Below are 42,167 nucleotides of genomic sequence, written 5' to 3' on the forward strand. Positions count from 1 at the left end.
CGCGGGCTTCGGCGGCGCTGCGGAACTGCTCGACCGCTTCCGCGATCTCGCCGATCTCGTCACCGCGCTCGCGGAACGGAACCTCGACCTTGCCGCCTTCGGCCAGTGTGGTGGTGACTTGCGTGATCCGGCCCATCGGCGCCGCCACGGTGCGGTTCAACACCCGCCAGATGATCACGATGCCCACGATTCCAAGTGCGGCAAGTCCACCGGAAAGCCAGATCGCGAAGTTGGCGGTTTCGGCGCCATCGGCTGCCTTTTGCCTGGAGCGCTCCCGCGATTCATCGAGCAGCTTTTCGGTCTGGTCGATGATGTCGTGGGAAGCGGTGCGAGCCTCGCCCTTCAGCACGGCCATGGCGCCTGGCAGATCGCCGGCAGTGCGCGCCGCGAACATGTGGTCGTTGGCCTGGTTGAGCGCATCGACCTTGGCCGCCAGCGCCGTGCCCTCCGCCGCGAAGCTCTCGTCCGCGACTTGTCGGTATTCCTCGACTGCTGCCGCCAGCGAGGCCTTGGTCTTCTCCAACCGCTGCCGCACGTCCGCCTCTTCCGCCGGCGTGTTCACCGCGGCGTAGTAGGTATAGACGATGATCCGCATCTCCTTGACGCTGCCGATCACGTCCGCCAGCGCGGACATGCTGGCGATGCCATGTTCCACATGGTTCTGGGCGATCGCATCCAGCTTGCGGCTCGAAATCAGGCCGTTGAGGCCCACGATCGCGAACAACATCGAAAGAATGCCGAAGGCGGCGAGGAGCTTCCGGGGAAGCTTCCAGTCGTTGAGAAATTCCAGCATGCAAAAATCCATATCAAGGCGGGTGGGCCACTTCAGCGCGAGCAGGGGGGGATGGGGCTCGCCTCTGTATCTTTATAGACCGATGGCGCCCAAGACGGTCCCGTGACGATTGCCCCTTCCCACCAGCCATACGAACGCCTAGAGGCCGCTGATCCCCGGGGGGCCGCTCATGCGCGGCTGAGAGGTGGTCAGCAGACCACGACCCGCTGAACCTGATCCGGTTGACACCGGCGTAGGGAGGGCTGGCGGCAGATCCGTTGTCCCTCCGAGTGGAGTGGACGCGTGACTGTGACTATCGATTTCCGTTATTCCTGCGGCGCCGTGCTGGCGATTCCGGCCCTGTTCTTCGCGCCGCTCGCCATGGCCGCCACCGAGGAGGAAGCCGCACCCGACAGCATCGAGGTGATCGGCCATCCCGATCCCGAGGGTCTGCTGCCGGACCAGACGGCGCCCAAAGCGATAAGCGCGATCTCCGCCGATTTCATCGTCAAGCAGGCGCCGACCCTCAACGCCTTCCAGCTGGTCAACCTTCTGCCGGGCGCGAACGTCTCGACGAGCGATCCCTTCGGTCTTTCCACCAGTTCCAGCCTGACCTTGCGGGGGCTGGGGCAGGACCAGATCGGGGTGGTCATGGAAGGCGCGCCGCAGAACGACATCGGCTACTTCGTCGCCTATCCCTCGCAGTTCGCCGATGCCGAGAACGTGCGCCAGATCGCCCTGGCGCAAGGCTCGGCCAGTATCGATGCGCCGGTCGTGGCGGCGGCGGGGGGGCTGCTCTCGCTCACGCTGGACGACCCGAAGAGCGACATGGGCGGGCTGGTCAACCTTTCGGTCGGCTCCTTCGACGAACGCCGTGCCTTCCTGCGCTTCGACACCGGAACCATCGGCGCGAGCGGGCTCAAGGCTTTCGTGTCCTATTCGAACAACCGGGCGGACAACTGGCGCGGTCCAGGATTCGACAAGCGCCAGCACGTGGACGCCAAGATCCTGCGCGAATGGGGAGACGGCAATCGCGCCAGCATCGCCTTCTCCTACAACGATGCCAATACATCGAGCTATCCCAGCCCCACTCTGGCCGACTGGAAGGCACTGGGGCGCGGCTTCAACCGCGACAGCCGCTACACTGCGGGCAATACGAACTACTGGCGGCTCTACCGCGGCCCGTTCCGCAACTTCTACGTGGCCGCGCCTATCCATTTGAAGCTGAACGACCGGCTGACCTTCGACAGCTCTGCCTATCTCCAGCTCGGCCACGGCAACGCGCCTTACGGCACGCAGCTAAGCGAAACCGGCAACTATCTGGGCACCGAGGAACTGGCCGAGCCGATCGCGCTGCCCGGCGCGGTGGACGGCGTGGCGACCGTCATGGGCAACTGGACCGGCAAGCAGTTCCGCATCGGCGATGTCAGCAAGCTCACGTTTGAGGCCGGTGCGCACACGATCACGGCCGGGCTCTGGTTCGATTACGGCACCGATCGCGTCACCCAATCCTACACCTCGATCGATGACCAGGGGCGGCCGTTCGACCAGTGGGGCTACCAGGACAAGGCCATCCGCACGGCAGACGGCCGGCTGCTCGCCTATGAGAACGCGCGCACCGAGACGGTGACCAAGGGCTTCTTCCTGGCCGACAGCATAGCGGTGACCCCGCGCCTGACTCTCGACGTCGGCTTCAAGGGGGTGAACGTGCTGCGCAACGGCCGCGACTATCTGCCCGGCCCGCCGTCGGACCTCAGGTCCAGCAGCTTCGCCGCCTTGCCCCGCGCGGCGGTGCACTACAAGCTCGACGATCGCCAGCAGCTCTTCGCCAATGTGACCACCAACTTCCGCACGCCGAACGAGTTCGCGCTCTACAACCGCTACTACGGCGGGCAGATCATCACTGCCGGCAGCGCCGATCTCAAGAACGAATATTCGGTCTCCGAGGAACTGGGTTACCGCTACATAGGCCCCAGCCTCTCGTTCTCGCTGACCGCGTTCCATTACCATTTCCGCAACCGGCAAGTGGCGACGGTGGTGAACAGCGGCGGTGCGCTGGTCAACTCGACGATCAATGGCGGCAGCCAGACCTCGTACGGGTTGGACGGCGAGATCGACTATCGCCCGGCCAAGGGCATGAGCGTCTATCTTTCCGGCGAATACCTGCATACCCGGCTGGACGACGACCTGCCGGTAGGCGGCGATTTCCTGCCCACGAAAGGCAAGCGCGCGGTATCCAGCCCCCGCTTCCAGTTCGCCATGGGCACGACTTACGATGACGGTCGCCTGTTCGGCAGCACCGCGCTGAAATACGTGGGCCGCCAGTATGCAACTTTCATGAACGATGAAAGCATCAAGGGCTATGCCACGCTGGACCTGTCGGTGGGCGTGCATCTTGCCGGGCTGATCGATGCCCAGCGCATGGATTTGCGGCTCAACGCCATCAACGTGACCAATCCGCATGTGCTGTCGGGCGTCTATTCCATCAGCAGCAATGCGCAGGACACGCTCGGACGAAACGGCAGGTTGATCGCCGGTTCGGCGCCAAGCTACTACGTGGGCAGCGGTCGCGCCTTCGTGGTGACATTGAGCCGCGCCTTCTGATCGTGAGCGGCCGGAGCGGAACAGCGGGGGCATCCCACCCAGTGCACGACCATCTGGTGCATGGCATGGGCACCGAGCTGGAAGCGCCCGCCTGGCCGGCGATCACTCTCGCGGAAGCGGAAGCGATCCTTGCCCGCTTTCCGCAGGCCGGGCAGGCGCTCGACCTGCAATGGCATTCGCCGCGGCCGTTTTCGGCGGCGGCGCTGCTTCGCACGGAGCACGGCACGTTCTTTCTCAAGCGGCACCACCGCTCGCTCCGAAGCCCCGCCGCGCTGGCGGAAGAGCATCGCTTCATGGCGCATTTGCGCGCGAAAGGCCTGTCGGTTCCCGAGGTTCTGGCCACGGACGGCAGGGGAGCGGTGGCGCAGGGGCAATGGACCTACGAACTTCTGCGCAAGGCGCCGGGGCGTGATCTCTATCGGGACCGTCAATCCTGGACCCCTTTCATCGAGCAGGGCCATGCCTTCGCGGCGGGAGCGGCGCTGGCGCGCCTGCATCAGGCCGCCCGCGATTTTGCGGAAGGGCCGCGCGCGAACCATCCGCTGGTCGCCAGCTTCACCATCCTGCCAGCGCGCGATCCGCTGGCAGCCGCCGAGGGCTATATCGCGGCACGCCCCGCCCTTGCAGGCTATCTGGCGGACCAGCCGTGGCGGCAGCAATTGGACCGGCTCCTGACGGCGCTGGGTGGAGCGGACCTCTCGGCAGCACTGGCAGGCCAACCGGGCATGTGGACCCACAACGACTGGCATCCTTCCAACCTGCTCTGGTCCGATGACGGCACGGTCGACAGCGTGATCGACTTTGGGCTGGCGACCAGAACCTGTGCGCTTCACGATCTGGCTACGGCGATCGAGCGCAGCGCCATCCCGTGGCTGGATGTGCTGGACCGGACCGGAGACGCCGATGCCGCCTGCGCCATCCTTGCGGGCTACCGATCGGTCTTGCCGATTTCCGCGGCCGAGGTGGAAACGGTCCTCGCGCTCCTGCCGCTGGTGCATATTGAATTTGCGCTGTCCGAAGTCGATTATTTCGTCGGCGTTCTGGACGATCGCGACCAGGCGAAGCTTGCCTGGCAGGACTATCTCATCGACCATGCAGACTGGTTTCTTTCCCGCCCCGGACGAGATTTCCTCGGCGCCCTGAAATCGGGAGCGCGTGGGGCGCGGGCGGACCATGGTAGAGCCGACGATGCCGGAGTCTCGGCCTGATGTCCTTGCTGGAAATCGTCGCCGTGGCTGTCAGTTTTCTCGGTATCTGGCTGACCGCAGGGCGTCGCCTGCTGTGCTGGCCGGTCAACCTCCTGGCGTGCGGGCTCTACTTCAAGCTGTTCCTGGAAGTCCGGCTCTACTCCGACATGGTCTTGCAGGCGCTGTTCGGGCTGGCGATCCTTTATGGCTGGATATCGTGGATCAGGGGAAGGGAAGAGGCGGGAGATGTCATCGTCAGCCCGCTGCCCGCGAAACGGGCGGTTGTGGGCCTGACGATCGGCGCCATGGGCGGGCTTGCGATCGGCTGGATCACCAGCCGCTATACGGACGCGGCACTGCCGTGGATGGATGCGGGGTTGAGCAGCTTCAGCCTCGTCGCCCAATACTGGACGGCGCGGCGCCATGCGGCAAGCTGGCTGCTGTGGATCGTGGTGGACGTGATCTACGTCGGCATGTTCGTGTTCAAGGAACTCTGGCTCACGGCAGGCCTCTATGCCGCGATGATCGGGCTGGCCGTGCTCGGCTATCGGCGCTGGCGGCAAGCGCGCGATAGGCGCTGATGGCGGGCGACGGCCTAGGGGGTGGTGCAGCGCATGCGACGGGCCACGAACCACGCCATCGACGTTTGAGGCAAAATGGCTCAGCGCGGTTCTGACCGCGGCGCTGGGCTGCTTGGAGGCCGCTTGAAAGCTTGCCGGCCCACATCTGAGATGCGCTTGCGGGTATTTTTCAAGTGGGCTCTCAGGCCAAGCGCAGTTTAAATGAGCGACGCCGCATATCCTCCATCTCGCAGCAAATTGCCTGGTTACGCAACCGGCGGCCCAGACGGTGACTAGGCTTAAGTTGTTCGCCATTCAGGCGCCTGGATGGCGCGGTTTGAGCTTCCCCGCTGAACGCTATGCCAGTGTACCTTTGCGCTGCCATGATCCGACAAGCGTTAATCCCGCTCTCTTGGCACCCCGGCTGATTGGCGATGACCCATGGCCGGGAACGTAGACGAAACCGGATCGGCATCCCTCCGATCGCCGGAAGAACCCAGGACTTCCCGATAATGCTCGATGATCCGGGTGATCCAATCCTCCGGCGTGTTGCAGAGTTCCAGATAATGGCCGTGCCCCGCATGGGACATTGCGGATACATGCTCGTCGTCGGCATGAATGTTTCGCAGCGCGCGCGCGAACTCGTCTAAGTTTCCGGTGTCGAGAGAAAGGCCGATCCCGCGGCTGTGCACTTCGTTTGCGATAAGGGCGCGATGGTTGATGATGGCGGGCACGCCGGAGCCGATGGCTTCCAGCGCGACCAGGCCGAACGGTTCCGACCAGCGACTTGGCATGACCGCCACCCGTGCCTTCGATATCGCCTGTGCCATGCCCTGACGGTCCTGCCGACCCAGCAGAACGGCCGCGGGGTTGATCTGGCGGACCACATCCATCTCGCTCCCATCCCCTACGAAGGTGATCGGAACCTGGGCTTTAGCTGCCGCCGCTGCCGCCAGATCCGCTCCCTTCTCCCGCGATATCCTGCCGATAAAGATGACGCCGCGATGAGCTTCGGCAGGAACCCGTTCTCGGGTCAGTGGCGTCACGGGATTGCGAACCGCTGCAAGTTTGTGCCCGGGCCAGCCCGCGAGCAGGAATTGCTGCGTCTGGCCGGGGTGGATCAGCAGCATGCGGTTGACGTTCGTGCCGCCGGACAGGGCACCACGTCGCGCAATTTCGCGGCTTGTCCGCCACAGCTTCTGCGCGCGTGACGCCTTGTCGCATTGGCGCTGAAGGCAGGCGCGCGAAAGCGGTTGCAAAGTGCAATCTTCTCCACGCGCATAATCGAAAAAGGCACCGTTGGGGCAACCGTTGAAGTAATCGTGCCCATGCAGGATCACGCGATGCGCTACCTTGCGAAGCGCGCCGAATATGGCCGGTGTCAGAATCTTTGACCAGCCATGGAGATGATAGACCGTGCCGGGCGTGTCATGCCGCTGAATCCATGCATTCAACCGCAAGAGCGCTGCCGGGTTGAAAAAACCTGTCGTGAAGGCGCCAATTCGTGACCGTTCCAGAAGCGGCTTGCCGCACAAAGCAACAAGATCGACGTCATCACGGCGGAAGTTCCGGCCCGCATCCCCGGTCAGGAACGTGACGGGAATGTCGCGTTCGCGAAGACCGTTCAGCAGAACCTGAACAAGGTGAGATGCACCGCCCAACGGCTCGCTGAAGTCATGCAGCAGCACGACGCGATCTATGCCGTTTGCCATGATGCGCGGTGGCTCCATCAAAAGAAACGCGGCCCGATGCGCACGGTGTCGCCCGGCTGAATGGCCGCGCCGCTGGTCAGCCGATAGGCACGTTCTGCGGCCTCGTTGGCATGACGGACATGGGCGACGTTCTGGTTGGCCCGGTATGTGAAGCCACCGGCCTTGGCGACGAGAGCATGGACGGACATTCCCTCTGAAAAGGTATATTCGCCCGGTTTCTGTACTTCACCCAGAATATAGATGGGCCGGAAACCGACCACGTCCAGCGTTATCCTTGCGTCGCGCACGTAGCCTTCGCGCAGGAGGTCGGTAAGTTCCCTTCGCAAGTCCGGAAGCGTCTTGCCGGCCGCCTTTACCGTGCCGACAAGTGGAAGGCCAAGGTTGCCCTCGTCATTGATGACATATTCGCCTGACATATCCTTTTCGCGAAAGACGTCCAGCTTAAGCCTGTCACCGGGCGCCAGCGTTTGCTGGACGAGATCGATGCGCGGCAGTTCCCCGGTTGGTGACGCGGCGCAGCCAGCCATGAACAAGCTCAAGAAGAGCACAAGGAAAGGCTTCACCATCAAGACTCCTGAAGAAGGGTCGGCGCAATTCTGGCGCCATGAGCGAGCGAGGGACGCAGTGCTTCGAGCGCAGCGAGAATGCCGCGATCGAACACTTCGGGGGCGAACCGGCGAGCATTTTCCATCGCGACCTGCGGTTTGAAGGATGGAAGCCAGGCTTCGAGCCTGAGGATGGCGTCACACAGTGAATCGACGGTCTGTTCGCGAAAGAACAGGCCGGTCTCACCATCGACGATTGAATCGGTGACGCCGCCGCGCCCGAATGCGATGACGGGGCGGCCGGATGCATTGGCTTCCACGGGAACGATCCCGAAGTCTTCTTCGGGCGTGAATACCAGCGCCTTGGCTGTGGCATAGGCCCGCTTCAGTTCTTCGAATGAGAGGTGCTTGCGGACCTCCACGTTAGGGCCGGCGCGCGCAGCGATGGTCTTGAACATTTCGCCGTCGCCAACCATCAGCGCCGGCACGCCCAACCGGTTGAATGCCTCAAGGGCGATATCGGCCCGCTTGTAGGGGGTCATCTGGCTGATCCAGAGATAACGATCGGTGACGTCCGATGCCTGTTGGAAAGCGTCTATCGCGACGGGCGGATGCACCACCGTAGCTGTCCGGCCCCAGGCCTTGCGAATACGGCGGGCTACGAAGGAACTGTTCGCCACGATGCCGTCCACGCGATTGGCGGAACTTACGTCCCACTGGCGAAGCCGGTGGAAGGCGGAAGGCATTATCGCTCTGTTCAGGATATTGGCGGAAGATTTGTAGTCGTGGTAGTGATCCCACAAGTACCGCATCGGAGAATGGCAGTAACACAAGTGCAGGGCATCGGGGCTGGTGATGACGCCCTTTGCAGGCCCTGACTCGCTGCTGATAACGAGATCGTATCCACGAAGATCCAGTTCTTCCAGTGCCATGGGCATGAACGGAAGGTATTTCTGATAGTGCCGGCGTGCACCGGGAAGCGCACCAATGAAAGTCTGGCGCACGTTCGCGGCTCGGATCTTCTGTGAGACACGATCTGGTGCATAGACGTGCGTGAAAATGTCGGCATGCGGGAAAAGATCGAGCAGCCGCTCCAGAACACGCTCTCCGCCCCGCATAGATACGAGCCAATAGTGGATCAGCGCAACGCGACCGAAGCTTCCAAAGACGTGGCTCATGAATAATACCCACGATAGCTTTTGTAGAAGCTGGAGATATCGCTGCCTCCGAAGCGAGCCTGCTTTTCCATGTCCACTTTGTTCAAGACCACACCCAGCCCCTTCAGGGCGCGAGCGGGTAATTGGCGGATGGCGGCCTTGACCACTTTGTCCATCGTTTTCCGCCAATGCACCACAAGAACGACGCTATCGGTGCGGGACACGATCTCGCGCGATTCCGCGATGGGCAGGATGGGCGGGCAATCCAGAACAACCACGTCGAACTCTTCACGCAACCGGGCGATCACGCGATGAAGGCGCCCCTGTTCGGTCAGGCGTTCTCCCTTTGGGAACGGGCGGGTGATCGGAATGATGCGCAAGGGTGAGTCAGGATCGGGGTAATGGGCGATGTCCCTGCTTTCGGAATGCAGCGCCTCATAAAGCCCCGGCTCCCCCTGCACGAGGTCGAACTGTTTGCTCAGGTGCGCGCGTACGACATCGCAATCCACGACGACGACCCGCTCGTTCGCCATGGCCAGCGAACGGGCCATGCAGGCCGCGATCGTTGACTTCCCTTCTCCAGGAAGCGCCGAGGTGATCGCGATGACCTTGCCCGATCGAGGACTGGACTGACGCACCGAGACGATGACGTTGCGAAACGCTTCGGCAAATGCGCCATTCGGATGGTCCCTCATGGAATCGAGCGGCGTGTTCACGTGCGGTTCCACGGAGCGCTGCAACGGTATGAAGCCCAGCGCATGAAATCCCAGACGATTCTCGATATCGTCAAGCGTCGTGAAGCCGCGGTAGGACAGTTCCGAAAGGACCGCCAGCATGGCCCCCAGAAGCACGCCGACGACCAGCCCAAGCGCCAGGTTGATGGGGAGATTGGGCGAAATCGGCAAGAGAGGTTTGTTCGCCTCGGAAATCAAACGCGCCGTTGGCTGCTCCGATCCCGCTCCCGCTACAACGGCGTTGTAGCGTTCGAGGTAGGATTGATACAGCGCCTGGGTGGCCTCCGCCCGCTTTTCGAGATCGGCAAGCGAAACCAGTGCGGTATTGTCCGTGCTGAGTTGCGATCGTGTGCCGCTTCGGCTCGCAAGGAGTGAGGAGAGACGCTGCGTGGAAGTATCGGCCGTGCTTTCCAACGCCTTGATCGAGCGCGTTACTTCCGCGGCAATCTGTCGGTCAATGTCGACAATCTGCTGCCGCACGGTGACAAGATCAGGGTTGTTGTCGAAATAGCGTTGCGAAAGATCTCTCTCCTTGATGACCAGCAGCGCGCGCTCGCTGCGCAGCGATGTCACGACGGAAGAGTTTACGCCTTGGCCGACGCCATTTGCCCCGCCGGCGTGCAACTGTCGCCGGGCGCTGGACAGGGCGGCGGAGTCTCGTGCAGCTTCGGCGCGTGCTTGCGCGATCTGCTGATTGTAAGTCGAGATTTCCTGTTCTGTCAGGCTGGTAGCAGCGGAACTGAGCAGGCCGGTGCTGATGCGATAGCTTTGCACCGCTGCAAAAGCACTGTTGGCTGCCTTGCGAAGCTCATCGACCCGGCCCTTGAGGACTTGCGCGGCAGTGGCATTGGTGCGCGCAAGTTCGCGAGCGTCGTCAGTCGTATAGAGGCGCGCAAAAGCGTTTGCTACAGTTGCGGTGCGCTGCGCGTCTGAATCTGTAAAGGAGATGCGCAAGTTGAAGGAGTCGCCGATGCGTGCGACGCTGAGCCTCTTGAGCAAGTATGTGATCGATTTTTCCCGCAAGGCAGCAGCGCCGATCTTTGGGCCTCCGGTGGCCGGGGCGGGATCGATACCCATCGATGCAAGAAGGTTGCCGATCGACGAGCGCGGCGTCGCAACGTCCGAAACGAATTGGGGATCTTCGGTCAAACCCGTGGCGTCGAGCGCCTGAGCGGCCATCTGTCGCGAGGCGATCAACTGAATCTGCGTCTCGACATCTTCGGACCGTATCGGGATCGGAGCGCCGCCGTCCTGCTCTTGCGGCACGACCTGGGTGGGCGTCGTGATCATCACCACGTCCGCCGTAGACGAATAAATGCGTGGCAGTGCCGTGGTCCATAGAAGGGCAACCAGCACGCATATGGCAACGGTGAGGAAGAATGCTTCCCGTCGGCGTCGCATCATGGCGAAGAGATAACGCACGGTTATCTGATCTTCGGAATAACGCACGGAACCGGCATTCTCTGCCAGAACCTGCGGAACCGTGCCTGACGGCTCATAAATCGCGGGAAGGTTCAAGAGCTTGGCTCCTTATTGCAAAGATCGGTCATGGCGTAATGGAAATGCCGAGGCCGCCAGAGGCGGAGGTGAAAGCACCGGCGAGCGGTGTTCCCTGGACATTCTGATCGACGATGGAGACGTATCCGCCGATGGAAAGAAGCGGGCTCAATCGATACTCAGCGTTGAGGCGAATCGATTGCCGGCTGGTCCTTGTGTCCACTTCGCGATAGCGCCCTCTTTCATAGCTTACGGAAAGGCTTACGCGCAGATTGCGAAGTGGATCATAGTAGCTGGTGAGAGCGATGGTATCGGTCAGAATGCCGGCGACTTCGCGGTAGCCGCTGTTTTGAAACGCGCGGCCGGCCCGGAGGTGCAGCGTCGCCAAAGGCGTTACATACCACTGCAAGTCAGCTGCGAAAGTTACGCCGGAGAAATCGCGATAGATCGGAAGTTCATATTCTCGTGATTGGTAGCCCAGGCTTACTTCGCCAGAAAGCAGGGGCGTGAGTTCGCCTTTCATACCGATCGCGGCGGTAATGCTCCGAGCATCCCGCCGAATATCCCGAGCTGCCGAGGTGGATCGAATGTCCGAAAGCGAGCCCGACGCGAAACCGGAGATCATTCCTGAAAAGTCGTAGCTTATCCGGAGGTCTCCGCGGATCGTTTGTGTGTCACGGAAGGATACATCGATGTTCTGGCCGTTCTCCAAAGAGAGGCGATTGTAATCCAGCTGCTGGTAACTCATCGACGGGGCCAGACGGAAACTGCCCAATTCCAGGTCGAGGCCGAGATTGCCTCCCCACTGTTGGTAACTGATCGGCTCGGCTGCTTCGAGCACGGTGCCGAAGCTGCTGCGGGCTTCGATGAGATGCGCAAAGTCTGCGGATGCAGTCAATTGCCCATTGTTCGACAACTTCATGATGCCATTTCCGATAATATCGAATTCTTCGCTGTTCTCGGAAGTGAACTTCCCAAAACGGCGGATCGTGCCTCTGGCACCCAGATCCAACCGATGGGGCGCAAGGTCGGTGCTCACACGAAAAGCGGGCATGAGATGGAGCATGGCGTCGGATCGACTGTCAGGACGATTGAACACGTTGCTTGTGTATCCGCTGACAACGGACATTGCAGGTTGGATGCCGAGCGGACCGATAGGAAGCGGCGTCGAATGGAACTCCGGTTCGATACGCGACCCTGCGACGTCGATCCGGTCGAGCTGCGGCGAGATGATTATCGAGGTGCCCGACCCGACCGCCTGGCCCATAGCGATGCCCGGCCCCACCGCTAAGCTGCATGTCACCAAGCCTCCGATCATATAGCGCATCAAAGGGGTCTCGTTTTCGGGCAGCCGCGTCCAGGCGAGAACAGTCTCTCGCTCTGGAGGTATTGCGTTGCAGTGGTTGTGTTTGGTTGTGATTGCGCAAGGGGTCTACGAAGAGACTATCCGCAACTCGCAATCGACCTTTTCAGAAATTCGCGTTTTGAAATTTGTCCTAGGGAACCTGTCTAAGACCTATTACCCAATTATTCACGAAGAGCGCGCTTCAATTGATCCGAAAGGGGGCGGATTATGTATTGAAGGATGGTGCCTTGTTCCGTTTGAATGAAGGTTTCTACAGGCATGCCAACGGAAATTCGAGCTTTGTCCAGCTTCAGGAGTTCTTCATCCGAAATGGCGATAGTCACCGGATAGAACGCGTTGTTCGTTACCGTATCGACAGTGCGATCGGCTGCGACCTGAACAACGGTCCCTTCCAGCTCCGGCGTTGTACGGGCGTTAAGCGCCGTAAACCGAAGCCTTGCCGATTGCCCTTGGGAAACCTTGTCGATGTCGGTCAATTTCACATGGGCACGCACTACCAGTCGATCGCGTAACGGTACGATCTCCATCAGTGTCTCGCCTGCGCGAACCACGCTGCCAAGAGTTCGGGTTTGAAGCTTGTCGACGATCCCTTCCTGCGGCGCGCGGATCACCGTTCGGTCGTTTTGATCGACGGCTGCCACGCTTTCCTTGCGCAATTCCGAAATGGTCGCCTGGACCTGTGCGAGTTCGAGAGCGGCAGCACTTCTGGCACTGCTTTCCACTGAGACGATCTGCGATCTCAATTCGGCGATTCTGGCCCATGCTTCGGCTACTCCCGAACGGGCGGTGAAGCGCTGCGCCTCCATGCCGACGGCAGAACGTTCCAGAGCGTTAAGCCGGTCCAGTGTGGTCAGCCTGCTCTCGTAGAGCTGGCGCGTCTGTTGGAGTTCCTGTCGGACCAGGCCCGACTGCCGTCGATAGGCGTCGGCCTGACTGTTGAAGGACGCGATCTCTGCTTCGGCCTGGCCGATGCGGGCGTGTAACTGGCGAACCTGATCCACTCGGGCATCGTTAGCCAATCTAAAGCTGCGGCGTTCGTCCTCCAGAGCCGTCCGCACGTCCGGATCGTTCAGGCTGGCGTTTTCGAGCTCTTTCGGAAAATCGACCCGCGTGGCGCCAGCCTGGACCGCCCGTAGGCGTGCAGCTTTTGCGAGAAGTTGGTTAAGGCTTAGCCCGGTATACTGGGCGACTGCACCGGAGACCTGGCTATCGAGGCGGATCAGCGGCTGTCCCTTGCGCACCCGGTCGCCATCGCTGACCAGAATTTCAGCAGCGACGCCGCCGAAGGGATGCGATATTTCCTTCACATGGGTTTCAACCGTTACTTCGCCAGGCGAAATCACGGCGCCGGCCATGGGCAGGATGCCGATCAGGGCGCCGGCCCCTAGAACGAGGACGGCCACGGAGATTAAGCCGAACCTGACAAGTCTGGACAAACCGACGTCGCGATCGTCTCGCGCGGTAATTGCCGGCGCGGGCGGTCTTTCCGCCGGTATTGGAACAGGTATCGCCTGCATCATCCCTTGGCCTCCAGTGCAGGCTCGATGTCTTGTGTTTTTGCGTCGCTTCGGTCGGACATGCCTTGTGATGGGCGAACGCGTCTCTCGAACTCGGCGCGCGTTTCCAGCCGTTCGACCCGTCCTCCGTTCATCACCATGATATGGCTGACGTTGGCGACGATGCCGGGCCGATGTGCGACGACGACCACGATCCCGCCTCGCTCGCGAACACCTGTTATCGCCACTGCCAGCGCGGCTTCGCCTTCGTAGTCGAGATTGCTGTTCGGTTCGTCGAGAACGACAAGGAACGGCTGGCCGTAGAGCGCCCTCGCCAAAGCAATGCGTTGCTGCTGCCCTGCCGATAAGCCACTGCCTTGGGGGCCGATCAGGTAGTCGTAACCCTCCTCGAGCCTTACGATCAGATCGTGGCAATCGGCGGCCTGGGCGGCCTGGATAATGGCATCACGGTCCGGGGAATCGCGAAATCGCGAGATGTTCTGCGCGATGGTGCCTTCGAAAAGTTCGATGGTCTGCGGCACATATCCGACGATATCGGCGATCTGATCTGAGGGCCATTGATCAAGCGTGGCTCCATCCAGGCGCACCGATCCGCGCAGGCTGGGCCAAACGCCGCAGAGTACGCGCGCAAGCGAAGTTTTCCCCGAACCGCTGCGACCCACCACCGCGAGGGCATCCCCTGCCGAGAGCTTGAAAGTCACATCCGCGATAGTGATCTTCTGCCGGCCGGGAGGAGCGGCCGTAATGCCCCGGACCTCAAGATCGCGATGGGGCTGCTCCAGCCCCATCGGGTCTATCCGGTTGGGAACAGCTTCCAACAGCTCTCGCATCCGAGCGATAGCGAGGCGGGCCGCGACCATGCCTTTCCAGTTGGAGATAACTTGCTCCACCGGCGCCAGGGCCCGCGCGGAGAGGATCGATCCGGCAATGATGACGCCGCCCGAGGCGCTTCCCTCGATCACCAGGAAGGCGCCTAGCGCGAGGGTGGCGGATTGCAGAAACATCCGGAACGATTTCGTGACGCCGCTGAGAGTACTGGAGATGTAGGAGAAGCGGTCGTTGGCCTGGAGATACTCCGCATCGAGCGCTGCCCATTGGCGCCTGCGCGCATTCGCCATTCCCAAGGCTTTCAGCGTTTCCGCGTTACGACGCGTTGTTTCGGCCAGGGCAAATCGGCTGGCGGAAGTGCGCATGGTGGCTTGTGCGAGCGGCGCGGTGATGCGGTTGTTGACGAGCATCAGCACCACCAGAACGGCCACGCCGACCAGCGAGAGAAGGCCTATGCTCCAGTGAAATACGCTGAGGACCAGAAGATAGACCAGAATCCACGGCAGATCGAGGATTGCCAGCGGCCCCGGGCCGGACAGATAGGCACGCACCGTTTCGGCATCGCGCACGATCTGGGTGCCTTGGGGCATTTGTCCACGCGAGAGTTCGTAGCGAGAAATCACGTCGAGCACGCGCCCGCTGATCGATCTCATGAAAAAAGATCCAAGATGGACCATGATGCGACCCCGCGTCACGTCAAGGAGGGCCTGGAAACCATAAGCGACAATCACGAGCATGAGCAGGCTGACAAGCGAAGGCACGCTTCGGCTGGGCAGCACGTCGTCATAGACCAACAGCATGAAGAATGAGCCGGACAGCAGCAGCACGTTGTAGATACTGCTGATGATCAGGACGGGCACCAGAGCCCGCTTTAACGGCGAAATCGCGGTCTTCAGTTCGGCGGTAAGGCGTATGGCGAACATGGTCATGGCTTCCGGACAGCGCCGCGGGAACGTTGTGTTTTCAGATCAACATGCATCTGCGGCCCTGACCTTCCATTTCGTTAGGGTCTTGCCCAGTTGCGCGGCAATTGCGTCCTGTCTGGAACAATCTCTCGCTGCATTAAAACAGGAGAGGCGATAGACCTCTAGCGGGAATTGATCAGTTTCGGCGCGTTCGATCGTCGAAAGAGCGGGGCTTAACGTCGGTTCTAGGGGGTAATACTTGGTAGGATGGCGAAGTTGCTGGGTAGCGCCGTTTGTCTGTCTCGTTGTGATCCCGGCTGGACGTGCCGAGACGCTCGCGGACGCGATCGGGAATGCCTATCGGAATAACCCTGCCTTGGCCGGTGCACGAGAGATAAGCCGTGCCGCGGATGAAGGGGTAGTGCAGGCTCAAGGCGCCTATGGGCCTAGCCTTACGCTTTCGGCTCAGCATGAATACAGGGATGCGCGCATAAGAGGAGGGATTCTGCCTGCGCGCGACGATGGCTTTGGCACGACGGCTGAACTGACTCTTTCGCAGCCGCTGTTCACCTCCGGAAGACTTTCCTCCGGTGTCGATGCGGCAAGAGCCAACGCGCTGGCCGTGCAGGCGCGACTGGAGGAAAGCAGTCAACTGACCATTTCCGATGTCGTGACCGCCTATGTATTCCTGAAGCGCGATATCGAGATATACGGCGTCGCCATCGAGATTTACGATCTTTTGCTCAAGCAGCGGGATCAAACCATCTCGCGCTATAGATTGCAGGACTCGACGGCTCCCGACGTGGACCAGACCCTAAACCGCCTGGAACTCGCGGCGGGGCGTGTCATTTCGTCCCGCGCCAATGTGGAAACGAGTGCCGCGCGTTATCGCAATCTTGTCGGGCATTATCCTGCTGAACTCGCTCCTCTACCCATCTTGCCCGATCTGCCGGCGTTGGAAGTGCTCTATCAGCAGGCCGAGACCCGCAACCCCTCCTTGGCGGCTTTCAGGTTTGCAGAGGCAGGATCTCGTGCCGCGGTTGCGTCGGCCCGGGCGGAGATGATGCCGCAGATCGGCGCCTATGCATCCGCGCTGCGCACGCCGGTTACGCCCTACCAGAACAGCTATCGGCAGGAATCTGTGACGGCCGGTGTGAGAATGACGATGCCGCTTTATTCGGGCGGGCAAATGTCCGCGAACCTCCGCGCTGCGAAGAATCGCAATCTCGCCGATCAGCAGTTCGTCGAGCAGGCCAGGCGAGATATGCGGGAGCGGTTGGCTTCGGATTGGTCGCAGTTGGATGCGGCTCAAGCTTCGTTGCCTCGTTTCACGGCCGCGGTGGAAGCCGCCGAGCGAGCGGTAGACGGCGTCAAGCGCCAGGAAACGGCGGGGATACGCACCTTGCGCGATGTTCTGGATGTGACGAACGATCTGCTTTCCGCGCGGACGGCGGCGGTTCAGGCGCGTGCGGACGCATATGTTCTTCACGTCAACGTCCTGCGAGACGCGGGCATCTTGCGGGTCGAGATGTTCTCACGTGACTCCGCTACCTTTGCGAATAGCCCTACGCATCCGCTTGGCGAATTGGCGGGCATGCCTTTGAGGCCATTGCTGGACGCGCTGGATCGCGCAGCGAAAAACGATACCGTGTCGAGGGCTCAGGTTCAACTGGAATACTCTTTCAATTTCGACGCGATGAAGCAGGATACGTCGCCCCTCCAGCCGGTATCCCAACCAGTGCAATAATTGGTTTGAAGCAAAATGGCTCGGCCCAAGTCTTTGAGCCGTTTTGGATTGGTCCTTTGGCAGACGATACGGTTTCGGATCGAAACGAGTCTTGCCGTTACAGGGCGCGAAGGACAGGCTTTCCCAGCCGCAAGGTTGGACAAGGGCGATTTGCAGGAGTGCACTGGATGTTGAGAGAGGCGCTTTTCCTGTGGCTCGCAAACCATTTGCCGAAAGGCCGGATCGGTACGCGAGCTCGTCACGAGGCGCTGCGCTGTGCAGGCCTCAAGCTGTCGTCCAAAGTGATCGTCATGGGGCCGGTCACGATCACGCCGCCCGGCACCGGAGGAAGGATCACTATCGGTTCGCGCTCTTTTCTCAATTCGAACATCCGCTTCGGAGGAAAAGGCGGCATCACGATCGGGCGCTTTGCGCAGATTGCGCCAAACGTCTCTTTCGAGACGAGCTCGCACGAACTGGCCTTCGAGGAAGGCCGCAGCCGGGGCCCGATCACGGCCCCCGTGGTGGTGCATGATCACGTCTGGATCGGCACCGGCGCGATCATCCTGCCCGGCGTGACGATCGGGAGAGGAGCCGTGGTGGCAGCGGGTGCCGTAGTCACACGAAACGTCCCGCCGAAGACGCTGGTGGGCGGCGTCCCGGCACGGGTGCTACGCGAAGTTCACGAGCTGCCATTATGAAACATGCGAGATCTGGCAACGACGAAGCGGGCGCGGGGCCGGATGCCGGCACATGCAGGAGCCACTTGGCCAGGATGCCGGGAGGGTGCGGATATGGTCACCGTCCGTACCCGGCAAGTGGCGGAAGTTCGATCTCTGCAAACTGCCCCTCAGCGGCCGTTCTTTCGATTTCGGGGATAGGTTTATGAGTGCGGACGGCTATGGAACGCATCTCAGCATTGCCGTTGTGGTGGCCACTCTTGGCAGGCCGCAACTGGTCGAACAGATGCATCGACTTATGTCGGAGCAAACATGTCCGCCTGATCTGCTGGTATTTTCAGTCGTCAGCGACGCCGATTTGCCGTCCGGTTATGCAGACCGGTCGGATGTGCGGGTTCTTCGCGGGACGAAGGGCCTGTGTGCCCAGCGTAACCGTGCCCTGGACTCGGTTGGCGGTGCTTATGACCTTGTCGTATTCTACGATGACGATTTCGTTCCTTCACCCGACAGCATAGTTCGCATCAAAGAATTTTTCGGCTCTCATCCGGACGTGGTGGGGGCTACCGGGAATGTCATTCGGGACGGCATCAACGGTCCGGGGCTGTCGTTCGACCAGGCCAAGGATCTGATCGCGGGGCACGAACTCAGGAGGTTCAGTCCGAACTGCATCGTTACCAGTCTTCAGGGGCTCTACGGCTGCAACATGGTCTATCGGGCTTCCGCTATCGGTATGTCGCGGTTTGACGAGCGCCTTCGACTTTACGGATGGCAGGAAGACGTGGATTTTGCGTCGTCGCTCTCTTCGCGGGGACGCATCGTGAAGACCTTCGCTTTTTCCGGAGTCCATCAGGGCGTAAAGTATGGACGTACCTCCGGAGTAAGACTGGGCTATTCGCAGGTGATCAACCCGATCTACCTCGTGCGTAAGGGCACGATGTCTTTCGGATTTGCAGCGCGGCTGATCGTCCGTAATGTTGTTGCCAATCATGTGCGGACCCTCAAGCCTGAACCGTGGATCGATCGGGCCGGGCGATTAAGAGGAAATTGGTTGGCCGCCCGCGATCTCCTGCTTGGGCGGCTTGCACCCGAGAGGATTGAAACGCTCTAGGGGCGCGTAACTATCTGTGATTCATGCCACTTTCGTCTCGGCGAGAATCAACGCCTGCGGAATGTGGATCGTAAAGCAGGCGCCGCGGGGTTCTTCGTTGGTGGCGGCTTGCACGGAAAGGCCCATGGCCTGCGCGAAGCCCTTGACGATCGCGAGGCCCAATCCGGTACCGTGGCGAACGCGATCCGAGCCTTCGAGGCGCGTGAAGGTTTCGAAGATGCGATCTTCCTGTCCGGCCGGAATGCCTGGGCCGTGATCCATCACCGACAATGCCAGGGATTGCGCCTCGCGCTGGCAGCGGATCACGATGGGCGAACCGGGATCCGCATAGCGGCCGGCATTTTCGAGCAGGTTGATCAGGCAATGGTGGAGCAGGACCGGGTCCACCCGCACCAGTGGAACGTCAGCCGGGATGTCGAGCTGGACTTCGTGGCCGTGGAGCGCGGTGCGGGTATCGTGTGCGGCGCCCGCAACGGCATCGAACAGGTCTGTGGGCTCCACCTTCATCGGCAGAGCGCCGGCTTCCACGCGCGCCATGTCGAGGAGGTTGGCGACGAACCGGTTGAGGCGCTGCGCCTCGGCCTCCACCGTCTCGGCCAGCTCCGGTGCGATGGTGGCGGAAGGATCGTTCCGCAACTGTTGTGCGGCCGAGATGATGGTGGTGAGCGGCGTTCGCAGGTCGTGGCTGACCGAGGAAAGCAGCGCCGCGCGCAGGCGATCGCGTTCGGCTATCTGGCGGGAGGCGATGTTTTCCTCTTCCAGCGCCATGCGGTCGAAGGCGATCGAGGCCTGATCCAGCAGGCTCATCAGCAACGGCGTCTGGTCCGATCGCAGCGGATCTCGGGCGTCCATGCGCGCGAGGCCGAGTACGCCGAGCACGCCGCGCGTGGTGCGCAGCGGGTGGAACAGCCAGTCCGATGCGGTCAGCGTTGTCGATCCCCGCCCGGCCGGCTGGGCATTCTCCATGGCCCACTGCGCGGCGGCGCGCTCGATCTGCTCCAGCCGGTCCTCGGGCGGCACCGCGGCGGCCAGCGTCGGACCGTCGGTCGAGGGCAGGAGAAGCACCGTCCTGACATCGAGCAGGCGGCCGATTTCCGCACAGATCGCGGGCATCAGCTCTTCGCGCGTGGCGGCAAGCGTCAACTGTCGGGAAAAGCCGGCGAGGGCGGCATTCTGGCGCGCGCTGGAGGATGCGATGTCGGCCTGGGCCCGCACTCGGGCGGCGAATTGACTGGTGACCACCGCCACGCCGAGCAGCACGAGGATGCTGACTACGTTCTCCGGATTGCTCACGGTCAGACTGCCGGTGGGTGGCAGAAATACGTAGTTGTAGGCCAGACTGGCGGATATACCGGCGAAGAGCCCGGCGCGCAGGCTGAAGGTGGCGGCGGCGAACATTACCGGCACCAGGAAGAGCAGGGCAATGTTGCCGAGATCGATCGCCTCCAGCAGCAGGCGGCCGATCGCCGTCATGGCCAGTACTGCACCGAGCGACCAGAGATAGTCGGAAAGCTTCCCCCATCGGCTGGGGCCCGCCGCGAGCTGGGCGGATGGCCTCGCTTGATCGGCGTGCTTCGATCCGGTGTCGTTTGTGCGCGCGTCGCCGGGCAGCACATGAACCGCCACATCGCCGATCGTGCGGACCAGACGATCGACTACCGATCCGTGACGCATCTCGAACCACCAGGAACGGGTCGACTTGCCGATCACGATCTGGGTCGCGCGCGCTTCCAGCGCAAAATCGCTGAGGCCTTCTACCACGCCGGCGGCGGGGATACTCGCGGTCGATGCGCCAAGGCGGGAAGCGAGCGCCAGGGTGTCTGCGAGGCGCTGCCGCTCGGTGTCGGAAAATGCCGCATCGCGTCGGGTTTCGACGTGGACGGCGGTCCATGGTGCTTTCAAGGCATCCGCAAGTCGCTTGCCCGCACGCACCAGCCCCGCGGCGTGAGGCAGTTCGTTGACGGCGACGACGATGCGTTCCCCTACCGCGAAGTTGCCTGCCAGGGCCTGGGCGCCGAGGTGTTCCAGCATCTGCGCATCGACGGCCTGGGCAGCGCGGCGCAGCGCCAGTTCGCGCAGGGCGGTGAGGTTGGATTTCGAGAAGAAATGGGCGAGGGCGCGCGTCGCCTCGTGCGGGATGTAGACCTTGCCGTCCCTGAGGCGCTCGATCAGTTCGTCGGGTGGGATGTCCACCACTTCGATCTCGGCCTGTTCGAGGATGCTGTCGGGAACCGTTTCCCGCACCCGGACCCGTGTGAACGAAGCGACGACGTCATTCAGGCTTTCCACGTGCTGGATGTTGAGCGTGGAGTAGACATCGATGCCGGCATCGAGCAGCTCCTCCACGTCCTGATAGCGCTTGGGGTGCCGATTGCCGCTTTCGCCCTCTTGACCGGCATTGGTATGCGCCAGTTCGTCCACCAGCACGAGCTGCGGACGGCGGGCAAGAATGGCGTCCACATCCATCTCGCTCAAGCTGTGGCCCTGATGGTGGATTTGACGGCGTGGAACGATCTCGTGCCCATCGACCAGTGCTTCCGTTTCGCGCCGGCCATGCGTTTCGACCACGCCTACCACGACATCCACCCCCGCTTCACGGCGCTGGCGCCCCTCGGTGAGCATTTCCCAGGTCTTTCCGACGCCCGGAGCAGCCCCCAGGAAGACTTTCAGGCGGCCACGACCTTCCTGTGCGGCGGCGCGCAGAAAGGCTTCGGGAGAGGGTTTGTCGGTTCTGCTCACGCGCGGTTTGTCTTTCGAAACTTCGGCGGCGGCATTCTAGGCCGTGAACTCATAAATGGCATCATTCGAATGGCTTCGTGGCAAGGTATAGATGGGCTCTGCCGGTGTTGGCGTACTGCGCCGGAAATTCGGGGTGGCCTTTCGGGCGTGCATTTGCTTCTAGGCCGGATGTCGATCCGCCCCGGGGGCTGGTGAGGAAGGAATGCGAATGATCAGGTACCGGCGGCGTCTTGGTTCCGCCAGCTTCGTGGCGGCCCTGGCTTTGGCCCTGGGGATGGGCGCAATGGCCTCTCCCGCCCTGGCCGCCGCCGGCGGTGCGCCCGAGGGCCCCGGCATGCTCAAGGCCCTGCAGAACGATGCCGTCCTGCCGAGCGTGACCCCGCCGGACTACGATGTGACCGTGGTCGTCTTCTCCGATTATCAGTGCCCCTATTGTCGCAAGCTTCATGGCGCCCTGAAGGAAGTCCTGCGTCAGGATCGGAAAGTTCGCGTGGTCTACCGCGATTGGCCGATCTTCGGCGCGGCTTCGGTGGAGGCGGCGCGCTCCGCGATGGCGGCACGCTATCAGGGAAAGCATGCCGCATTCAACGATGCGCTGATGGCGACGAGCGGGCGGCTCGATTCACCGGCGATTCAGTCTGCGGCGCAACGGGCCGGTCTCGACATGCGGCGCCTGAAATCCGACCTCGCGACGCACAAGGCCGAGATCGACGGAGCTTTGGCGAGGACGGCCCACTATGCCGAAGCCCTGGGCATAGCGGGCACGCCGGCCATGGTCGTCGGCTCCTATCTGCTTCCCGGCGCGGCGACGGCCGAAATGCTGGGCAAGGCTATCGCCATCGCGCGCAAGCCAGCCTGATCAACCGCGCGATGAGCCGGGCCGGGTGATTTGCCTGGCCCATTCCGCCACGCCTAGCCTCCCCGGCACGCCGTCGAGCAGGCTATCCAGGGCTTGGCCCGGCCCGCCGGAGCAACCGCGCCGGTGCTGGGCGATCGTTTTGACGCCACGCGGGTCGGTCCAGGTGATGGTGTAGGTGGCGGTATCGCTGATGGCCGACTGGCAATCGATGGTGGCCGTGCTACCGGTTTCCGGGCGATAGGGTGCGAGATCGGCGGCCAGGGACTTGTAGCTTTCCGGGCCCGCCGCGCGGCGGCGCTCGCCGAGTACGGTGGTGTGCCGCTGTCCTTCGAAAGTTACCGACCCGTCCGGGTCGATGCGCAAGTCGTAGACCGGACAGAACCCGAAGCAGGGGCCGACCGCGATCGCGATGGTCTCGGCGGGCAGGGCGGTGGGCTGATCGGCAGGGTATTGGGTGGTATGGGGCGGAACGGCTGCGCAGGATGCGAGCAGAAGGCCCGCGACCATTGCAGATCCATGCCGTGTGCCGAATTTCGTCATCTGGTGTGATCTCCTTGAGCGGCATCCAGGGCAATGAAGCGGGTGCCTTAGCGATGACGGAGCAGTTTGATTTTCGCCTTGAGCATTTTCTAATCAGGCGGAAGCATCGAGCCTGCGAGGGATCGCGATCACGAACCGGAGCTTTTCGCGGCTTTGGCACCAAAGGCGCTTGTGAAGCGTTTTGTTCATATAGAGTCCATCCGCAGAGTTTCATACCCAGCCTAACAGCGGCGCGATGAAACGTGATCTGCGGGAGGAATAGCCGGACGAGGACCGAGCGCATCTGCGCCACGGCATGTAGGCATGCGCATGAACAAATCCATGCACTAAAAGTATTTATTCTTCCAACGGAACAATTTGGCTGGAAACGTTCTTGGCCTTGAAGTATCCTCTCGCGTCAACTCGACTGACAGGATGCACAGTCGGACAGAATCGCATTGTCGAAATCGCGATAGTGAGCTTGGGAAAATCCACTGATACTAACCAACTGGAGGAAATCCATGTCGCCGTCTATGACGAAACTTGCCCCCGCGGTCGTAATGCTGGTAGGCGCTCTGGGTCTGGGTGGCTGTGCCACCAAGGGTTTCGTGCGCGAGCAGGTCGCGGTTGTTAACCAACGGGTCGATGGGCTCGAAACGAAGCTTCAGGCCACCGACACCACGGCGCAGCAGGCCCTTTCCGAAGCGCAGGCCGCTTCCGGTCAGGCTCAGCAGAACGGCCAGCGCCTTGATCAGCTGAACGCCCGCGTCGATGGCGTGGAGCAGCAGTTGCAGCAGGCCCAGCGTAAGCGCGCCCGCAACTGAGCTGTTTGGCCGGGTCGCTTGTCGGCCCGGCTGGATATGAAATACCGTGTCCCGGCGTCGGTTGTTTTCCGGCGCCGGTCGCTGCCGTGAGTGCATTCAGATCATGACCAACCTCCGTCCGGCGATGGCCGGCCTCGGCGTTTTATGCGGAGCTAGCCTCGCGCTGCTTCTTTCCGTGCCTGCCGTTGCAGTGGAAAGGGCTGCCGCATCGGCGTCCTCGGCCCTGCTTGAGACTGGGCCTGAGGCTGGGCTCAAGACTGGACCCGAGGAAGGAGCCTCCGAAGAGAAGCAGTTCGAAGGGTCGGAGGAAGCAAGGCGGGTCATCGACTGGATCGCTTCTTCGGGGGACAATCGGTCGCTTCCTTACGTGGTGATCGACAAGAAAGCCGCGCGGGCCTATCTGTTCAGTGCCAAGGGGAAGGCCCTGAGCGATGCACCGGTGCTGATCGGGATTGCCCCCGGTGACGAGGCCACGCCCGGCATCGGTTCCAAGTCTCTTTCCGAGATCGGTCCGGCGGAGCGCACCACGCCTGCCGGTCGGTTCCTGGCAAAGTTCGGGGTGGCTGCCGGGAACCACAAGGTTCTCTGGGTAGACTACGCGACTTCGGTTGCGCTCCATACGATTCCTACGGGAAACCCTAAGGAGAAGCGGCGCGAAAGGATGCTGTCGAAGACCATCGAGGATAACCGGATCACGTTCGGCTGCATCAACGTACCCAAGGTGTTCTACAACAAGGGCGTGTCGCCGCTGTTTCAGAAGAAGGGCGGCTACGTTTACGTGATGCCCGATATCAAACCGCTCGAAGAGGTTTTTCCGCGCCTGCGGGTGCAGCCTTTCCTGGATGCGGCGGTGGCGGGAAGCTGAAACATTCCGAAAAACGCGTAAAAGCAAAAAAGCCGCTTCGCTGAAACGAAGCGGCTTTTTTGTGTGCCGATCGGGCTTTGCCGGAACTGGGGTGAGGGATGACCCAGCCTCCGGTCGGATCGATCACTCGCTTTCGGCTGCCTCTGCCACTTTCTTGCGGCTTGCCCTTTTCGGCTTTGCGGGAGCCTGCTCCTTCGCCGGTTCCGGGGCGGCGGCTTTGGGCTTGCGGCCAAGGCCGATCTTGTGGGCCAGTTCCTTGCGGCGCTGGGCATATTCCGGAGCGACCAGCGGATAGTCCGCCGGCAGGTTCCAGCGGGCGCGATAGTCCTCGGGCGTGAGGCCGTGATCGGTGGTGAGGTGGCGCTTGAGCATCTTCAGCTTTTCGCCGCATTCCAGGCAAGTCACGGTATCCGGCTTGACCGACGAGCGCACCGAAACTGCGGGCTTGCGCTGTTCTTCCACCGGCTCGGGCGTGTGCCCCAACTTCGCGAGCGAGCCGTAGACGGACTGGATCAGGGCCGGAAGGCGATCCGCCTCGACCGTGTTGTTGCTGACATGCGCCGTGATGATATCAGCGGCGAGTTCGAGAAGAGCTTCATTGACCATAGTATCGTGCATACCCGTTTTGCATTGTCGCTTCCCCCGTGCTGTTCTTGAGCACTGCAAAAGCGATAGTGCAAGTGTTTCGGTAATTATCATCGAGATATTATCGACAGCTGAAACATTTTGGGACGCCTGACGATTTAGTTTTTTTGTCACAAAACGCGAGTTGTCACGGCATAAATCCAAATCGTTTTGACCCAAATCGGTTTTGACATCCTGACCGGAGCGCGGCACCTTGGCGGCGCGACTGCAACCTTGCGAGAAACCGATATGCGACGTTTCCTTGGACTTTCCGCCGCGATGGCCGTCACTCTGGCCGCGGGAGTGGTCGCAACCAGTCCGATCTGGGCTCAGGGCCAGCCTGCCGCGCCTTTCGGCAAGCCCGATGTCAGTCTTGTGACGGGCGCTACCTATGAAGCGGATCCGCATCATACGCTTGTCGAATGGCAGGTGGACCACCTTGGCTTCTCGCCCTATTTCGGCCTTTTCGGCGACATCACCGGAACGCTGCGCCTCGATCCCAAGGCACTCGAAAAGGCGCAGGTCTCCGTGACAATACCGGTGGCCAAGATTACTACCGCCAGCCCCGGCCTTACCGAACATCTTCTGCGCGGGCCGAAAGAGGCGGGCGGAAAGGCGGATTTCTTCGGCGCAGCCCCTGCGGCGGCGACTTTCGTCTCCACGTCCATCACCCGCAAAGGCGATCATGAGGCGGATGTCACCGGCAACTTCACGCTCAACGGGGTGACGAAGCCGGTCACCTTGTCGGCGCGTTTCTACGGCGCGGGCACGGCGCCTGCCCAGATGGGCGGAGGGGAGAACATCGGCTTCGAGGCGACGGCCAAGATCAAGCGCAGCGATTTCGGCCTGGGCTTCGGAGTGCCGATGGTCTCCGACGAAGTTCGCCTGAAGATCGCCGCCGCCTTCGCCAGGAAATAGAATCGGTTTCCGAGGTCAATTGCAGTTTATTGCAGTATGATGACTGTGTTCTAAGTTAAATATTTGAATGGATTAGAAATTGTTAGGCATTGGGGGCTAGCCGCACCTACCGGGTGTTTCGCGATTCAAGAACGTCGCGGGCAAGGTGCGGGTGCAAGATGTCCAATACGAAATCGGGATTGACGCGTTTCTTCGGATCGCTGGAGACAAGGCTGGTCGGGGCATTGTGCCTGATCGCGGCGCTTAGCGTTCTTCTGCAAGTGGTCACGCAGCGAGAGGCGTTCGCCCTGCGCAAGGAGAGCGAAGCGCTGATCAAGATGTCGGCGGTGGCGGAAAACGCCGATCAGTTCGCCGAGGCAGTCGGCAAGCTGCGCATGGCGACCAATCGCGGACTGGTGGCCAGCAGCACCAGCGGCACCAGCGACGAGCTTACCGATTCCGCGATCGCCATAGGCGATCGGCTTGCCAAGCTTCGCAGCAGCGGCACTGCGCTTTACGACCTTCCCGAAGCGGAAAATCCTTTTGCTGCCCTCGACCGACATGTCGCCGCTATCCTCGAAGTCCAGACGGGCGGTGAAGTGGGCAAGCGGCTCATTGCGCGCATAGAACGGCGGAACAACGCCATGGGTCGGCTGGCCGACGACCTCGTCGCGCGCGCCCGTGCGAACCGGGAGGCGGCGCAGAAGCGCCTGATCGCCTCGATCGAGCGCTGGCAACTGCTGGTGTTCGGCACGGGGCTGGTGACGATTCTGGTCGTATTGCTGGTGCTGTTCGACATCCTGCGCAACATCCTACCCGCCATCCGCCGGATGCACGGCTACCTTCAGGGTCTTGCAGAGGGCGATCTCGATTTGGAGATCGGCACTTTCCGGCTGAAGGAACTGAAGGCGCTTTCCGGGCCGCTCGAGACTTTCCGGAAAAATGCCAAGGCGGTGAAGAATCTGGCCTTCAGCGATGCCGCCACCGGCCTGCCCAACCGCCGCGCCTTCCAGGAAGACGTGGCCAAGCTGCTGGCGACCGAAGGCGCGCGGACGTTTGCCTGCATGCTGATCGACATCGATCGCTTCAAGCATGTCAACGACGACTATGGCCACGCTGCCGGAGACGATCTGGTTCGGCTGATCGGTGAGCGAATGAAGACGTTCCTTGGTGAAGAGGGGATCATTGCGCGTGTCGGCGGTGACGAATTCGCGTTGTGCATGCCGCTTGCGCCGGGGATATCGGGCCTTGATGTGGCCGGCGGCCTCGTTGACGTGGCGCGCCAGCCGTTCAGTCTGGGCGAGTATTCGGTGGTCATCACGGTATCGCTGGGGATCGTCGAGATTGCCGGTTCCGTCTCGGTCGACATCGACGAGACGCTGCGCAATGCAGACATGGCGCTTTATGCCTCCAAGAAAAACGGGCGCAATTGCGCCACGGCCTTCTCGCCGCTGATGGCAGAGGAGCGTGCGATCGACCGCGCGCTGGAAAAGGATCTGGAGCAGGCATTCGAGAAGAGCCAGTTGCGCATGGTCTACCAGCCGATCCACGCGGTGGACGAAGGCACGCGCGAAGTGGAAGCGCTGGTGCGCTGGAGACATCCGGAACTGGGCGACGTGCCGCCCTCGACCTTTATTCCCGCCGCCGAGCGCAGCGGCTTGATGGTGCGGCTGGGTGAATGGATCATCCAACGGGCGCTGCGCGACTTCTCAAGCTGGCCGGGCATGGACATGAGCATCAACCTGTCCCCCCTGCAATTGCAGCACGACGGCTTCAGCGCGTTCCTGCTCGACTGCTGCAAGCAGTACGACATCGAACCCCGGCGGCTGTATCTGGAAGTGACGGAGTCGCTGTCCATCGAGCGCAACACGCGGGCGCTGTTGACGCTCAACCTGTTGCGAAACCTGGGCTTTCGCATAGCGCTGGACGACTTCGGGACGGGCTATTCGTCGCTCTCGATGGTCAAGAGCTTCAAGTTCGACCGCATGAAGCTGGACCGCAGCCTGGTCATGGACCTGGGGCAGGATCCCGCGTCCGTGGCCGTTCTGGAAGCGGCAGTGACGATGGCGCGCCATGTCGGGGCGGAAGTGGTGGCCGAGGGCATAAGCGAGGCGCATCTGATCGGCGCCACCAAGAGCGCCGGCTGCACCCATCTCCAGGGTTATTTCTACAGCCGACCGATCGAAGCCGATGCCGTCACCGGCTATTTCGAAGATAGCCGGAAACAGGCTGTAATAGCTTGATTCAGTTTAATAATTTCAATCCGGCTTTTATAGTGGCAGCGGGCCGAACAAACGTCCGAGGCGGCGGAGCCGAGAATCTCGGCGCTGCGCCATTTACGAGCTAATACGTAAACATACAAATGTGGTTGTTATTTTGCGTACGCAAAAGCCGGCGCTTATGCGCACATGTGCACCCAGAAATTATTAATCAGTCTATGAGAGCATTTCTATGGGTGGACGTGCTATATAGTCGATGGTGAAAATCCTAAAGAGCCTTCGGGAGCCGGAAGGGCAGTCAGAAGCCCTGATAAGAGAGCAATACCTGAGCCTGCGACAGCAGATCCCGCTCATGTATTTGCTCATGACGATCAACGCCGCCTTTCTGGCGGCCGTTGCCAGCCGTGAAGTCGCCCCGCTTCTGAGCATGGGCGTGCCTGCCGCGCTGATCCTCGTGACATCGGTGCGCGCGGTAGTCTGGCTGGCCCGGCGCCGCCGCGAACCGTCGATGGAAACGATCCGTCGCCAGTTGCGCGGAACCAAGGCGGCGGCGGTGGTTCTCAGCCTTCTGTTCGGCGCCTGGGGGCTCGTGCTCTTCGCGCAGGCCGATCCGCTGCGGGGAAGCGCCATCGCGCTCTATGTCTTCGTGGGTGCGATCGGCTGCTGCTACTGCCTGCAGGCGCTTCCCTCGGCAGCGCGGCTCGTCATGCTGTTCGGTGCGGCGCCGGTGACGCTGCAATTGCTGCTGTCCGGCGACTGGTACCTGGTGGGCACCGGCCTGACCTTTCTCCTGGCCGCCGCCGTGATCCTGCGCACGCTGGCCACCAACCGCTCGGCCTTCTCCGAGGTGCTGCGTTCGCGTTCGGAGATGAGCGTGCTGCTCCGCGCGCTGGAGCAGAGCCAGGAACATTATCGTTATTCGGTGGACCTCAATCCTCAGATCCCCTGGATCAGCGATCCGGACGGCTCGATCTGCGAGATCAGCCCGCGCTGGACGGTGCTGACTGGCATGTCGGTGGAGGAGGGGCTCGGCTCCGGCTGGACCCGCGTGGTGCATCCGGACGACCTGCCTCATGTGCTGGAGCAGTGGACGGCGGCGCTCACCTCGGTGGACAATCCGGTGGCGGACGTGCGCTATCGGATCATGCGCGCCGACGGACGCTACTGCTGGGTGCGGGCGCGTTCCTATCCGCGGCTGGATGCCGATGGGCGGATCGTCAAATGGTATGGCAACCTGGAGGACATCGACGACCAGGTGGCCGCGGAAGCCGCGCTGCGGGACAGCGAGGAACGATACCGGCTGGCCTCGCGGGCCACCAACGACCTGATCTGGGACTGGTCCCATGTCACCAACCGCATCGATTGGGCCGACAGCACGGACAGCATCTACGGTCATGCCGAAGCGGCGCAAGGCATCCCCATCCAGTGGTGGCGGGCGCATATCCATCCGGATGACGTGCCCAGCATCGATGCGGCATGGGTGCGGATCCGCGACGGCAAATGCGATAGCTGGAGCCACGAATTCCGCTTCCGGTCGGGCGACGGTTCCTATGTGCAGCTTCTCTCGCGCGGCTACGTGCTGCGGGATGAGCACGGTAATGCGCGCCGTTCCATCGGGGCCCTGCAGGACGTAACCCAGGCCCGCCGCGCCGAGGCAGAGCTTCGCCGCGCCGCCTACCACGATGCCCTGACCGACCTGCCGAACCGTGCGCATTTCGCCGTGCGGCTGGAAAGGGCGCTGGCGCAGGCGCGCCTGGACGGATCGCGGGTCGGCGTGGTGGTCTTCGATGTCGACAACTTCAAGTCGATCAACGACAGTCTGGGCCACGGCGCGGGCGACGCGGTGCTGCGGGCCGTGGCGGATCGGCTTTCGACGGGGCTTTCCGAAGGCGCTTTCGCGGCGCGGCTGGGCGGAGACGAATTCGCCATCATCCTGCCGAATCTGGACGAGGGCGCCTCCACTCTGATCAAGCGCATCCTCGAAGCGGCCGCGCGTCCGATGACCATCGACGAGAGCGTGGTGGAAGTGGGCGTCAGCGCGGGCGCGGCGGTCTGGCCTGCCGATGGCGAGACGGCCGAGGCGATCCTCAAGAGTGCGGACCTGGCGCTTTACACGGCCAAGGCCCGCAGTGCCGGAAATGTCGAAAGCTTCCATCCGGAGCTTCGCGACGCGGTGGAATCGCGCAACTCCATGCTGCGCGATGCCCGCGATGCGCTGGGCGAAGAACGGATATTCCCGTTCTATCAGCCGAAGATCTCGCTTGCCTCCGGCGAGATCGTCGGGTTCGAGGCTCTCCTGCGCTGGCAGCACCGCGAACGCGGTCTACAACCGCCGGGCACCATTCTCGCCGCTTTCGAGGACAGCGCCCTGTCCACCCAGCTTACCGACCGCATGCTGGAGCGCGTGCTGCGGGACATGGCGGAATGGCAGGAGCGGGGCTACCAGACCGGGCGCATCGCCATCAACGGTTCGCCTGTCGATTTCCGGCGCGACGACTTCGCAGAGCGCATCCTTTCCCGGCTCCATGCTCTGGGCCTGCCGGGCTGGTTGCTGGAACTGGAAGTGACCGAGAGCGTCTTCCTGGGCCGCGATTCCGATACCGTGGAGCGAGCGCTGCGCACTCTGGCAAAGGAAGGCGTGACGATCGCGCTGGACGATTTCGGTACCGGCTACGCCTCGCTCACCCATCTCCAGCAATTCCCGGTGGACGTGCTGAAGATCGATCGTTCCTTCGTCTCGCGCCTGGACAGCACGAACAGCGCGGACTTCGCGATCGTCCACGGGGTGATCGACATTGCCCAGCGGATGGATATCCAGACCGTGGCCGAAGGCGTGGAGAACGAGGCGCAGCTGGAGCGCCTCTGCGAGCTGGGCTGCGATATCGCGCAGGGTTTCCTGTTCGGCGGGGCATTGGGGGCCAGCCGCATCGGCGCCTTCGTGCAGGGCTGGCCACAGGCGCGGAAAGCCTATTGCTGGCCGGTGGACCCTGACTTTTCGCGCTCTTCCCAATTGCGATGACAGCCTGCCCGACCGGCCTGCGACGGCTCGGCGCGTTGTGATCACATGTCGTCGTAATGCGGGATTGTGCAGATTTGCCCACTTCGTTTAGGGGCGCGCTGCGGCTCGATTGCGCTTGTCGCGCAGCGTGCCGCCCTCGAGGAAAGGACCGTCACAGCCCCCCTGGGCGGTCCTTTTTTCGACTCTGATGAACACTTGCGCAATGCGCCCGCGTCTCAGCCGATGCCCTTCATGCCGATGGTCCCGACGATACGCCCTAGTTCCCCGGCAACCGTTTCCGTCAATGTCCGATGGCTGGAACCGCGTCCGACTGACGACGGCGCAGCTCGAACGGGAGGTGGAAGTGACAGGCGAAGCCGCCCGCCGCTTCCGACCCCTCGTCGCCGTCCGGCCAGAGATGGGCGCAGAGCATCTCCATGGCCTTCTCGCTCATTTCCTTGATCGGCTGGCGGATGGTCGTCAGGCGCGGCCAGATCGCGTCGGCCAGCGGCGTATCGTCGAAGCCGCAGATCGAAAGCTCGCCCGGCACGCTGATCTTCTGCTGGTGCGCGATGGTGACGGCGGCAGCGGCCATGTCGTCGTTGCAGGCGAAGATCGCGGTGGGCCGCTCCGTTTGCGCCAGCAGCTTTTCCGCCGCGATCAGGCCCGACCGATAGGAGAAATCTCCGGCGACGATCAACTCCTCGTCCACGGCGATGCCGTTATCCCGCAGGGCATCGATATAGCCGTGGCGGCGGCGCGTGCTGCTGCGGTGGCGGCTGGTGCCTTCGATCAGCGCAATGCGGCGATGGCCCAGCTCGATGAGGTGATGCGTCATCTCATAGGCGGCTCCCCTGTCGTCGGTGGAGACCGATGCGATGTTCGAGGTTTCCTGATCCGGTGCCACCGCGACGATGGCGATGCCGGCGCCCGCCAGACCGGCGAGAAGTTCCGGCCGGTCGCAGAGCGGCGGGGGCAGAATGACCCCGGCGACATGAGCCTCGACGATCTGCGCAACCAGTTCTTCCGTGGAAGCGCGATCGGGGCACTGTTCCACGGTCAGGTGGATGTTTCGGGCCGGCGCTTCGTTGAGGGCGCCGAGCAGGAGTTCTCCGAGATAGGCGGACGTCGTGGCGCCGCCGTGAAGCAGCGCGATGCGCCGCACCGACCGGCCCGCCAGCATCCGTGCCGAAGTGTTGGGAACATAGCCCAGTTCCGCAACGGCCCGCGCGACAGCCTCGCGCGTTTCCGCGCTGACCCGTGGCTTGCCGTTCAACGCGCGCGAGGCGGTCATCGCCGAAACGCCTGCGCGGACGGCGACATCGTGGAGTGTGGGCGGCTTGGGCCTGCTGGCGTCGTTTCTGGACATCTCAATATGCCTTTAGCGCAAGTGTCCGGCAGGTAAACGATTTAGGGTGGCCTACGACGAAAGACGCATGTCGCCGGCTCCGCATCGGCGGCTGAAACTCCGTTCAGCGTACCTCAAGTCCGAGCTGGGACAGCAATTCCGCCGCCTGCAGGCGAGAGATCACGGCGCCGCGAAAGAGGCGCGCGTCTCGCAGTTCGATCCCGCCTAGGTCGGCGCCGCGCAAGTCCGCCTGTTCGAACCGGCACCCTTCGAGACTGGCGTTGCGCAAGGAGCAGTCCTCGAACACGGCAGCGCGGAAGTCGCACTTGCGCAAATCCGCATCCGACAGGTCGATCCGCCGCAGCCGCGCCTTGCGGAACGACAGGCCGGGCAGGCGCGCGAAGGAGAGCAGCACTTCCACGAATGTCGCGCCCAGCAGGCCAGCGTCGGTAAGGTCCGCGCCGGTAAGCTTGGTGCTTTCCAGCCGCGTCGAGGTGAGGCGGGCGCGGCGGAACAGGGCATTGCTGAAATCGCATCCGCTCACGGTCGCGTCGGCGAAGTCGGCCTGGACGAAAGAGGCTTCCGCGCCTCGGCAACGCAGGAAGCGCGTTCGCGAAAGATCGGCGCCATCGAACCGCGCCTGCCGCATCGAGCATTGGTCGAAAGTGGTGCCGGTCAGGTCCAGCCCGGAGAAGTCGCCGCCGTCGAGGGTGCAGCCGGTGAGCGTCCGGGGGCCGTCACCACCGCGCCCCTCGGCAACGGATTCCAGCAAGGTTTCGCGCGTGACGGTGGCCTGATCCATGGCCGCCTTATGACGCTGCCTTCAAGTTTGGCAAGCGATGGCCCGGGATGGCAGACGTTCAAACTCCGCCTTTTCAACGGGAGGCGCGCTGGCTGCGTTCCCGTTCCAGCGCGCGGTGATGGTGCCGCACCTTGAGCATGTCATGCCGGGTCACGATGCCGACGACCTTGCGGCTCTCGGCATCGACGATCGGCACCCGCCCCGATCCGGATTCGACCATGAGGTCGGCGATCCGGGCAAGCGGATCGGCCGGGGTGCCGCTCGGCTGGGACGCGTCGGAAAGGGCCTCCGCCAGGGAGGCGGCGGAGGGCGCGCCTTCAAGCCGCCAGCGCAGGATGTCCGATCGGGAGAGCAGGCCGGTAAGGCGCCCCTCGCCATCGACCACCGGATAACTGCGATGCCGCGCCGTATCGTCGAAGAACGCGAGCGCCTGGGCGACGGTCAAGGTTTCGGCAAGCGTTTCGGGGGCGCGGGTCATGACTTGTTCGGCCTGGAGGAAGTCCAGCGGATCGACGGTGTATTCCTGAAGCACATGACGGCCCCGCCGGGCGATCTTCTCCGTCAGGATGGAGCGACGCATGACCAGCACGCTCACCGCGTAAGCGCCTGCCGAGGCGGCCAGCGTGAGCGGCAGCATGGCGAAGTCTCCGGTCAGTTCGACGGCGAAGAGGGCTGCGGTGAGCGGCGCGCGCATCGCACCGCTGAGTATCCCGGCCATCCCCGCGAGCGCCCAGAGCGCGCTGCCGCCAGGGAGAAACTGCCCTACCAGAAAGCCCATGGCGCCGCCGAGCAGCAGCAGCGGCGCCAGCACGCCTCCCGAAGTGCCGGAACCGAGCGCGACCAGCCAGACGGTGGCTTTGACCAGCAGCAGCGCCAGCGCCACGCGGATCGCCAGCGATCCGTCGAGCAGCCCGCGAATGCTCTCGTACCCCGCGCCCAGGACATGGGCGTCCATCAATCCCCCAAGCCCGACCACGAGCCCGCCCAGGGCAGGCCACCACATCCAGTGCAGCGGCAGGCGGCCGAACAGGTCCTCGATCCGGTAGAGCAGCGAGGAAAGCAGCGCGGCCTGTGCTCCTGCCAGAGCGCCCATGGCCAACGCGATGCCGAGCTGGACGGCGCCGGGGGCGATGGCATGGTGAACCGGAAACAGCGGGCCGGCGTCGATGAGCAGGGGGCGCCACAGCGAAGAGACCAGCACCGCCACCACCACCGGTACGAAGCTGCGCGGCTTCCACTCGAACAGCAGGACTTCGATAGCCAGCAGGATCGCGGCCATGGGCGTGCCGAAGATGGCGGTCATGCCCGCCGCCGCTCCCGCCACCAGCAGGGTCTTGCGCTCGGCGGCGCTCAGGTGGAACGATTGGGCGAAGAGCGAGCCGATCGCCCCGCCGGTCATGATGATCGGGCCTTCCGCGCCGAAAGGGCCGCCGCTGCCGATCGAGATCGCGGACGACAGCGGCTTGAGCAGCGCGACCTTCAGCGAAAGGCGGCTTTCCCCGAACAGGATCGCCTCGATGGCTTCGGGGATGCCGTGGCCGCGGATCTTGTCGGATCCGAACCGCGCCATCAGGCCCACGATTAGGCTGCCGATCACCGGGATAGCTACGAGCCAGATGCCTAGCGCATTGTCGGTGATGACGGCAGGATCGAAGGACAGGCGACCGAACCAGAACAGGTTGGTCGCCAAAGCGATCGACTTGAGCAGAACCCACGCCCCCAAGGCGCCGCCGCTACCCACGACGAAAGCCGCCGCCGCAAGCAGGAGCATACGGCGATCCGCGCTGTGATCGGCAAGGGGACGATGGGGCGTCTGGAGAATCGAGGGCATGGCGCGGGCATATATATCGTGATACGATATATATCAAGATTGACAGCGACACCCCTCTGCGCGGACTGGAGCGATGCCCCAACACGCGACGATTACCGACGCCGACTATGCGGCGCTTGCGGACTTCCGCTTTTCGCTGCGGCAGTTTCAGGCCTTCAGCGAAAGCCGCGCCGCCGAATGTGGGCTGACGCCACAGCAGCACCAGGCACTTCTGGTGATTCGTGCCGCAGCACCCGGACTGGCAAGCATCGGCCATGTCGCGGAGCGCCTGATCCTGAAGCCGCACAGCGCAACGGGCCTGATCGATCGTCTGGTCGCGCTCGATCTGGTCGAGCGGCGGCCTTCATCCAGCGACAAGCGTCAGGCGCTGCTGGCGCTGACCGATCTCGCCCACGCCAAGCTGGACAGATTGAGCGCGACCCATAAGGAGGAAATCCGCCGCCTGCGGCCCATGCTCAATGAACTTCTGGATAAGCTGGACGGTTGAAACGTCCGTACTCGTTGCCACGGCCTATAACGCCCTTTCAGCAGCTTCCCAATCGGCAGGGATGGGTAGGTCGTGTCTCCCCGTCCAGTTCCACGGCTTCGCGCAGAACCGTCAGGCGATCGCCATCGTCGCGCATCTCGTAGAGCTTGCCGCGCGCGTTTCGGAACGGGCGGTGGACGACCATCATCAGCCGACCGTCGAAGGCGTGGAACAGCATGCCATGGCCGCTGTCGCGTTCGACCAGCGTTCCCAACTGTTCCCAGGGCCCTTCGACACGGTCGGACCGGGACCGGGCCAGTCCTTCGAGATAGCCGCCCCTGCCATAGCTGGACCATAGCATGAGCAGCCGCCCCGTCCGCGTGCGGTAGAATTGTGGGCCGTCTGTGACGAAGACGGTATCGCCCTCGGGCTGCTTCTGGCCCTCGACCCACGGAGCCTCGCTGGCATGGAACAGCGTGCGCGCAGGACCGGCGGCGGATAAATCATCGGTGAGCGGCATGGCTTCCATCGTGCCGTCGGTGGTTTGCAGCCACTCGTGGGCATAGACCAGCCAAGGCCGTCCCTCCGGATCGACGTGCAGAGTTCCGTCCAGCGTCATGGCAGAGGCCGGTGCGATGGGCTCGCCTTCGTTCAGCAGCCGGTAGGGGCCTTCAGGCCGCTCTGCCACGGCCAGGACGGTTCCCCGGCGATAGGTAGGACGTGGCCCAGCGATCGTTGCGCTTCCGGGCAGAGGGCGCGATTCATTGTGAACCGTGGTGAAAAGATACCAGCGATCCTTCCAGCGATGCACTTCCGGGGCCCAGGCGCCCGCTTCCGCCCAAATTCCATCGGGCAGCGAGAACACCGTGCGCGGCCTCGTCCAGTTCTTCAGGTCGGAACTGGTGTAGACCATGGTTCCGGGGCGGCGGCTGCCGGTCATGGCGGCATCGTTGCTGGTGAAGAGATAGTACGTCTGCGTTGCGGGATCGGCGACGATGAACGGATCGTGCAAGGGCATCTCGGGCAGGCGCAATGGCGCATCGGCGGGCTGGTCGGTCGGTTCGATCGCGGGTGGGGCTGGCGGCGGGCCCGCCGCGATGAGCGAGGCGGACGCGACGGCCAGCATCATGGCCAGGCCGGTCCGCATCGGCCGGATGAGATAAGGGCGCAACGGATAAGGCAAACCGGCTGGTTCCTTTCGTGGTTGGTCGGCTGCAATCGATCGAGTTGAATAGGGTAATACGAGTGCACAATAAGTGAAACGCTATTCCGATAAGTGGGATGTGTTCGGCGCGTAAAGGAACTTTGCGGGATCGCACATGCAACGGTCATGCGTGTGTCATCGTCGCGCGATAGGCGCTCGCGCGTGTATCCTGGCATTTCATCGCGCGCGCGGCGCAGGTCCGGCAACCTCGGGTTTGCCGGGCTCGCCGTGTTCTCGCTGCCGGTGCTGTTGTTCCAGGCAGTGGAACTGGCCTGGCGCGCCTATTTGCCTGCCTTTCTCGCCCAAAGCGTCGGCTTGACCCTCGCGCTGGTGGGATCGCTGATGCTGGGCGTTCGCGTGCTCGACGCGGTGGCGGATGTCGTGCTCGGCTGGGTGAGCGACAATATGCGCACGCGTTTCGGACGACGTGCGCCATGGATGCTGGCCGGCGCGGTTCTGGTGCCGATCGGTGCGCTGCTGCTGTTCCTGGCGCCACCCGGGGCGGGGATCCTGCGCGTGGTCGGAGCAAGCCTGGTGCTCCACATGGGCTATTCGCTCATCGTCACGCCGCACGGAGGGTGGGGTCTGGAGCTTTCGGACGATGAGCGGGAGCGGACCCGCATCATGGGCGCAAAAGTCTGGTTCGGCGTGTTCGGCTCGATCGGGATGCTTGCCATGATCGGCCTGCTGGAACGCCGCTTCGGGTTCGACATAAGCGCACTCGCCACGACTTTCGGCTGGACCATCGCGATCTTCGCGCCGATCACGGTCCTGGCAGTGCTTCTATCGTTCCGGGAGCCGAGACTGCCCGCCCGGTCGCCGAGGTCCGCGCGCCCCGCGCTGGCGATCCTGATCGCCGCCATGGTCCGCGACCCGGCCATGCGGAAGATCCTGGCGCTCTATCTGCTGTGCGGCATGGCGGACGCGTCGACAGCCAGCACCTTTCTCTTTCTTGCCGAACCGGTGCTGGGCCTCAAGGGGCAGGGCGCGACGTTCATGCTGATTCAGCCGGTCATGGCGCTGTTTGCCGTGCCCCTCTGGGCCGCCGTTGCCGACCGCGTCGGACGAAAGCGCGTGCTGGCGATCGGGTTCGGCTGGCAGGCGCTGACGATGCCGATCGTCCTCTGGGTCCCGAGCGGAAACGCGACCCTCTTCGGCCTGTTCCTCATGCTTCGCGGCGTTACCTGCGGAATCGACTACATGCTGTTGCGCGCCATGGTGGCCGACGTGGCCGAAAGGAACGGCTGTGAAAACGGGGCTGCGCGCATGTCCGCAAGCTACTATGCCTTGTCCAGCGTGACCCTGAAGCTGGCCATGGGGCTTGGTGCCGGACTGGGACTGTGGCTGATCGGTGCTTCCGGTTTTCAGGCAGGGGCGCCATCGACTTCGGCCGCCGGTCTCGCCATTCGCCTGGCCTATGCCATGCCCTCGGTCCTGGCAGGGCTGGCCGGCCTGGCCTTGCTGAAGGAGCGGCGGATTCGCGCAAGCGCCCCGACCGGCGCCGGAAATCCCGCGCTCACCTGACACCAGCCGGTTGGATTCTGTTCACGCCGCCAAGGCGGAAACATCTCTATCGGCGCAATAATCCCGAGCCCTCGCAACAGTGGCAGGGCGCGGGTCATCACGATTCGTTGAGCGAAAAGCCTGATCGGCGGAGGTTGATCTGCGGCGTTTTGGTCCGTTCCGGAATGGAAACATCTGTTCGCGGCGCGCCGCCGAACGTATCGCGAACCGGTTGAAGTCCCGATCGCAATCAACGCCTTATCGCAATCAACACCTTATGATCTTCATTCACGAATCTCCAGAGCGGCCCAGCGCTTCGCTGCGCCGTTTGCCGAATAGCCGTGTTTCCAGTTTCCCGGGGCAGTTTCCAAGTCGGAAGACCGAATTCCAGACGTGACGTGAAGCGCTCCGAGAAAGGTTGCCATTCATATCGTTGGGAGACGTCTGATGGACAAGCGTGTCGAAATCACCAACCGTGCGACCAAGGCAGTGAAGACCGCCGTGGCCGGCGATGGCACCACGCTGGTTCCCGTGGAGCCAGGTTCGCAGGTGCAGGTGGGGGCGGTACCGTCTTCCGTCTCGGCAATGGTGCGGGAAGGCGACGATCTGGTCATTCGTTTCGCGGACGGCTCGGCCATTCGACTCCAGGACTATTTCGCTTGCCCGGTGGGCGATCCGGACCAGTTGGTCCTTTCCGATCCTGAAAGTGCCGCCCAGTGGCTGGTGAACCTGGGCGAGGGCGCCTGCTTCGCGGCGGGCGACACGTCCGTCGAGTCGCTGACCTATCAGGTTGCGCCCGTGGCCGGGGGAAGCACGGCCGCAGCAGGTGGGGGCGGCGTTCAGGGGCTTAGCAATGCCGCGCTGATCGGGCTCGGTGCGCTCGCGGCCGGTGGCGCCGTCGCGGCGATATCGAGCGGGCGCCATCATGGCGGCAACCCCAAGCCTCCCGCCGACACCACGTCGCCCGCCGCGCCTACCGTCACCCCCAGCAACGGCAGGACGCTGGCAGGCACCGCAGAACCGGGATCGTCCGTCCGGATCGACATCAATGGCGACGGCACGGTGGACGCCACCGTCACCGCAGGCACCGACGGCAAGTGGACCTATACGCCCCCCGCTGCTCTCGCCAATGGGGTTGCGGTCAGCGTGACGGCCGTGGATGCCGCAGGCAACGCTTCGCCTGCGACGCGGATCGTGGTGGACGCGGCGCCTCCGGCAAGGCCGTCCATCGATCCTGGCGACGGAACCGTGCTCACCGGCACGGCGGAAGCCGGTGCCGTCATTTCGATCGATCTCAATGGCGACGGCAAGGCCGAGGCGACCGTTACGGCGGATGCGCAAGGCCGTTGGCGCTATACGCCGACATCGCCGCTGGCGGACGGCACCACGGTCACCGTTACGGCAACGGATGCAGTCGGTAACGTCAGCGCGCCGGCATCGCTGACGATCGACCTCACGGCGCCTGCGATACCGGTGATAGGTGGGCTGGAGGACGACGCCGGAGTGATCCTGGGCGCCGTCGCAAACGGCGGCGTGACCGACGATCGCCAGCCCAGGATTCAGGGCACCGCCGAGGCCGGTGCCGTAATCGCCGTTTACGACGACGGCATCCTGATCGGCACCGTGACGGCCGACGCTGCCGGGGCCTGGAGCTTCACGCCGCCCGCGCCGCTCTCGGAAGGCAATCACGCGCTGACGGTCACGGCCACCGATGCCGCCGGAAATGCCAGCGGTTCCTCGACTGCGTTCGCCTTTACCGTCGATTCCACCGCGCCGGTCACGCCGCAGACTAATCCGACCGACGGCGTCACCCTCTCCGGTACGGCCGAGCCGGGCTCCACGGTGGAACTCGATATAGATGGTGACGGCGAGGCCGACCTTGCCACGAAAGCCGATGCCCAGGGCGGCTGGACCGTCACATTGGCGGAGCCGCTCGCCGACGGCACGGTCGTGGGCGTCGTCGCCAGGGACGTCGCGGGCAACGCCTCGCCGGCGGCGGCCGTAACCGTGGACGTCAGCATCGACACCACCCCCCCCGGCGTACCGGCCGGGATCACGGCTTTCGACGATGCTGGCGCGATCCAGGGCAGCCTCGGCACTGGCGGCGTCACCGACGATGCCACGCCTCTCATCTCCGGATCGGGCGCTGAACCGGGGGCGACGATAACCGTCTACGACAATGGCGAGCCCATCGGTTCCGCCAGCGTGGGCCTCGGCGGAGACTGGACCTTCACGCCGCCAACCGCGCTGGCGGAAGGGGCCCATAGCCTGACATTCACGGCCACCGATGCCGATGGCAACGAGAGTGCGCCGTCGCAGCCCTTTCTGTTCACGGTCGATACCATTCCTCCGGCAACGCCCACCATCGCCCAGAGCACGGGTGCCGGGCTGGGCGGCACGGCCGAGCCGGGCGCCGAACTGGCCATCGACCTGGATAACGACGGCACGGTGGATGCCGTCGTCCAGGCCGATGCAGACGGCAACTGGAGTTATGTCCCGGGCAGCCTGATTCCGGATGGAACCATCGTCAGCGTGACGGCGATCGACGCGGCGGGCAATCGCTCGCCCGTCGCAACTCTGGTGATCGATGCGCAAGCACCGCTTGCGCCCATCATCGATGCCGCGATCGACGATCTTGCAGGCTCTACCGGATTCGTCGCCAGCGGCGGGACGAGCAACGATCCCACGCTCGTCCTGACGGGAACGGCGCCCGCCGATTCCACCGTTACCATCCGCGATGGCGCCCTCGTGCTGGGCACTGCCCTTGCCGACAGCTCGGGCAACTGGAGCTTCGCCACGCCCACTCTGGCCGAAGGCAGCCATCTGTTTTCAGTCACTTCGCTCGACCCTGCGGGGCAGGCCGGCGGCCCGTCGTCCGGCTATGCCGTGACTCTGGATCTCACGCCGCCCTCTGCACCGACGCTGAACCCGACGGATGGGGTTACCGTTTCAGGCCTCGCCGAAGCGGGTGCGGAAATTGCGGTCGATACGAATGGCGATGGCACCCCCGACGCCACCACCACCGCCGCTTTCGACGGACGCTGGAGCGTGACGTTCACACCGGGCCTTGCCAACGGAACGCTGGTCAGCGTGGTCGCTCGCGACACGGCGGGCAATTCCTCCGGCCCGGCCACGGGAACGGTGGACAGTGCCATCGACAGCACTCCGCCGCCCATTCCGCAGATAGGATCGCTCACCGACGATCGCGGCGCAGGGCAGGGGACGCTGTCCAGCGGAGACAGCAGCGACGATACGACACCACTCTTGGCAGGCAGCGCCGAGGCTGGCGCAATCGTTTCGATCTACGACAATGGCGTCCTGATCGGCTCCACGGTGGCGGATGGCACGGGCGCGTGGAGCTTTGCGCCGGTCCTTTCGGAAGGCGTCCACAACCTTGCCGCCACGGCCACGGATGGCCTGGGCAACGAAAGCATGCCCTCGTCTCCATTCACCGTTACCATCGACACTACCCCCCCTGCCGCGCCGGATATCGAAGCGTCCAACGGCGCACTTCTCCGCGGTACTGCTGAGGCGGGGGCCACCGTCGCCCTCGATCTGGACGACAACGGCA

At 63.1% G+C, this 42,167-nt stretch carries 30 protein-coding genes and 1 riboswitch; of the genes, 15 read left to right on the forward strand and 15 right to left on the reverse strand.

Annotation, left to right across the window (positions count from 1 at the left end):
- The coding region (locus tag RT424_RS14375; protein WP_313439511.1) for an MCP four helix bundle domain-containing protein at window positions 1–793 on the reverse strand (793 nt) is incomplete at its 3' end.
- 146 nt (window positions 794–939) lie between these two features.
- A riboswitch (TPP riboswitch) is annotated at window positions 940–1,049 on the forward strand.
- 32 nt (window positions 1,050–1,081) lie between these two features.
- On the opposite strand from RT424_RS14375, the gene RT424_RS14380 reads away from it, so the two are divergent.
- The 3 genes from RT424_RS14380 (at window position 1,082) to pnuC (ending at window position 5,144) form a co-directional block, all read left to right on the forward strand.
- A complete protein-coding gene (locus RT424_RS14380; protein ID WP_409521505.1) occupies window positions 1,082–3,376 on the forward strand; it encodes a TonB-dependent receptor in 2,295 nt (764 codons plus the stop codon).
- Between the two features lie 65 nt (window positions 3,377–3,441).
- Window positions 3,442–4,584, forward strand: coding sequence for a phosphotransferase (locus RT424_RS14385; protein ID WP_313439595.1), 1,143 nt, complete (start codon window positions 3,442–3,444; stop codon window positions 4,582–4,584).
- A complete protein-coding gene (gene pnuC, locus RT424_RS14390) occupies window positions 4,584–5,144 on the forward strand; it encodes a nicotinamide riboside transporter PnuC (protein WP_313439513.1) in 561 nt (186 codons plus the stop codon). The genes RT424_RS14385 and pnuC overlap by 1 nt, the downstream gene beginning before the upstream one ends.
- A gap of 377 nt (window positions 5,145–5,521) precedes the next feature.
- On the opposite strand, the gene RT424_RS14395 is transcribed toward pnuC, so the two are convergent.
- The 7 genes from RT424_RS14395 to RT424_RS14425 all read right to left on the reverse strand — a co-directional run bounded on the left by RT424_RS14395 (window position 5,522) and on the right by RT424_RS14425 (window position 15,408).
- Window positions 5,522–6,811 carry a glycosyltransferase family 4 protein gene (locus tag RT424_RS14395; protein WP_313439516.1) on the reverse strand — a complete coding sequence of 430 codons (1,290 nt, stop codon included), beginning with the start codon at window positions 6,809–6,811 and terminating at the stop codon, window positions 5,522–5,524.
- 41 nt (window positions 6,812–6,852) lie between these two features.
- A complete protein-coding gene (locus tag RT424_RS14400) occupies window positions 6,853–7,401 on the reverse strand; it encodes a polysaccharide biosynthesis/export family protein (protein ID WP_313439519.1) in 549 nt (182 codons plus the stop codon).
- Complete coding sequence (locus RT424_RS14405; RefSeq protein ID WP_313439521.1) at window positions 7,401–8,558, reverse strand: glycosyltransferase; 1,158 nt, start codon at window positions 8,556–8,558, stop codon at window positions 7,401–7,403. The genes RT424_RS14400 and RT424_RS14405 overlap by 1 nt, the downstream gene beginning before the upstream one ends.
- Window positions 8,555–10,789 carry an AAA family ATPase gene (locus RT424_RS14410; RefSeq protein ID WP_313439524.1) on the reverse strand — a complete coding sequence of 745 codons (2,235 nt, stop codon included), beginning with the start codon at window positions 10,787–10,789 and terminating at the stop codon, window positions 8,555–8,557. Before RT424_RS14410 ends, RT424_RS14405 begins: the two co-directional genes overlap by 4 nt.
- Window positions 10,790–10,817: 28 nt before the next feature.
- Window positions 10,818–12,095, reverse strand: a complete 1,278-nt coding sequence (locus RT424_RS14415) for an outer membrane beta-barrel protein (protein ID WP_313439527.1) — start codon at window positions 12,093–12,095, stop codon at window positions 10,818–10,820.
- A 200-nt stretch (window positions 12,096–12,295) separates the two neighbouring features.
- A complete protein-coding gene (locus RT424_RS14420) occupies window positions 12,296–13,654 on the reverse strand; it encodes an HlyD family type I secretion periplasmic adaptor subunit (protein WP_313439530.1) in 1,359 nt (452 codons plus the stop codon).
- Window positions 13,651–15,408, reverse strand: a complete 1,758-nt coding sequence (locus tag RT424_RS14425; RefSeq protein ID WP_313439533.1) for a type I secretion system permease/ATPase — start codon at window positions 15,406–15,408, stop codon at window positions 13,651–13,653. Before RT424_RS14425 ends, RT424_RS14420 begins: the two co-directional genes overlap by 4 nt.
- Window positions 15,409–15,691: 283 nt before the next feature.
- Here RT424_RS14425 and RT424_RS14430 point away from each other — a divergent pair, with 283 nt between their 5' ends.
- The 3 genes from RT424_RS14430 (at window position 15,692) to RT424_RS14440 (ending at window position 18,898) form a co-directional block, all read left to right on the forward strand.
- Window positions 15,692–17,131: a TolC family outer membrane protein gene (locus RT424_RS14430; RefSeq protein WP_313439597.1), complete on the forward strand. Its 1,440-nt coding sequence runs from the start codon at window positions 15,692–15,694 to the stop codon at window positions 17,129–17,131.
- A gap of 5 nt (window positions 17,132–17,136) precedes the next feature.
- Window positions 17,137–17,811 carry an acyltransferase gene (locus RT424_RS14435; RefSeq protein ID WP_313439536.1) on the forward strand — a complete coding sequence of 225 codons (675 nt, stop codon included), beginning with the start codon at window positions 17,137–17,139 and terminating at the stop codon, window positions 17,809–17,811.
- A gap of 184 nt (window positions 17,812–17,995) precedes the next feature.
- Complete coding sequence (locus tag RT424_RS14440; protein ID WP_313439539.1) at window positions 17,996–18,898, forward strand: glycosyltransferase family 2 protein; 903 nt, start codon at window positions 17,996–17,998, stop codon at window positions 18,896–18,898.
- Between the two features lie 21 nt (window positions 18,899–18,919).
- Here RT424_RS14440 and RT424_RS14445 read toward each other — a convergent pair whose 3' ends face one another.
- Window positions 18,920–21,637 carry a sensor histidine kinase KdpD gene (locus tag RT424_RS14445; protein WP_313439542.1) on the reverse strand — a complete coding sequence of 906 codons (2,718 nt, stop codon included), beginning with the start codon at window positions 21,635–21,637 and terminating at the stop codon, window positions 18,920–18,922.
- A 208-nt stretch (window positions 21,638–21,845) separates the two neighbouring features.
- Between RT424_RS14445 and RT424_RS14450 the strand changes: the two genes are divergently transcribed.
- The gene (locus RT424_RS14450) at window positions 21,846–22,496 is read left to right on the forward strand and encodes a DsbA family protein (RefSeq protein WP_313439544.1); all 651 of its coding nucleotides are present in this window, start codon (window positions 21,846–21,848) and stop codon (window positions 22,494–22,496) included.
- On the opposite strand, the gene RT424_RS14455 is transcribed toward RT424_RS14450, so the two are convergent.
- A complete protein-coding gene (locus RT424_RS14455; protein ID WP_313439547.1) occupies window positions 22,497–23,036 on the reverse strand; it encodes a DUF6438 domain-containing protein in 540 nt (179 codons plus the stop codon). It abuts the gene before it with no gap.
- A gap of 500 nt (window positions 23,037–23,536) precedes the next feature.
- On the opposite strand from RT424_RS14455, the gene RT424_RS14460 reads away from it, so the two are divergent.
- Window positions 23,537–23,839 (forward strand): hypothetical protein, encoded by a 303-nt coding sequence (locus tag RT424_RS14460; RefSeq protein ID WP_132267896.1) that lies wholly within the window; start codon window positions 23,537–23,539, stop codon window positions 23,837–23,839.
- A 103-nt stretch (window positions 23,840–23,942) separates the two neighbouring features.
- A complete protein-coding gene (locus tag RT424_RS14465; RefSeq protein ID WP_409521504.1) occupies window positions 23,943–24,704 on the forward strand; it encodes a hypothetical protein in 762 nt (253 codons plus the stop codon).
- 123 nt (window positions 24,705–24,827) lie between these two features.
- On the opposite strand, the gene RT424_RS14470 is transcribed toward RT424_RS14465, so the two are convergent.
- Window positions 24,828–25,310: a MucR family transcriptional regulator gene (locus tag RT424_RS14470; protein ID WP_313439559.1), complete on the reverse strand. Its 483-nt coding sequence runs from the start codon at window positions 25,308–25,310 to the stop codon at window positions 24,828–24,830.
- 267 nt (window positions 25,311–25,577) lie between these two features.
- Here RT424_RS14470 and RT424_RS14475 point away from each other — a divergent pair, with 267 nt between their 5' ends.
- The 3 genes from RT424_RS14475 (at window position 25,578) to RT424_RS14485 (ending at window position 31,463) form a co-directional block, all read left to right on the forward strand.
- Window positions 25,578–26,246: a YceI family protein gene (locus tag RT424_RS14475; RefSeq protein ID WP_313439562.1), complete on the forward strand. Its 669-nt coding sequence runs from the start codon at window positions 25,578–25,580 to the stop codon at window positions 26,244–26,246.
- A gap of 158 nt (window positions 26,247–26,404) precedes the next feature.
- A complete protein-coding gene (locus RT424_RS14480) occupies window positions 26,405–28,468 on the forward strand; it encodes an EAL domain-containing protein (RefSeq protein WP_313439566.1) in 2,064 nt (687 codons plus the stop codon).
- Window positions 28,469–28,808: 340 nt separating this feature from the next.
- Window positions 28,809–31,463: an EAL domain-containing protein gene (locus RT424_RS14485; protein WP_313439569.1), complete on the forward strand. Its 2,655-nt coding sequence runs from the start codon at window positions 28,809–28,811 to the stop codon at window positions 31,461–31,463.
- Between the two features lie 280 nt (window positions 31,464–31,743).
- Here RT424_RS14485 and RT424_RS14490 read toward each other — a convergent pair whose 3' ends face one another.
- The 3 genes from RT424_RS14490 to RT424_RS14500 all read right to left on the reverse strand — a co-directional run bounded on the left by RT424_RS14490 (window position 31,744) and on the right by RT424_RS14500 (window position 35,423).
- Complete coding sequence (locus RT424_RS14490; RefSeq protein WP_313439572.1) at window positions 31,744–32,811, reverse strand: LacI family DNA-binding transcriptional regulator; 1,068 nt, start codon at window positions 32,809–32,811, stop codon at window positions 31,744–31,746.
- Between the two features lie 103 nt (window positions 32,812–32,914).
- The gene (locus RT424_RS14495; RefSeq protein ID WP_313439575.1) at window positions 32,915–33,592 is read right to left on the reverse strand and encodes a pentapeptide repeat-containing protein; all 678 of its coding nucleotides are present in this window, start codon (window positions 33,590–33,592) and stop codon (window positions 32,915–32,917) included.
- Window positions 33,593–33,665: 73 nt separating this feature from the next.
- Window positions 33,666–35,423 (reverse strand): chloride channel protein, encoded by a 1,758-nt coding sequence (locus RT424_RS14500; protein WP_313439578.1) that lies wholly within the window; start codon window positions 35,421–35,423, stop codon window positions 33,666–33,668.
- 73 nt (window positions 35,424–35,496) lie between these two features.
- Here RT424_RS14500 and RT424_RS14505 point away from each other — a divergent pair, with 73 nt between their 5' ends.
- Window positions 35,497–35,910: a MarR family transcriptional regulator gene (locus tag RT424_RS14505; RefSeq protein WP_313439581.1), complete on the forward strand. Its 414-nt coding sequence runs from the start codon at window positions 35,497–35,499 to the stop codon at window positions 35,908–35,910.
- Between the two features lie 37 nt (window positions 35,911–35,947).
- Here RT424_RS14505 and RT424_RS14510 read toward each other — a convergent pair whose 3' ends face one another.
- Window positions 35,948–37,036: a glycoside hydrolase family 43 protein gene (locus RT424_RS14510; protein ID WP_313439584.1), complete on the reverse strand. Its 1,089-nt coding sequence runs from the start codon at window positions 37,034–37,036 to the stop codon at window positions 35,948–35,950.
- 219 nt (window positions 37,037–37,255) lie between these two features.
- Between RT424_RS14510 and RT424_RS14515 the strand changes: the two genes are divergently transcribed.
- Window positions 37,256–38,617: an MFS transporter gene (locus tag RT424_RS14515; protein ID WP_313439587.1), complete on the forward strand. Its 1,362-nt coding sequence runs from the start codon at window positions 37,256–37,258 to the stop codon at window positions 38,615–38,617.
- A 426-nt stretch (window positions 38,618–39,043) separates the two neighbouring features.
- Window positions 39,044–42,167, forward strand: a 3,124-nt coding sequence (locus RT424_RS14520) for an Ig-like domain-containing protein (protein WP_313439590.1), incomplete at its 3' end; no start/stop codon positions are given.

Source organism: Novosphingobium sp., from assembly GCF_032093395.1.
GTDB lineage: Bacteria > Pseudomonadota > Alphaproteobacteria > Sphingomonadales > Sphingomonadaceae > Novosphingobium.

What these genes read in the sequence shown, in the direction of transcription:
- RT424_RS14450 (WP_313439544.1), top strand. Translation starts at nt 21,846, where the DNA reads ATGATCAGGTACCGGCGGCGTCTTGGTTCCGCCAGCTTCGTGGCGGCC.
- RT424_RS14385 (WP_313439595.1), top strand. Translation starts at nt 3,442, where the DNA reads ATGGGCACCGAGCTGGAAGCGCCCGCCTGGCCGGCGATCACTCTCGCG.
- RT424_RS14440 (WP_313439539.1), top strand. Translation starts at nt 17,996, where the DNA reads ATGAGTGCGGACGGCTATGGAACGCATCTCAGCATTGCCGTTGTGGTG.
- RT424_RS14485 (WP_313439569.1), top strand. Translation starts at nt 28,809, where the DNA reads ATGACGATCAACGCCGCCTTTCTGGCGGCCGTTGCCAGCCGTGAAGTC.
- RT424_RS14475 (WP_313439562.1), top strand. Translation starts at nt 25,578, where the DNA reads ATGCGACGTTTCCTTGGACTTTCCGCCGCGATGGCCGTCACTCTGGCC.
- RT424_RS14500 (WP_313439578.1), bottom strand. Translation starts at nt 35,423, where the DNA reads ATGCCCTCGATTCTCCAGACGCCCCATCGTCCCCTTGCCGATCACAGC.
- RT424_RS14495 (WP_313439575.1), bottom strand. Translation starts at nt 33,592, where the DNA reads ATGGATCAGGCCACCGTCACGCGCGAAACCTTGCTGGAATCCGTTGCC.
- RT424_RS14465 (WP_409521504.1), top strand. Translation starts at nt 23,943, where the DNA reads ATGACCAACCTCCGTCCGGCGATGGCCGGCCTCGGCGTTTTATGCGGA.
- RT424_RS14405 (WP_313439521.1), bottom strand. Translation starts at nt 8,558, where the DNA reads ATGAGCCACGTCTTTGGAAGCTTCGGTCGCGTTGCGCTGATCCACTAT.
- RT424_RS14510 (WP_313439584.1), bottom strand. Translation starts at nt 37,036, where the DNA reads ATGCGGACCGGCCTGGCCATGATGCTGGCCGTCGCGTCCGCCTCGCTC.
- RT424_RS14460 (WP_132267896.1), top strand. Translation starts at nt 23,537, where the DNA reads ATGTCGCCGTCTATGACGAAACTTGCCCCCGCGGTCGTAATGCTGGTA.
- RT424_RS14420 (WP_313439530.1), bottom strand. Translation starts at nt 13,654, where the DNA reads ATGATGCAGGCGATACCTGTTCCAATACCGGCGGAAAGACCGCCCGCG.
- RT424_RS14480 (WP_313439566.1), top strand. Translation starts at nt 26,405, where the DNA reads ATGTCCAATACGAAATCGGGATTGACGCGTTTCTTCGGATCGCTGGAG.
- RT424_RS14505 (WP_313439581.1), top strand. Translation starts at nt 35,497, where the DNA reads ATGCCCCAACACGCGACGATTACCGACGCCGACTATGCGGCGCTTGCG.
- RT424_RS14490 (WP_313439572.1), bottom strand. Translation starts at nt 32,811, where the DNA reads ATGTCCAGAAACGACGCCAGCAGGCCCAAGCCGCCCACACTCCACGAT.
- RT424_RS14400 (WP_313439519.1), bottom strand. Translation starts at nt 7,401, where the DNA reads ATGGTGAAGCCTTTCCTTGTGCTCTTCTTGAGCTTGTTCATGGCTGGC.
- RT424_RS14470 (WP_313439559.1), bottom strand. Translation starts at nt 25,310, where the DNA reads ATGGTCAATGAAGCTCTTCTCGAACTCGCCGCTGATATCATCACGGCG.
- RT424_RS14425 (WP_313439533.1), bottom strand. Translation starts at nt 15,408, where the DNA reads ATGACCATGTTCGCCATACGCCTTACCGCCGAACTGAAGACCGCGATT.
- RT424_RS14415 (WP_313439527.1), bottom strand. Translation starts at nt 12,095, where the DNA reads ATGCGCTATATGATCGGAGGCTTGGTGACATGCAGCTTAGCGGTGGGG.
- RT424_RS14455 (WP_313439547.1), bottom strand. Translation starts at nt 23,036, where the DNA reads ATGACGAAATTCGGCACACGGCATGGATCTGCAATGGTCGCGGGCCTT.
- pnuC (WP_313439513.1), top strand. Translation starts at nt 4,584, where the DNA reads ATGTCCTTGCTGGAAATCGTCGCCGTGGCTGTCAGTTTTCTCGGTATC.